The 51,523-nt window shown below is 65.2% G+C and carries 45 protein-coding genes and 1 pseudogene; 22 read left to right on the top strand and 24 right to left on the bottom strand.

Annotated features, from left to right (window positions below):
• Positions 1–309 precede the first annotated feature (309 nt).
• Positions 310–1,890, top strand: a complete 1,581-nt coding sequence (locus AC1VNY_RS33425) for a fatty acid--CoA ligase (protein WP_482408369.1) — start codon at positions 310–312, stop codon at positions 1,888–1,890.
• Positions 1,891–2,047: 157 nt separating this feature from the next.
• Here AC1VNY_RS33425 and AC1VNY_RS33420 read toward each other — a convergent pair whose 3' ends face one another.
• Both AC1VNY_RS33420 and AC1VNY_RS33415 read right to left on the bottom strand, forming a co-directional pair.
• Positions 2,048–2,521 carry a GFA family protein gene (locus tag AC1VNY_RS33420; RefSeq protein WP_482408368.1) on the bottom strand — a complete coding sequence of 158 codons (474 nt, stop codon included), beginning with the start codon at positions 2,519–2,521 and terminating at the stop codon, positions 2,048–2,050.
• A gap of 20 nt (positions 2,522–2,541) precedes the next feature.
• Positions 2,542–3,816 (bottom strand): acyl-CoA dehydrogenase family protein, encoded by a 1,275-nt coding sequence (locus AC1VNY_RS33415; protein ID WP_076827204.1) that lies wholly within the window; start codon positions 3,814–3,816, stop codon positions 2,542–2,544.
• Between the two features lie 220 nt (positions 3,817–4,036).
• Here AC1VNY_RS33415 and AC1VNY_RS33410 point away from each other — a divergent pair, with 220 nt between their 5' ends.
• Positions 4,037–4,816 (top strand): enoyl-CoA hydratase-related protein, encoded by a 780-nt coding sequence (locus tag AC1VNY_RS33410; protein WP_482408367.1) that lies wholly within the window; start codon positions 4,037–4,039, stop codon positions 4,814–4,816.
• Positions 4,817–5,089: 273 nt separating this feature from the next.
• On the opposite strand, the gene AC1VNY_RS33405 is transcribed toward AC1VNY_RS33410, so the two are convergent.
• Genes AC1VNY_RS33405 through AC1VNY_RS33395 form a run of 3 tightly spaced genes read right to left on the bottom strand, consistent with a single transcriptional unit; the run spans position 5,090 to position 7,293 of the window.
• Positions 5,090–5,461 (bottom strand): DUF6285 domain-containing protein, encoded by a 372-nt coding sequence (locus AC1VNY_RS33405; protein ID WP_482408366.1) that lies wholly within the window; start codon positions 5,459–5,461, stop codon positions 5,090–5,092.
• A gap of 60 nt (positions 5,462–5,521) precedes the next feature.
• Positions 5,522–6,505: a phosphotransferase family protein gene (locus tag AC1VNY_RS33400; RefSeq protein ID WP_482408365.1), complete on the bottom strand. Its 984-nt coding sequence runs from the start codon at positions 6,503–6,505 to the stop codon at positions 5,522–5,524.
• A complete protein-coding gene (locus tag AC1VNY_RS33395) occupies positions 6,502–7,293 on the bottom strand; it encodes an enoyl-CoA hydratase/isomerase (RefSeq protein ID WP_482408364.1) in 792 nt (263 codons plus the stop codon). Before AC1VNY_RS33395 ends, AC1VNY_RS33400 begins: the two co-directional genes overlap by 4 nt.
• A 146-nt stretch (positions 7,294–7,439) precedes the next feature.
• Here AC1VNY_RS33395 and AC1VNY_RS33390 point away from each other — a divergent pair, with 146 nt between their 5' ends.
• The 5 genes from AC1VNY_RS33390 to AC1VNY_RS33370 all read left to right on the top strand — a co-directional run bounded on the left by AC1VNY_RS33390 (position 7,440) and on the right by AC1VNY_RS33370 (position 11,679).
• Positions 7,440–8,222, top strand: a complete 783-nt coding sequence (locus tag AC1VNY_RS33390) for an SDR family NAD(P)-dependent oxidoreductase (RefSeq protein WP_212054331.1) — start codon at positions 7,440–7,442, stop codon at positions 8,220–8,222.
• A 449-nt stretch (positions 8,223–8,671) separates the two neighbouring features.
• The gene (locus tag AC1VNY_RS33385) at positions 8,672–9,049 is read left to right on the top strand and encodes a VOC family protein (RefSeq protein WP_035630932.1); all 378 of its coding nucleotides are present in this window, start codon (positions 8,672–8,674) and stop codon (positions 9,047–9,049) included.
• Between the two features lie 160 nt (positions 9,050–9,209).
• Positions 9,210–10,484 (top strand): acyl-CoA dehydrogenase family protein, encoded by a 1,275-nt coding sequence (locus tag AC1VNY_RS33380; protein WP_038388005.1) that lies wholly within the window; start codon positions 9,210–9,212, stop codon positions 10,482–10,484.
• Positions 10,485–10,772: 288 nt separating this feature from the next.
• Positions 10,773–11,390, top strand: a complete 618-nt coding sequence (locus AC1VNY_RS33375) for a flavin reductase family protein (protein ID WP_482408363.1) — start codon at positions 10,773–10,775, stop codon at positions 11,388–11,390.
• Positions 11,391–11,403: 13 nt separating this feature from the next.
• Positions 11,404–11,679, top strand: a complete 276-nt coding sequence (locus AC1VNY_RS33370) for a GNAT family N-acetyltransferase (RefSeq protein WP_482408362.1) — start codon at positions 11,404–11,406, stop codon at positions 11,677–11,679.
• Between the two features lie 69 nt (positions 11,680–11,748).
• On the opposite strand, the gene yghU is transcribed toward AC1VNY_RS33370, so the two are convergent.
• A complete protein-coding gene (gene yghU / locus AC1VNY_RS33365) occupies positions 11,749–12,624 on the bottom strand; it encodes a glutathione-dependent disulfide-bond oxidoreductase (protein WP_411781436.1) in 876 nt (291 codons plus the stop codon).
• Positions 12,625–12,902: 278 nt separating this feature from the next.
• On the opposite strand from yghU, the gene AC1VNY_RS33360 reads away from it, so the two are divergent.
• Complete coding sequence (locus tag AC1VNY_RS33360) at positions 12,903–14,036, top strand: nitronate monooxygenase (protein WP_482408361.1); 1,134 nt, start codon at positions 12,903–12,905, stop codon at positions 14,034–14,036.
• Between the two features lie 193 nt (positions 14,037–14,229).
• On the top strand, positions 14,230–15,744 hold the full coding sequence (locus AC1VNY_RS33355; protein WP_482408360.1) for an acetyl-CoA acetyltransferase: 1,515 nt from the start codon (positions 14,230–14,232) through the stop codon (positions 15,742–15,744).
• A gap of 180 nt (positions 15,745–15,924) precedes the next feature.
• On the opposite strand, the gene AC1VNY_RS33350 is transcribed toward AC1VNY_RS33355, so the two are convergent.
• The 6 genes from AC1VNY_RS33350 to ltnD all read right to left on the bottom strand — a co-directional run bounded on the left by AC1VNY_RS33350 (position 15,925) and on the right by ltnD (position 25,754).
• Positions 15,925–17,127: an efflux RND transporter periplasmic adaptor subunit gene (locus tag AC1VNY_RS33350; protein ID WP_482408359.1), complete on the bottom strand. Its 1,203-nt coding sequence runs from the start codon at positions 17,125–17,127 to the stop codon at positions 15,925–15,927.
• On the bottom strand, positions 17,114–20,293 hold the full coding sequence (locus tag AC1VNY_RS33345) for an efflux RND transporter permease subunit (protein ID WP_482408358.1): 3,180 nt from the start codon (positions 20,291–20,293) through the stop codon (positions 17,114–17,116). The genes AC1VNY_RS33350 and AC1VNY_RS33345 overlap by 14 nt, the downstream gene beginning before the upstream one ends.
• Positions 20,294–20,674: 381 nt before the next feature.
• Positions 20,675–22,366: a methyl-accepting chemotaxis protein gene (locus AC1VNY_RS33340; RefSeq protein WP_482408357.1), complete on the bottom strand. Its 1,692-nt coding sequence runs from the start codon at positions 22,364–22,366 to the stop codon at positions 20,675–20,677.
• A 170-nt stretch (positions 22,367–22,536) separates the two neighbouring features.
• Positions 22,537–23,826, bottom strand: coding sequence for a 3-oxo-tetronate kinase (otnK, locus tag AC1VNY_RS33335; RefSeq protein WP_482408356.1), 1,290 nt, complete (start codon positions 23,824–23,826; stop codon positions 22,537–22,539).
• Positions 23,823–24,605: a 2-oxo-tetronate isomerase gene (otnI, locus tag AC1VNY_RS33330; protein ID WP_482408355.1), complete on the bottom strand. Its 783-nt coding sequence runs from the start codon at positions 24,603–24,605 to the stop codon at positions 23,823–23,825. Before otnI ends, otnK begins: the two co-directional genes overlap by 4 nt.
• A 12-nt stretch (positions 24,606–24,617) precedes the next feature.
• Entirely contained in the window at positions 24,618–25,754 is a 1,137-nt protein-coding gene (ltnD, locus tag AC1VNY_RS33325) for an L-threonate dehydrogenase (protein ID WP_482408354.1), read from the bottom strand.
• Here ltnD and otnC point away from each other — a divergent pair.
• Complete coding sequence (otnC, locus tag AC1VNY_RS33320) at positions 25,726–26,382, top strand: 3-oxo-tetronate 4-phosphate decarboxylase (RefSeq protein WP_092083287.1); 657 nt, start codon at positions 25,726–25,728, stop codon at positions 26,380–26,382. The genes ltnD and otnC overlap by 29 nt on opposite strands.
• A 33-nt stretch (positions 26,383–26,415) precedes the next feature.
• On the top strand, positions 26,416–26,691 hold the full coding sequence (locus tag AC1VNY_RS33315) for a hypothetical protein (protein ID WP_081334999.1): 276 nt from the start codon (positions 26,416–26,418) through the stop codon (positions 26,689–26,691).
• Positions 26,692–26,867: 176 nt separating this feature from the next.
• Here the strand turns inward: AC1VNY_RS33315 and AC1VNY_RS33310 are convergent, their stop codons facing one another.
• The 6 genes from AC1VNY_RS33310 to AC1VNY_RS33285 all read right to left on the bottom strand — a co-directional run bounded on the left by AC1VNY_RS33310 (position 26,868) and on the right by AC1VNY_RS33285 (position 32,420).
• Entirely contained in the window at positions 26,868–27,572 is a 705-nt protein-coding gene (locus AC1VNY_RS33310; RefSeq protein WP_018270525.1) for an ABC transporter ATP-binding protein, read from the bottom strand.
• Complete coding sequence (locus AC1VNY_RS33305; protein ID WP_482408353.1) at positions 27,556–28,287, bottom strand: ABC transporter ATP-binding protein; 732 nt, start codon at positions 28,285–28,287, stop codon at positions 27,556–27,558. Before AC1VNY_RS33305 ends, AC1VNY_RS33310 begins: the two co-directional genes overlap by 17 nt.
• Positions 28,284–29,261 (bottom strand): branched-chain amino acid ABC transporter permease, encoded by a 978-nt coding sequence (locus tag AC1VNY_RS33300; RefSeq protein WP_482408352.1) that lies wholly within the window; start codon positions 29,259–29,261, stop codon positions 28,284–28,286. The genes AC1VNY_RS33305 and AC1VNY_RS33300 overlap by 4 nt, the downstream gene beginning before the upstream one ends.
• The gene (locus AC1VNY_RS33295; protein ID WP_026192487.1) at positions 29,261–30,139 is read right to left on the bottom strand and encodes a branched-chain amino acid ABC transporter permease; all 879 of its coding nucleotides are present in this window, start codon (positions 30,137–30,139) and stop codon (positions 29,261–29,263) included. The genes AC1VNY_RS33300 and AC1VNY_RS33295 overlap by 1 nt, the downstream gene beginning before the upstream one ends.
• A gap of 127 nt (positions 30,140–30,266) precedes the next feature.
• Positions 30,267–31,514, bottom strand: a complete 1,248-nt coding sequence (locus AC1VNY_RS33290) for an ABC transporter substrate-binding protein (protein WP_141339423.1) — start codon at positions 31,512–31,514, stop codon at positions 30,267–30,269.
• Positions 31,515–31,601: 87 nt separating this feature from the next.
• A complete protein-coding gene (locus AC1VNY_RS33285; RefSeq protein WP_482408351.1) occupies positions 31,602–32,420 on the bottom strand; it encodes a putative hydro-lyase in 819 nt (272 codons plus the stop codon).
• A 120-nt stretch (positions 32,421–32,540) separates the two neighbouring features.
• On the opposite strand from AC1VNY_RS33285, the gene AC1VNY_RS33280 reads away from it, so the two are divergent.
• The 3 genes from AC1VNY_RS33280 to AC1VNY_RS33270 are packed head-to-tail and all read left to right on the top strand — an operon-like array spanning position 32,541 to position 35,680.
• Positions 32,541–33,473, top strand: a complete 933-nt coding sequence (locus AC1VNY_RS33280) for a LysR family transcriptional regulator (protein ID WP_038387987.1) — start codon at positions 32,541–32,543, stop codon at positions 33,471–33,473.
• Positions 33,474–33,487: 14 nt separating this feature from the next.
• Positions 33,488–34,738, top strand: a complete 1,251-nt coding sequence (locus AC1VNY_RS33275; RefSeq protein WP_482408350.1) for an allantoate amidohydrolase — start codon at positions 33,488–33,490, stop codon at positions 34,736–34,738.
• A gap of 30 nt (positions 34,739–34,768) precedes the next feature.
• Entirely contained in the window at positions 34,769–35,680 is a 912-nt protein-coding gene (locus tag AC1VNY_RS33270) for an NAD(P)-dependent oxidoreductase (RefSeq protein WP_482408349.1), read from the top strand.
• 252 nt (positions 35,681–35,932) lie between these two features.
• Here the strand turns inward: AC1VNY_RS33270 and AC1VNY_RS33265 are convergent, their stop codons facing one another.
• Complete coding sequence (locus AC1VNY_RS33265; protein WP_028338768.1) at positions 35,933–37,012, bottom strand: tartrate dehydrogenase; 1,080 nt, start codon at positions 37,010–37,012, stop codon at positions 35,933–35,935.
• Between the two features lie 167 nt (positions 37,013–37,179).
• On the opposite strand from AC1VNY_RS33265, the gene AC1VNY_RS33260 reads away from it, so the two are divergent.
• Entirely contained in the window at positions 37,180–37,956 is a 777-nt protein-coding gene (locus tag AC1VNY_RS33260; protein WP_482408348.1) for an SDR family oxidoreductase, read from the top strand.
• Between the two features lie 134 nt (positions 37,957–38,090).
• Here the strand turns inward: AC1VNY_RS33260 and AC1VNY_RS33255 are convergent, their stop codons facing one another.
• Positions 38,091–38,945: an alpha/beta hydrolase gene (locus tag AC1VNY_RS33255; protein ID WP_482408347.1), complete on the bottom strand. Its 855-nt coding sequence runs from the start codon at positions 38,943–38,945 to the stop codon at positions 38,091–38,093.
• A gap of 88 nt (positions 38,946–39,033) precedes the next feature.
• On the opposite strand from AC1VNY_RS33255, the gene AC1VNY_RS33250 reads away from it, so the two are divergent.
• On the top strand, positions 39,034–40,455 hold the full coding sequence (locus AC1VNY_RS33250; RefSeq protein WP_482408346.1) for an amidase: 1,422 nt from the start codon (positions 39,034–39,036) through the stop codon (positions 40,453–40,455).
• Positions 40,456–40,636: 181 nt separating this feature from the next.
• On the opposite strand, the gene AC1VNY_RS33245 is transcribed toward AC1VNY_RS33250, so the two are convergent.
• The gene (locus tag AC1VNY_RS33245) at positions 40,637–41,269 is read right to left on the bottom strand and encodes a TetR/AcrR family transcriptional regulator (protein WP_018270517.1); all 633 of its coding nucleotides are present in this window, start codon (positions 41,267–41,269) and stop codon (positions 40,637–40,639) included.
• A 208-nt stretch (positions 41,270–41,477) separates the two neighbouring features.
• Here AC1VNY_RS33245 and AC1VNY_RS33240 point away from each other — a divergent pair, with 208 nt between their 5' ends.
• From AC1VNY_RS33240 to AC1VNY_RS33220, 5 genes are all read left to right on the top strand, one after another.
• Positions 41,478–41,684: a ferredoxin gene (locus AC1VNY_RS33240; protein ID WP_482408345.1), complete on the top strand. Its 207-nt coding sequence runs from the start codon at positions 41,478–41,480 to the stop codon at positions 41,682–41,684.
• A gap of 74 nt (positions 41,685–41,758) precedes the next feature.
• A complete protein-coding gene (locus tag AC1VNY_RS33235; protein ID WP_482408344.1) occupies positions 41,759–42,985 on the top strand; it encodes a cytochrome P450 in 1,227 nt (408 codons plus the stop codon).
• 81 nt (positions 42,986–43,066) lie between these two features.
• The gene (locus AC1VNY_RS33230) at positions 43,067–44,389 is read left to right on the top strand and encodes an MFS transporter (protein ID WP_304499293.1); all 1,323 of its coding nucleotides are present in this window, start codon (positions 43,067–43,069) and stop codon (positions 44,387–44,389) included.
• A 12-nt stretch (positions 44,390–44,401) separates the two neighbouring features.
• Positions 44,402–45,064, top strand: coding sequence for a sulfite oxidase-like oxidoreductase (locus tag AC1VNY_RS33225; protein WP_482408343.1), 663 nt, complete (start codon positions 44,402–44,404; stop codon positions 45,062–45,064).
• A gap of 28 nt (positions 45,065–45,092) precedes the next feature.
• The gene (locus AC1VNY_RS33220; RefSeq protein WP_482408342.1) at positions 45,093–46,313 is read left to right on the top strand and encodes a bifunctional alpha/beta hydrolase/OsmC family protein; all 1,221 of its coding nucleotides are present in this window, start codon (positions 45,093–45,095) and stop codon (positions 46,311–46,313) included.
• A 214-nt stretch (positions 46,314–46,527) separates the two neighbouring features.
• Here AC1VNY_RS33220 and pdxR read toward each other — a convergent pair whose 3' ends face one another.
• On the bottom strand, positions 46,528–47,985 hold the full coding sequence (gene pdxR, locus AC1VNY_RS33215; protein ID WP_482408341.1) for a MocR-like pyridoxine biosynthesis transcription factor PdxR: 1,458 nt from the start codon (positions 47,983–47,985) through the stop codon (positions 46,528–46,530).
• 81 nt (positions 47,986–48,066) lie between these two features.
• On the opposite strand from pdxR, the gene AC1VNY_RS33210 reads away from it, so the two are divergent.
• A complete protein-coding gene (locus AC1VNY_RS33210) occupies positions 48,067–48,975 on the top strand; it encodes a DMT family transporter (protein ID WP_482408340.1) in 909 nt (302 codons plus the stop codon).
• Between the two features lie 299 nt (positions 48,976–49,274).
• Here the strand turns inward: AC1VNY_RS33210 and AC1VNY_RS33205 are convergent, their stop codons facing one another.
• Together AC1VNY_RS33205 and AC1VNY_RS33200 are read right to left on the bottom strand one after the other, a co-directional pair.
• Positions 49,275–50,444 (bottom strand): sterol desaturase family protein, encoded by a 1,170-nt coding sequence (locus AC1VNY_RS33205; protein WP_482408339.1) that lies wholly within the window; start codon positions 50,442–50,444, stop codon positions 49,275–49,277.
• A 167-nt stretch (positions 50,445–50,611) separates the two neighbouring features.
• A pseudogene (locus tag AC1VNY_RS33200) lies at positions 50,612–51,223 on the bottom strand (YeeE/YedE thiosulfate transporter family protein); the annotation flags it as partial.
• Positions 51,224–51,523: the final 300 nt, after the last annotated feature.

Genomic DNA, 51,523 nt, shown 5'->3' with positions numbered 1-51,523 from the left:
AAATATGCTTCGACGTATCCATACCGATGCGGATAATCTCTCTCACGGACGGCTCCCTTGTCTGAGATTTGCAACAACCTCATTCTGGCACACTGATGCCGTAGGGGGCCGTCCACCCCATCAACCACCGCAGTGCGTCGCATGCGCGCTGCGGCCACAGCGGCGCGCCACACTCCCATTCGTGGCAATGGGTCCCGGCCTGCGCCGGGACGACGATGTTGAAACAGCGCAGCCACTTCCCCCGTATTGTTTTTCGCGCGCGATGCCGCCACACTCCGCGCAACCAAAACAAGACGTCACGGGGGAAACATGTCCGACGCGCCGAAACTGAGCAACCTTGCCGACATGGTGCGCGACCGCGCCAAAAGCCGCGGCGCTGCGCTGGCCTATGAATTCGAGGGGCGGCAAACCAGTTTCGCTGAGTTCGACATCAAGACCAACCGCGTCGCCAACGCGCTGATCGCGATGGGCGTCAAGAAGGGCGAGCGGATCGCCTATCTCGGCAAGAACAGCGACTTCTATTTCGAGCTGTTGATGGGCGCGATGAAGGCCGGCGTGGTGATGGCGCCGGTGAACTGGCGCCTTGCAGGCCCCGAGGTCGCCTTCATCGTTGACGACTGCAAGGCCCCCGTGCTGTTCGTCGGCCCCGAATTCATCACGCAGGCGCGCAACATCCGCGACAAGCTGCCGAGCGTCCGCACCATTATCACGACCGAAGGCGGCGCGCCGGAATGGCCCGACTTTCTCGCCTGGCGCGATGCACAGGGCGGCGACGACCCGCGCGTTGCGATCGAGCCGAAGGACATCGCGATCCAGCTCTACACCTCCGGCACGACGGGCAAGCCGAAAGGCGCGATGCTGTCGCACGCCAATTTCCTCAACCTCGTGCAGAGCGGCAACGAGGCCGAGAAGCCGGAATGGAACCGGTGGACCACCGACGACGTCTCGCTGGTCGCGATGCCGATCTTCCACATCGGCGGCTCCGGCTGGGGCGTGATGGGGCTCTATCACGGCGCCCGCGGCGTGATCGCGCGCGAGTTCGACCCGACCAAGGTGCTCGACTTCTTCGAGCAGTCCGGCATCACAAAGCTGTTCATGGTGCCGGCCGCGATGCAGTTCGTGGTGCGGCAGCCGCGCGCGCGGCAGGTCGACTTCTCCCGCCTGAAATACATGCTCTATGGCGCCTCCCCGATTCCGGCGGCGCTGCTGAAGGAGTGCATCGAGGTCTTCAAATGCGGCTTCGTGCAGATGTACGGCATGACCGAGACCACCGGCACTATCGTCGCGCTGCCGCCGGAGGATCACATCGAAGGGCTCGACCGCATGCGCTCGGCCGGCAAGGCGTTGCCCGGCATCGAGCTTGCGATCCTCGACGCGGACGGCAAGTCGCTGCCGCCGGGCGAAGTCGGCGAGATCGCCACCCGCTCCGGCTCCAACATGGCCGGCTACTGGAATCTGCCCGAGGCCACCGCGCGCACGATCGACGGCGACGGCTGGCTGCGCACCGGCGATGCCGGCTACATCGACAAGGACGGCTATCTCTACATCCACGACCGCATCAAGGACATGATCATCTCCGGCGGCGAGAACATCTATCCGGCCGAGGTCGAGAGCGCCCTGTGCGACCATCCGGACGTGGCGGAAGCGGCCGTGATTGGCATCCCCGACGACAAATGGGGCGAGGCGGTGAAGGCGGTGGTGGTGATGAAGCCGGGAAAAACCGCGACCGCGACCGACATCATCAACTTCACGCGCGAGCGCATCGCCGGCTACAAGACGCCGAAATCGGTCGACTTCATCCCGGCGCTGCCGCGCAACCCGTCGGGCAAGATTTTGCGGCGGAGCCTGCGTGAACCGTATTGGGCGGGCAAGGACCGGCAGGTGAACTAGCCCTCTCTGTCGTCCCGGCCAAGCGAAGCGCGAGCCGGGACCCATAACCACCGCTGTTCGTGGTGGTGCGATACCGGGGCCACGTCCCTCTCCATCAACGGCCACTTGTTGTGGTTATGGGTCCCTGCTTTCGCAGGGACGACGGTGGAGAGACTCATCACGCCTTCTTCATCTTCTCCCGCAAGATGCGCCAGCGCTCCTGCGCCTCCTCCGGCCAGACCTCTTTCCGATCGTAATACTCGGCGAACACCTTGGCGCCCGGCGGGAACGTCACCCAGGGCTGCTTCGACGACGTGAAGATGTGGACGTCCGGCGGACACTGGCTCGGATCGTCCAGCGTGCCGACGCGGACGAAGCGCACCGCGGGTCCCGCGCCCGGATAGTTGCTCCACACCGCGACCTTGCAGATGGGGCAGCGCGCGATCTTCTGCCCCTTGCCGCTCGCCGACGGCGTGTCGACGATCTCGGGCTCGGCCGCGATGTGCGCGACCCGTTCGGCCTCGTACATCGCGTTGAGCGCATGCACGCTGCCGGTCTCGCGCTGGCACCAAGTGCAGTGGCAGGCGTGCACGATCAGCGGCCTGCCGGTCAGGCGGTAGCGGACGTTTCTGCACGTGCATCCACCTTCCATGTCGTACCGCCTCCTCTGCGTTAGTGCTTGCCGGCTCCCATGTAGCCGAACAGGAAGCCCGCCACCTTGCGCTTCTGGATCTCCTCGCTGCCTTCGGTGATGCGGTAGCGGCGATGGTGGCGGTAGATGTGCTCGAACGGCTTGTGGCGCGAATAGCCCATGCCGCCATGCACCTGCATCGCGCGGTCGGCGGCCTCGCAGCACAGACGGTTTGCCCAGAAATTGCACATCGACACTCGATCCGACAGCGTGTGCTCGACCTGCGCCTGGGTCAATTGATCCATCTCCCAGGCGGTCTTGCGGATCAACAGCCGCAGCATCTCGGCCTGGGTCGCGAGCTCGACCAGCGGCCACTGGATCGCCTGATTCTCGGCCAGCGCCTTGCCGAACGGCTTGCGCTCGCGGGCATATTTCACGCTCTCATTGATGCAGTAGACCGCAGCGCCCAGCGAGCTCGCCGCCTGGCGGATGCGGTTCTCGTGCACGAAGCATTGCGCCAGCGACAGGCCGCGGCCGACCTCGCCGAACTGCGCATCCTCCGGCACGAACACGTCGGTGAAGCTGACCCGCGGATGGTCGGTCGGCATGTTGAAGGTCCACATATACTCCTCGACCTTCACGCCCGCCGATTTCGCCGGCACCAGGAAGCAGCTGATGCCGCGCGCGTCGCCGTCGTTGCCCGAGGTGCGGGCAAACAGCGCGCAGTGCGTCGCGACATGCATGCCTGTGGTCCACATCTTCTCGCCGTTGATGATCCAGCCCTTGACGTTGTCACGCGTGGCCTGAACCGCCCTGGTTTCCATATGCGTGGCGTCGGAACCATGCTCGGGCTCGGTCAGACCAAACGTGATGCGGTACTTGCCGGTGATCGAGCCGTCGATCATCGCCTTCTGCTCGTCGGTTCCGTAGCGGTCGAGCATGGTCACGATCGGCAGATTGCCTACGATCGAATGCTCGTTCTGCAGGTCGTTGTGCAGACCGAGACCTTTCGAGGCAAAGTGTTCGCGGATCACAGCCATCCAGAGATTGGAGCCGTCCTTGCCGCCGTAACGCTTCGGGATCGCGAAGCGCAGATGGCCGGCCGCATCGGCCAGGTTCTTGGCCTTGCGCAGCAGCAGCTCCCATTCATGGCGCGGCAGGCCGCCCTTGTCGAAATCGGTGCGCGCCCATTCACGGCGATGGTCGAAGAAGCGGATGTTGTCATCAGCCTCTTCCAGCGGCTTGATCTCGCGTTCGATGAAGCGATCGAGCTCGGCGAGATAGGCTGTCAGGTCAGCCGGCAGATTGAAATCCAAGGCGGTTTCTCCCGGAAATATTGTTGATTCTGATTTTGCGTCTAGACGCTGTCGCGCATCCGCGTTCGGATCGATTAAGGTGAGAAGCCTGTCGCCAAGTCAAGCAGGTGAGCGAGGCTTGCGCGCGCGGTCGCCTTGCGTAATTGGATGGCACGGAACGCCGCGCAGGCGCTAGGATATGAGCAATATTCTTCGCCGCAGAAAATCGACGGGAGCAAACATGGATCTGAAATTCTCCAAGGTGACGCGCAAGGGTCCCATCACCATCGTGACGCTGTCGCGGCCCGAGGTTTACAACGCGCTGCATATCGATGCGCATTTCGAGCTCAACAAGCTGTTCGACGACTTCTCCGCCGACCCGGAGCAGTGGGTGGCGATCGTCACCGGCGCCGGCGACAAGGCGTTCTGCGCCGGCAACGACCTGAAATGGCAGGCCGCCGGCGGCAAGCGCGGTTGGGACAAGGGCGGCTTTGCCGGCCTCACCACCCGCTTCGACTGCGACAAGCCGATCATCGCCGCCGTCAACGGCGTCGCGATGGGCGGCGGGTTCGAGATCGCATTGGCCTGCGACCTGATCATCGCTTCCGAGAATGCGACCTTCGCCCTGCCCGAGCCGCGCGTCGGCCTCGCGGCGCTGGCTGGCGGCCTGCACCGGCTGCCGCGCCAGATCGGGCTGAAGCGCGCCATGGGCATGATCCTGACCGCGCGCCATGTCAGCGCCAAGGAAGGCCTCGAGCTTGGCTTCGTCAACGAGGTAGTGCCGCAGGGCGAGGCGCTGGCTGCCGCCGAGCGCTGGGCCGAGACCATCATCAAGAACTCGCCGATGTCGATCCGCGCCTCCAAGCAGGCGATCCAGAAGGGCCTCGAAGTCTCGCTCGAGCAGGCGCTGGCCGAGCAGCGCGAGTATCCGGCGGTGAAGGCGATGGCCGCCTCGCAGGATTACATCGAGGGACCGAAGGCGTTTTCGGAGAAGCGCCCGCCGAAGTGGCTGGGGCGGTAAGGACTTCGTCCGCAGCTCAATGGCGGGGGGTGAGCGGATCGCTACCTCCCCTGGTCGTCCCGGCGAAGGCCGGGACCCATTACCACCTATATGAATTGTGGATGAAAGGCCGTGGCCCCAGCATCGCACCACAAGTGAGATCTGGGGTTATGGGTCCCGGCCCCCGTGCGCAATTGCGCACCAGGCCCGGACGACGGCGAGCTTGTTGGAGCGCAGCGAAACTCATCAGCGCTTGCCGCGCGTCCCGATGGTTTTCGCTTCGATCCCCCCGCCCTACTTTCCGAGCTCCCTCCTGTACGAGGCGTAGTTCGGCTGGTCGACGGCGAGCTTGTCCAGCGTGGTCTGCCACAGATGCTCCGATAGGCCCGGCGTTTTCAGATCGACCTCGCCACCTGCGATCTTCTCCGACAGCACGCGGTTCAGCTCCATCAGCGTCCCCTCGGTACCCAGCAATTGCTTCAGCCGCGCGGCCTCGGTCGCATCGCCGGCCTCGGCGAGCGCGAGCTGTCGCGTCACCAGATCGAGCGCGTTGATGCCGACGCGCAGCTTGAAGCCGTTGTGCCCCTTGATCGCGGGCGCGATCTCGCTGCGCAGGAAATGGGCGACGGCCTTGATCAGTTCGGTGGGTGTCGGTTCGTCCTGCATGTCACCTGCTCTCTTTCTTGCGCATGATCGATTCCGAAAACCGGTCTCCACTTTTCGGGATCATGCGCGCGGCGCCAGCAAGCGCAACAGATCGATCTCGGTCTCCGACGCGCGCCGCCCGATCATCGCGCGCTCCATCGAGTGATCCGGGCCACTTCGGAAGCGCTGCATCATGCCGCAGCACATCACGCCCCAGCGCAGCGTGCCCATCACTTCCCAGAACATCACGCGGTCGGGGTCGGCCTTGCGGCCGGCTTCTGCATAGCCTGCGAACAGATCTTCGCGTGTGCCGAAACCGCCGACCGGCTTGTCGATCTCGCCGAAGCGCCACGAGTTGACGCAGATCCACCCCAAGTCCTCCATCGGATCGCCGGTATGCGCGAGCTCCCAGTCGAGCACCGCGCGCACCCCGTCGGGGCCGATGATCAGATTGCCGTGGCGGAAATCGCCATGCACCAGCGTCGTCTCCGACGACGGACCGGGATCGTGATCGCGCAGCCAGCGCAGCGCCAGCTCGAACACCGGCCGCGGCCAGTCGAAGCTGTGATACTCGCGGGAGAGATCCTCGATCTCCCTGGTCGCGGTCAAGCTACGCAGCTTCGGCAGTTTGGCCTGCGGCAGGCCGTGGATGCCGGCAATGACGCGGCCGAGTTGGCGGGCGAGGATCGGCCGCGCCCCGGCAAATTCCTCGTCGCGCAAAATTTTTCGCGCGATGGTCTCGCCTTCGACCCGTGCCATGATGAAGCCGCGGCCAAGGCCGTCCTCCGGCCTCAAGACATGCATCACCTTCGGCGACGGCAGGCCCGCGTCATGCGCGAGCTGCATCAGCGTCGCCTCGGCATCGAGGCCTGCGGCGCGGCCCGGCGCGGCACCGTAGCCCGGCGGCGCGCGGCGCAGGATTGCGCCGATAGTGCCGTTCGGGTGCACGATGTCGAACGTCCAGGTCTCCTGGCTGGCGCCGCCGGAGAGCTTTGCGGCTCCGGTGACGCCGGTCGCGCCGGGATGAAACGAAGCGACGCAGCGGGTGAGCTCGGTCTCGATCATTTGCCCTTGAACTTCGCCGGCCGCTTCTCGAGGAATGCGGTGACACCTTCCTTGAAATCCTCGGCGCGGCCGGCAATGCGCTGCGACTCGAATTCGAGATTGAGCTGATCCTCGAAGGTATTTTCCGGGCTGTCCCAATAGAGCTTGCGGATCAGCGACAGCGCGACCGTCGGGCCGTTGGCGAGATCGTGCGCGAGCTTCATGGTTTCTTCCATCAGCGCGCTGTCGTCATAGACGCGGTTGACGAGGCCCCACTCCAGCGCCTTCTCGGCCGGCAGCCGCTCGCCGAGCAGCGACAGCTCGATCGAGCGCGCCTTGCCGATCAACCGCGGCAACAGCCAGGTCGAGCCGCAATCCGGCACCAGGCCGATGCGGCGAAACGCCTGAAGGAAATACGACGAGCGCGCGCACAGGATGAGGTCCCCCATCAGGGCGAAGCTCATGCCGGCGCCGGCGGCCGGCCCGTTCACCGCCGTCACGATCGGACAGTGCAGCTTACGCAACCGGCGCAGGAACGGATGGAACGCGGTCTCCAGCGCCGCGCCGGCATTGCTCTTGCCGGGCTTCTGCTGGTTGCGGCCTTGCAGGTTGGCGCCGGTGCAGAAGGCGCGGCCGGCACCCGTGATCACCAGGCAGCGCACCTCATCGCGCTTGTCGTCGATCGCATCGAGCGCCTCGGCAAGCCCGCCCAGCATGTCGATCGAGACCGCGTTCATGACTTCCTGGTGGTCGAGCCTGAGGATCGCGACCGATCCGTCGAAGTCGAGCGTGACGTGTTTGAACTGCATGGTTTCCTCTTCACCTTGGCGGTTGGTACCGCGGTAGGTCGATGCTTCGACCCATATTTGATTTTTGTGCCGGGCTTGTCCATGGTCGGCGGCAAGCCCATCCGTGAACGCGTGATTAGCGCGCACCAAACCAAATGGAAACCCCAATGAGTGGCATCTTCGATCTCACCGGCCGCGTCGCTGTCATCACCGGCGGCAATGGCGGCATCGGCCTCGGCATCGCGCAGGCGCTGAACGCCGCCGGCTGCAACGTCTCGATCTGGGGCCGCAACGCGGAAAAAAACGCCAACGCCGCGGCCTCGATGAAGGCCGGCCCCGGCAAGGTCGCGACGCAATTCTGCGACGTCAGCGATCCCGGCTCGGTCAAGACCGCGATGAAGGCAACCCTCGACATCTTCGGCCGCGTCGACGGCTGCTTCGCCAATGCCGGCATCGGCGGCGGCGGACGAAGAGCCTTCATCGACCGCACTGAGGAAGAATGGCGCAAGATGTTCGCGACCAATCTCGACGGCGTGTTTCACGTATTCCAGGCTGCGGCACGCCACATGACCGACCGCGCCGAGGCCGGCGACAAGTTCGGCCGGCTGGTCGCGACCTCGAGCCTCGCCTCGCTGTTCGGCACCGCGCGCAACGAGCACTATGCCGGCACCAAGGCGGCGCTGAACGCGCTGTGCCGCGCGCTCGGCGTCGAGCTCGCGCGCCACGGCGTCACGGCGAACGCGATCCTGCCCGGCTGGATCAAGAGCGACATGACCGCCGGCATCATGGCCAACGACAAGTTCGTCGCCAATGTGATGCCGCGCATCCCCCTGCGCCGCTTCGGCGAGCCGAGCGACTTCGGCGGCATCGCCGTCTACATCATGAGCAAGGCGTCGTCCTATCATACGGCGGATTGCTTTGTGATCGACGGCGGGTACACGGCGTTCTGAGTCGGCTCTTGCCGCAACGCTGATGTCGTCCCTGCGAAAGCAGGGACCCATAACCACAGGACGCGGTTGTCGAAGCAGGCTGGGGCCATAGCGTCGTCACCCAATGTGCAACGGTGGTTATGGGTCCCGGGTCGCGCTGCGCTTGCCCGGGACGACAGCGAGTAAGTGGCGCGGCCTGTGAATCATACATCCGCATCCTCGCGGCGCTGCTGCGTCCGAGTCTTGCGTTTACTTGCCTCCTCCGAAGCAGAGGGCACAGGGAAAGCCCGGCGCCGATCGCAGCGTCGCGCGGGGATGCGCAGTTGCGTGGCGCGGAATGACGGCCGGAGAGTGACGGGTAGAACAACGCGCGACGCAGCGTCGCTTCCGTCGTGGCAAAACTGCTGCTAGCGTTTGAGCCGCAAGGGACGCAACGAAGCGGCTTTTAACAAGCAGGGAGGATATTTCAGATGTTTTCACACGTGATGGTTGGCACCAACGATCTGGACAAGGCCAAGGCGTTCTATGATGCGCTGCTTGGCACGCTCGATGTCCGGCCGGCCCGGGTCGACGGTCACCGCATCATGTACCTCACCAAGGCCGGCATTTTCATGGTTTCCAAGCCGATCAACGGCGAACCGGCGACGCATGCCAATGGCGGCACGATTGGCTTTGCCTGCTCTTCGCCGGAGCAGGTCGAGGCCTGGCACGCGGCCGGCGTCGCCAATGGCGGCAAGCCTTGCGAGGACCCGCCGGGCGTACGGGAAGGTTCTGGCGTGAAGCTCTACCTTGCCTATCTGCGCGATCTCGACGGCAACAAGATCTGCGCGATGCACCGGATGGTCTGACGATCCGCGCGTCGTCCGCGGCGGCGTTCAAACAACGTTTGAAACGCCGTCGCGAAATTCCGCGATGCGGCAGGGGCGATCGGAAAATCGGTGCTCGCGCTTGGCGTCGCACGCGTCTATTGTCCGCCGCGAAACGCGCCTTCGCGAGGGAGAAAAGACAATGAAACATGCCTATGTGCCGCGGACCACGAACTACACGCTCAATCCGGGCGACGAGCTCAATGACCTGCGGATGTCGGACAAGGTCCGCCCGCTCTACGATCATGTGAAGCAGTTCATCCGCGACACGGTCGACCCGATGTCGGTCGAGTTCTATCGCGCCGGCGAGAAGAAGACCAACCGCTGGAGCTTCACGGACGAGCAGCTCGCGATCCTGCAGAAGGCCAAGGACAAGGCCAAGGAAGTCGGCCTCTGGAACTTCTTCCTGCCCGACGCCGAAACCGGCGAAGGCCTCAACAACCTCGACTACGCCTACATCGCCGCCGAGCTCGGCAAGAGCCCGCTGGCCTCCGAGACCATGAACTGCTCGGCGCCGGACACCGGCAACATGGAGGTGCTGGAGCGCGTCGGCACCAAGGCGCAGAAGGAGAAGTGGCTGAAGCCGCTGCTCAACGGCGAGATCCGCTCGGCCTATGCGATGACCGAGCCGAACGTCGCCTCCTCCGACGCCAAGAACATCTCGACCACCGCAAAGCTCGTCGGCGACGAGTGGGTGATCAACGGCGAGAAGTATTACATCTCCGGCGCCGGCGATCCGCGCTGCAAGATCATGATCGTGATGGTGAAGACCAATCCCGACGCCGCGCCGAGCAAGCAGCAGTCGCAGATCCTGGTGCCGATCGACACCCCCGGCGTCGAGATCCTGGGGCCCATGCACGTGTTCGGCCACGACCATGCGCCGCGCGGCCACATGCATCTGCGCTTCAACAATTGCAAAGTGCCGAAGGAGAACATGCTGCTCGGCGAAGGCCGCGGCTTCGAGATCTCGCAGGTCCGCCTCGGCCCGGGCCGCATCCATCACTGCATGCGCACCATCGGCAAGGCCGAGAAGGCGCTCGACATGATGGTGCAGCGCGGCCTGACCCGCGAGGCGTTCGGCAAGAAGATCGCCCATCTCGGCGGCAACATGCAGATCATCGCCCAGGCGCGCTGCGAAATCGAGGCGATGCGGCTGATGGTGCTGAAGGCGGCCAAGGCGATGGATGTCCTCGGCAACAAGGAAGCCCGGGTCTGGGTCTCGATGGTCAAGGCCATGGTGCCCGAGCGCGCCTGCAAGGTGATCGACCAGGCGATCCAGATGCACGGCGCCACCGGCATCTCGCAGTGGTCCCCGCTCGGCGAAATGTACCAGGACGTCCGCCATCTGCGCTTCGCCGACGGTCCGGACGAGGTGCACTGGATGGTGGTCGGCCGCCACGAGCTGAGCATGTCGTAAAGACCTCTCCCTCTCCCCGCTCTTCGCGGGGTCGAGACGAGCGCAGCTCGCTCTTAGAGGGTTGGGGTGAGGGGTTGCCTCCTCGAAGACGGTGAGAGAAGGACTCGCGGAGATTCCCCCTCACCCATATCGCATCTTCGATGCGATATGACCTCTCCCCGCAAGCGGGGCGAGGTAAGGAAGCAAGTCTGCAAGGCGGGTGCGCGCAAGCGTAACCCGCCTTTTGCTTTTCGAACCGTCGGCGGCAGGTTACGCTTCACCAACCGCCCCGCGTTCTTCGGACAACCCATGCAATATTCCCCAAGCGACCTCACCCAGCGCGAACGCTACAAGGTGCTGACCTCCTTCGTGCTGCCGCGGCCGATCGCCTGGGTGACGAGCCTCGGCGTCGACGGGGTGATCAATGCGGCGCCGTTCTCGTTCTTCAACGTGTTCTGCGAGGATCCGCCGCTCTGCATGTTCGCGGTCAACCGCAGGCCCGACGGCCGCGAGAAGGACACCCTGGTCAACATCCAGCGGCTGGGCGAATTCGTGGTCAACCTGACGGACGAGCCGCTGGCGCGCGCGATGCATGAGACCTCCGGCGACTTCCCGCCCGAGATCGGCGAGCCCGATTATCTCGGCCTGAAGCTTGCGCCGTCGAGCAGGATCGCGGTGCCCCGGCTTGCGGATGTGCCGTTCGCGATGGAGTGCAAGACCTGGAAGCTGATCGACGTCAATGGCGACCGCCAGCTGATCATGGGCGAAGGCATTCATTTCCACATCCGCGACGAATTGTGGGACCGTGACGCGATGCGCGTCCACATGGAGCGCTACCACCCGATCGGCCGCATGTTCGCCGACCGCTACTGCCGCACCGACGACCGCGTGGTGTTTCCCACGGCCGAGGGCGCAAAGACGAAATAACAAGGACAAGACAATGAGCGAAACATTCCGCGACAATGAAGCGCAGAGCCGGTTCGAGCTCGCCGTCGATGGCGCCACCGCCTTCGTGGTCTACCGCAAGACGCCGGATACGATCACGCTGGTTCATACCGAGGTGCCGCCGGAGCTCGGCGGCCGCGGCATCGGCTCGAAGCTCGCCCGCGCCACGCTGGATGCGGTGCGCGCGCAGGGCATCAAGCTCGTCGTGAAATGCGAGTTCATCCAGGGCTTCATGAAGGAGCATCCGGAGTACGACGATCTGCTGGGGTGATCGCAGGGCGGGTTGGCAAAGCGTGTCATTTCGTCATGGCCGGGCTTGTCCCGGCCATGACGCGTTTCGTTACGATGCCGCCTGCTCGACCTTGTCCTGCGTCTTCGTTTCGAAATCGCTGGCCTCATGGCGCTCGTGAAGCTGGCTCGACGGCTCGCCCCAGGTGCGGTTGACCATGCGGCCGCGCTTCACCGCGGGCCGTGCCGCGATCGCATCGGTCCAGCGCTGCACGTTCTTGTAGTCCTGCACCGAGAGGAATTCGCCGCCGCCATAGAGCAGACCCTTGGCAAGGCTGCCGTACCAGGGCCACACCGCCATGTCGGCGATGGTGTAGACATCGCCCGCGAGATACTCGTTGTCGGCGAGCCTGCGGTCGAGCACGTCGAGCTGGCGCTTCACCTCCATTGCAAAGCGGTCGATCGCGTATTCGATCTTGGTCGGCGCATAGGCATAGAAATGCCCGAAGCCGCCGCCGAGATAGGGCGCGGCGCCCATCTGCCAGAACAGCCAGGAGAAGGTTTCGGCGCGGGTCTTGACGTCGGTCGGCAGGAACGCGCCGAATTTTTCCGCGAGGTAAACCAGGATCGAGCCCGACTCGAACACCCTGATCGGCTCCTTCCCGCTGCGGTCCATCAGCGCCGGGATCTTCGAATTCGGGTTGACCGCGACGAAGCCGCTGCCGAACTGGTTGCCGTCGATCTTGATCAGCCAGGCGTCGTATTCCGCGCCCTTGTGACCCGCCGCCAGCAGCTCTTCCAGCATCACGGTGACCTTCACGCCGTTCGGCGTCGCCAGCGAGTAGAGTTGCAGCGGATGGCGGCCGACCGGCAGTTCCTTGTCGTGGGTGGGACCCGCGATCGGCCGGTTGATGCTGGCGAAGCGCCCGCCGCTTTCCTTGTTCCAGGTCCAGACTTTCGGCGGCTCATAGGCAGAAATGTCATTCACGTCGTTGGCTCCCGATTCATGTTCTTGCCTGGTGGCGCGGCGGCCGCCGAGCCCATCCCATGTCCGCACTAGATGGTGCGCGGGCTGCACTTTGCCCACCCCGCGCGACCGCATTTTCTATCCAGCGGAATGCACCGCGAGGGATGCAGCCGGAGCAGCGCCTGCACGCAAGATCGCCGTGGCCGAAACCCGCTTGGCTTCGCTGACCGTGATGCGCTAGCGTTGCAGGGGCTGACGCCAACAAGCACAAGAAGCAGCCGCCGGGAGAGAACCAGTCCATGAAATCAACGATCTGCGACATGCTGGGGATAGACTTCCCCCTGCTCGCCTTCAGCCATTGCCGCGACGTGGTGGCGGCGGTCAGCCGCGCCGGCGGTTTCGGCGTGCTCGGCGCGACGGCGCATTCGCCGGAGACGCTGGAGCAGGAGTTGAAGTGGATCGACGCAAATGTCGACGGAAAGCCCTACGGCATCGACGTGCTGATCCCTGAGAACATCTCGACCGCGGGCGAGAAGAACGTCACCTGGAAGAGCCTCGAGGCGCGCGTCTCGCAGGAGCATCGCGACTTCACCCGCAATCTGCTGAAGAAATACGATATCGAGCTGACCAGCCGCAACGTCGCCGACAACCAGCCGCAGCCGTTCGACGCCGAGACCGCGCTGCAACTGCTCGAGGTCTCGTTCCGGCATCCGATCAGGCTGATCGCGAATGCGCTCGGCGTGCCGCCGAAGACGATGATCGAGATGGGCCGCAAGCATGGTGTGCCGGTGGCAGCATTGGTCGGCTCCAAGGAGCACGCGCTGCGCCAGGTCGCGGCCGGCGTCGATATCCTGGTCGCGCAAGGCACCGAGGCCGGCGGCCATTGCGGCGAGGTCTCGACCATGGTGCTGGTGCCCGAGGTGATCAAGGCGGTCAAAAAGATCCGCGACGTGCCGGTGCTCGCCGCCGGCGGTATCATGACCGGCAGCCAGATGGCGGCCTGCATGGCGATGGGCGCGGCCGGCGCGTGGACCGGCTCGGTGTGGCTGGCCACGGTGGAGTCGGAGACCTCGGAGATCTTCCGCGAAAAGATGATCGCGGCCTCGTCGCGCGACGCGGTGCGCTCGAAGGGCCGCACCGGCAAGCCGGCGCGGCAGCTCCGCTCGGTGTGGACCGACGCCTGGGACCGCTCGCCGGAAAGCCCCGGCGCGCTGCCGATGCCGCTGCAAAGCATCATCAGCCGCGACGCCTTCAACGCGATCGACCGCGCTGCTGCGGCCGGCAATGAGAAGGCGCGCGATCTCGTCAGCTATTTCGTCGGCCAGGGTGTCGGCCTGGTCGACAGCGTGAAATCCGCCGGCGCCGTGGTGCAGGAGTTCAAGGAAGAATTTGTCGAGGCCGTCGAGCACATGAACACGCTGGTGGCAGAGTAGAGTACGTGGCCATCCTTCGAGGCTCGCCCAGCGGTGCAAGTGCACCGCAAGGCTCGCACCTCAGGATGACGGTTTGCCTGCAGCCGTCACCCCCGCGCAACGGCGAAGCCGTTGTCGCTGGAGGTGCCGTAGCGCAGCGAAGGCCTCGAAGGGCGACGGCGCGACGAAGAACTAACAACTAAAGTAAGAAGAAATGACCACATCTCACATCCCCGAAGACCGCATTCCCGTCATCGTCGGCGTCGGCGAGATCGTCGATCGTCCAAAGGACATCGCCGCCGGCCTCGAGCCGCTCACCTTGCTGGAAGAAGCGCTGAAGCGAGCCGAGGCGGACAGCGGCGCCAGGCTGCTCTCTGACCTGCAGTCGCTCGACGTCGTCAACTTCCTGAGCTGGCGTTACCGCGATCCCGAGAAGCAGCTGGCGCAGCGGCTCGGCATTCAGCCTTCGCATCTCTATTACGGCCCGGTCGGCGGCGAGAGCCCGATCCGCTATTTGCATGAGGCGGCGCAGCGCATCGCGCGCGGCGAATGCAGCGTTGCCGCGGTCTGCGGCGCGGAGGCGCAGTCGACGGCGACCAAGGCGCAGCGTGCCGGCGTCGAGCTGCCGTGGACGCCGTTCGCGCACGACGTTGAGGAGCCGAAGCGCGGCGCCGCATTCCAGAAACCGATGGCCGTTGCGCTCGGCGTGTTCCGGCCGATCACGGTCTATCCGCTCTATGAATCTGCAACATCGGCGCATTGGGGCCAGACGCCGCGCGAGGCGCTGAGGGAATCGGGCGACCTGTGGTCGACCTATGCGCGCGTTGCCGCCGACAATCCGAACTCGTGGCTGAAGAAGAAGTTTACCGGCGACGAGATCACCACGGCGACGCCCGACAACCGGATGATCGCCTGGCCGTATACAAAACTGATGGTGGCGAACCCGACGGTGAACATGGGCGGCGCGCTGATCCTGACCAGCCTCGCGAAAGCGCGCGCGGCCGGCGTACCGGAGGAAAAGCTGATCTATCCGCTCGGCGGCGCCTCGGCGGAAGAGCCGCGCGACTATCTGATCCGCGATCAGTTCGTCGAAAGCCACGCGCAGACCGCGGTGCTGAAGGCGGTGATGGATCTCGTCGGCGGCGATGGGAAAAAGTTCGACGCGATTGAGCTCTACAGCTGCTTCCCCTGCGTGCCGAAGATGGCGCGCCGGACGCTCGGCCTTGGGCCCGACGTGCAGCCGACCGTGACCGGCGGCCTCACGTTCTTCGGCGCACCGCTCAATACCTACATGACGCATTCGGCCTGCGCGATGGTGCGCAAATTGAGAAGCAGTGGCACGCTCGGCCTGCTCTACGGTCAGGGCGGCTTCGTCACCAAGCATCATGGCCTCGTGCTGTCGCGCGCGGCGCCGAACGTCGCGCTCAAGCAGGACACGTCCGTGCAGGCGGACGCCGACCGCAACAGGCGCAACGTGCCCGACTTCACCGCGGAGGCTGCGGGAAAAGGCAAGGTCGAGGCCTTCACCGTGATCTATCGCGCCAATGGCGAGGTCGAGCATGGCGTCACCATGCTGCGCACCGAGGACGGCCGCCGCACGCTAGGCCGCATCCCGGCGAGCGACACGGCAACGCTGGCCTATCTGCAGGACATGGACCGCACGCCGGTCGGTACCACCGGCAACATCGTCACCGCCGACGATGGCATGCTGGAATGGCGGGTGGGGTAACAATTCCTGCCACGCCGCAAAATCCGCCGTCATCCTGAGGTGCGAGCGGAGCGAGCCTCGAAGGATGGGCTGCGAACACCCGTCGTGATCCCATCCTGAGGCGCAAGGGCGCGCACCTCAGGATGACGGCAGAGCAAGCGGCTTGAGGTGAGAGGCAGGAACGAACTTACCCGTCCTCCCCTACCCTTTCACGTCCTGTTTCTCGGACGCCGTGGTCGGCTTGCCCTTGGCGCCGGCACCGGTGACGCGGACATGGTCGCCGTCGGCGAGTCCGTCCGGCGGGGCGGTGATGATGCGGTCGTCGGGCGCGAGACCGGTGGCGATCTCGATCTCCTTGCCGAGGTCGCGGCTGATCTTCACGGTCTTGAACAGCACCTTGTCGTCAGGACCGACGGTTGCGACCCGCAGGCCGCTGCTGTTGAAGATCAGCGCGCTGGCGGGAATGCTGAGCGGCGTGGATTCTCGCTGCAGGTTCAGCTTCACGCTGGCATAGCTGCCCGGCATCAATTCGCCGGAGGAATTGTCGAGCCCGAGCTGCATTCGCGTCGTGCCGGAGGCGACATCGACCGCCTGCGAGGAGGCTTCCACCGTCGCCTGGAAGGTGCGGTTCGGGTAATCCGGCAGCGCCAGCGTGGCCTTGGCACCGATCTTGATCGCCGGGACGTAATTCTGCGGCACGTTGACATAGACGCGCAGCTTGGTGATGTCCGAGATCGTGAACATCGCCGGGCCCGAGTTACCGCCGGCGTTGATCAGCGCGCCGACGTCGGTGTCGCGCGAGGTCACCACGCCGTCGAACGGCGCCGTGATCTTCTTGTAACCGGCGAGCGCTTCCAGCCGCTCGACATTGGCCTGGCCGGCCTTGACCGCACCGTTCTTGTTGGAAAGGTCGGCGGTGCGCTCGTCGATCTCCTGGGCGGAGACGAAGTTCGAGGCCACCAGCGTCTTGCGCCGGTTCAGCGTGGCCTCGGAGAGCTTGGCCGAGGCCTGGGCGCTGGCGAGATCGGCGCGCGCCTGCAGCAATTGCTGGTCGAGGTCGGGCGCCTCGATCTCGGCGATCACCTGGCCGGCCTTGACGCGGGCGCCGATGTCGGCGTCCCAGTTCTTCAGATAGCCGGACACCCGGGCATAGATCGGCGCGCGGGAATAGGCCTCGAGCCGGCCCGGCAGGTCGATCGTGGGGCTCAGCGCCTTGGCATTGGGCAGCGCCACCGCGACGGTCGGAATGGCCTGGTCATCGGTCCATTCCTTCAGCCGTGTGTCCTGTTCCTCACGGGCGCGGATCCCGGTGCCGACGATCAGGCCTGCGCCGACCAGGGCCACCACGCCGAAGATGCCCAGCTTCCGGCGTGAGACCGGGGGGCGCTGTTCAGTGGGCGGCATGCGGAATCTCCGATGAGGCGGCGGCTTTGGCGCCTTGCTTCTTGTGTACCATACTGAATACCACGGGAACAAACATCAGGGTCGCGAAGGTGGCGAAGATCAGGCCGCCGATCACGGCCCGGCCCAGGGGCGCGTTCTGCTCGCCGCCCTCGCCCAGCCCCAGCGCCATCGGCGCCATGCCGATGATCATGGCAAGTGCGGTCATCAGCACCGGGCGGAACCGGACGAAGCCGGCCTCCAGGGCCGCCACGACGGGATCTCCGAGTTCCTCATAGCGCTCGCGGGCGAAGCTGATCACGAGCACGCTGTTGGCGGTCGCGACACCCATGCACATGATGGCGCCGGTGAGCGCCGGAACCGACAGCGTGGTCTCCGTCGTGAACAGCATCCAGACTATGCCGGCGAGCGCTGCGGGCAGCGCCGTGATGATCACGAACGGGTCCGACCAGGACTGGAAGTTCACGACGATCAGGAAGTAGATCAGCACGACCGCGCCGAGCAGGCCGAACAAGAGGCCGGTGAAGGCCGAGTTCATGGTCTGCACCTGGCCGAGCAGTACCACGGACGAGCCCTTCGGCACCTCCTTGGCGGTGTCGGCGATCAGCTTGCGCACGTCGGTCGCGACGCTGCCGAGATCGCGGCCTTGCGTCGTGGCGTAGATCTGCACCAGCGACTGGATGTCATACTGCGACACCACCGCGCTCGAGGTCGCGCGCTTGATGTCGGCGATGCCGCCGAGGATCGGCGCCTGGGTGTTGCCGGTCGCGGTGATCGGCAGGGTCTGCAGCGCGCTCAGCGAGTCGATCTGGTATTGCGGCGTCTGCATCACGATCGAATACGACACGCCGTTATCGGGATTGAGATAATACGTCGGCGCCACCTGCGAGGAGCCGGCGAGGTTGACCACCAGCGAGTTGGTGACGTCGCGCTCGGTCAGGCCGACATATTGCGCGCGGGTGCGGTCGACATCGATGTTGAAGGTCGGGTTGTTCGGTGACTGCTGGATCCGCGCATCGGCGATGCCGGGGATGCGCTTGATCCCGGCCAGCAGCTTGTTGGCATAGGCGAAGTTGGCATCGAGATTGGCGCCGCGGATCTGCAAATCGATCGGCGCCGGCGCGCCGAAGTTCAGGATCTGGCTGACGATGTCGGCCGGCAGGAACGCGAAGCTGGTGCCCGGGAACAGCCGCGGCAATTGCTCGCGCAGCGTGCGGACATGCTCCTCGGTCGGCTTGTGGCCTTCCTTCAGGCGGATCTGGATGTCGCCGTCCTGCGGACCGATCACGCCGGTGTTGTTGTAGGTCATGTTGATGCCGGAGATCGGCATGCCGATGTTGTCGGTCATGGTCTCGATCTCGCCGGGCACCAGCTTGCGGATCGCCTTCTGGATGTCGGCGAGCTGGTTGGCGGTCTCCTCGACGCGGGTGCCGACCTGGGTGCGGACATGCATCAGGATGTTGCCGGCGTCGACCGACGGGAAGAAGTTGCGCCCGAGGAACGGCACCAAGAGGAACGACGCCGCGACCACCGCGAGGAAGCCGGTCACGAACACCGTGCGGTGGCCGAGCGCCATCGCGAGCAGGCCGCGATAGCCGCTGCGGATGCGCTCGAACCGCGCCTCGAAGCCGCGCTGGAACCAGACCAGGGGATTGCGCGACTTCGGCGGCGCGCCCTCATGATGCACATGCGCCTGCAGCAAATAGTTCGCCATGGTCGGCACCAGCGTGCGCGACAGGATGAAGGACCAGATCATCGCGAACATCACCGCTTCGGCCATCGGCACGAACAGGAAGCGGGCCACGCCGGTGAGGAAGAACATCGGCACGAACACGATGCAGATGCAGAGCAGCGAGACGAAGGCCGGCGCCACGATCTGGTTGGCGCCGTCGAGGATCGACTGCTCGACCGGTTTGCCCTGCTCGAGGTGATAATTGATGTTCTCGATCGTCACCGTGGCGTCGTCGACCAGGATGCCGACCGCGAGCGCGAGGCCGCCGAGCGTCATGATGTTCAGCGTCTCGCCGATCAGGGACAGCATGATGATGGCCCCGAGCACCGACAGCGGGATCGACACCGCGATGATGACGGTCGAGCGCCAGCTGCCGAGGAACAAGAGGATCATGATGCTGGTGAGCAGCGCGGCGATCACGCCCTCGAAGGCGACGCCGGTGATCGCACCGCGGACGAACACCGACTGGTCGCCGATGAAGCCGATCTTGAGCGCATCCGGCATCTGGTCCTTGACCTCGATCACCTTCTGCTTGATGCCGGAGATGATATCGAGCGTCGAGGTGGCGCCGGCCTTCAGCACCATCATCAAGACCGAGCGGTTGCCGTCGACATGGACGATGTTGGTTTGTGGCGGGTTGCCGTCGCGCACCGAGGCGACGTCACGCACATAGACCATCGCGCCGTTGACCTGCTTGATCGGCAGGTCGCCGAGCTCCTCGAGCCGCAGCGGCGAGTTGTTGAGGTTGATGGTGTATTCGAAATTGCCGATCTTCTGCGTGCCGACCGGGGTGATCAGGTTCTGTGCGGCGAGCGCGTTGGCAACGTCCTGGCCCGACAGGCCGCGCGCCTGCAGCGCAGTCGAATTGAGGTCGATCTGGACCTGGCGCTGTTTGCCGCCGAACGGATACGGGATCGCAGCACCGGGCACCGTGACCAGCGGCGTGCGCAGCTGGTTGATGCCGATATCGGCGAGGTTCTGCTCGGTCAGGCCCTCGCCCGACAGCGCGACCTGGATGATCGGAACCGTCGAGGCGCTGTAGTTCAGGATCAGCGGCGGCGTCGCGCCCGGCGGCATCTGCTTGAGCAGGGTCTGCGAGATCGCGGTGACCTGCGCATTGGCGGTGCGGATGTCGACGTTGGGCTGGAAGAAGATCTTGATGATGCCGACGCCGTTGTAGGAATTGGCGACGATGTGCTCGATGTCGTTGACGGTAGTGGTCAGCGCGCGCTGGAACGGCGTGGTGATGCGGCCGGACATCTGGTCCGGCGGCAGGCCGGTGTACTGCCAGACCACACCGATCACGGGGATACGGATGTCCGGGAAGATGTCGGTCGGCGTGCGCAACGCCGCCAGCGGTCCGATAATCAGCAGCAGGATCGCGAGCACGACGAAAGTATATGGCCGGCTCAGCGCGATACGGACCAGTGCGATCATAAAACAAGCATTCCCGAAATGAAGCCCGCCCAGGCAGAGGAATCGACATTGCAAAAGTCGTTCCGCAGCGGCCGATTTACCCGATGGCGGGCAAAACGCCAACCCGCGGAGCCGCGGCGGCTTTCACTTCCTCGGCATAGTGCGTGAGGCTGCGCGCTCCGATCGGCCATGCCGGGCGCTGTGCCGCCGATCGCGCGCGGATCGTCGTCAAAAAGAGACGGCTCTGCTGCGAATGCCAGCCGGCTGAGGACGCTATTTCGGCCGACGCGAGGTTAACGCATCGCTGCTCTGCGAAAATGTAAAACGTGGTGGGCCGGGTCAGCCCACCACGTCGGCATCGGTTACGCGAAGGATGGCGGCCGCCCGAGCGGCGCCGCCGGATCAGGCGGCGCGGACGGCGTCGAGGAACTTGCTGACCTCGACCTTGAGGCGGCTGCTGTCGCCCGAGAGCGATTGGGCCGCCGACAGCACCTGGCTCGACGCCGAGCCGGTTTCGTTGGCGCCATGCTGGACGTCGGTGATGTTGGCCGAGACCTGCTGGGTACCCTGCGCCGCCTGCTGCACGTTGCGGGAGATTTCCTGCGTCGCCGCGCCCTGCTCTTCGACCGCGGCGGCAATGGTAGACGAGATCTCCGACAGCCGTTCGATGGTCGAGGAGATTTCCTTGATCGCGCCGACCGACTCCTGGGTCGCGGTCTGGATGCCGGAGATCTGCTGGCCGATCTCGCCGGTCGCCTTGGCGGTCTGCTCGGCCAGCGCCTTCACCTCGGACGCCACCACGGCGAAGCCGCGGCCGGCCTCGCCGGCGCGCGCCGCCTCGATGGTGGCGTTCAGCGCCAGCAGATTGGTCTGGCCGGCGATGGTGTTGATCAGTTCGACGACGTCGCCGATCCGCGCGGCGGCCTTCGACAGCTCGCTCACGCGATCGTTGGTGGTGCGCGCCTGGCCGACGGCATCGCCGGCCATCCGTGCCGACTCCTGGACCTGGCGGCTGATCTCGGTCACCGACGACGACAGCTCCTCGGTCGCCGACGCCACCGACTGGACATTGGTCGAGGCCTCCTCGGACGCCGCGGCAACCGACGTGGTCAGCTCCTGCGAACGCCGGGCGGTCGACGACAGCGTGCCGGCGGAGGCTTCGAGCTGGGTCGAGGCCGACGACACGGTCTGCACGATCTCGCCGATCATCTGTTCGAAATTGCGGGTGATGGTATCGACCCGGCGGCCGCGCTCGATCTTGGCTTCGGCGTCGGCAGCCGCGGCTTCATCGGCCGCCTTCTTGGCGACCAGGGCTTCCTTGAACACCTGCAGCGTATCGGCCATCGCGCCGATCTCGGTCTTCTCGCCCTGATGCGGCACGTTTGCGGTCAGGTCGCCGCGGCCCAGCGCCTGCATCGGGCTCACGATCGAGGCGATGCCGGCCGAGACGTCGCGGATCATCAGGAAGCTGACGGCGACGCCGACGATGATGGCGGCGCCAAGGATCATCGCAAGCAGCATGACGGCAGACGCGTAGCTGTTTGCCGCCTCCTGCGCCGCCTTGTCGGCGCCGGCATTGTTGAGCTCGATGTCCTTGCGCAGGATCTCGTCGGCCTCGAGGCCGATCTTGTTCACGGTCTTGGCGTTCAGCTCATGCGCTTCGTGCTGGGTCTTGCCGACATCCCTGCGCGACAGCGCCATCACCTCCTCGGTGCCCTTCTTGTAGCGGGTCCAGGCATCGACCCATTGATTGTAGAGCGCGCGCTCGTCGGGGGACGCGATCAGCGGCTCATAGATCGCGCGGACCTTGGTATTGGCTTCGACCACGGTCGCAAGGGTCTTTTCCTGCGCGAGCTTGTCCTCCAGCGTCTCGGACAGCATGTGTTCGCGGATCACGTTGCGATAGGTGATGACGCCGGCGCGCAGGTCGCCGAGCGCACGCACGCTCGGCAGCCAGCTTGTCGTGATGTCGACGGTGTTGGCATTGATCGACCGTAAATTCACGACCGCGAGCAGGCCCATGCCGGTCATCGCGACAAGCAGGAACGCAACCACGGCAATAATCTTGGCGCGGATCGAGAATTTGGCGAACATCGTGGGGTCTCTTGGATATCGGGCTCGCGAAGCCCGATCGAATGGCTGGGGGCGCGGCGGGACGCCGCAGACATCAAAGCCAGCCCCCCTCCTTAAGTAAGGTTAATTTGGTCCCCCGTTGAACTACTGAGACGCTGTTCGACGCCGTGGCATGATGCGCGCCAGCCGCATCACGGCATCAATGCCAGCGCATCCGAGAAAAACTCCGGCCCGCCGAAATTGCCTGATTTCAGGGCAAGCACCATCTCGCCTCGCCCGGCGCCGACCGCTCGCAGAACCGGCACGCCGGCGGCGATTTCCGCACCGACCAGGAATCCCGGGATGCGCAGGCGATCGACCACGGCGCCCGAAGTTTCACCACCGGCGACCACCAGCCTGTGCACGCCCGACTGCACCAGACCATCCGCGATGTCGGCCATCGCTTGCTCGATGGCATGCCCGGCCGCATCGCGACCATGACGGGATTGCACAGCTGCCACCTCATCCGGGGTCGAGCTGCTCGCAATCAGGATCGGCCCCGCCCCGAGCCGGTCTCTGGCCCAGGCGAGCGCGCGCTGCGCCTCTTCCTTGCCGGCGACCACCCGCTCGGGATCGAGGTGCAGGACCGGCATCACCTTCTCGGCGTTGGCGATCTGGCGCAAGGTCGCCTGCGAGCAACTGCCGGCAAGGCACGCCGCCGCGCCGCCGACCGGCGTCGCCAGCATTGCATCCGCGGTGTCCGGTTTGGCCTTGCTCGCGGCGACCAGCGCCCGCGCCAGGCCAAGCCCGATCCCGGAAGCGCCGACCGAAAGACGGTGATCCAGCGCGACCTGCCCGATGGTCTCGAGGTCGCGGTCGAACACCGCATCGACGATGGCGGCGCCGATGCCGCTTTGCGTGAGCTCGGCGAGCTTTGCCCGGACGGCGTCCGCGCCACGGCTCAGCGTCGCCAGATCGACGAGGCCGACCTTGGTCGTGCTTTGCCGCGCCAGCACGCGAACCAGATTGGAATCATGCATCGGGTTGAGCGGATGGTCCTTCAGCGGGCTCTCGTTCAGCGGCACCGAGCCGACGAACAGATTGCCCTGGTAGACGGTGCGGCCGGTCTCCGGGAATGCCGGCGTCACCAGCACGATGGCATCCCTGGAATCGGCGCGCAGCGCGTCCATCACGGGGCCGATATTGCCGGCATCGGTTGAATCGAAGGTCGAGCAGATCTTGAACAGGATATGTTTGGCGCCGCGGCCGCGCAGCCAGGCCTCCGCTGCGCGCGAACGCGTCACGGCGAGGCCGGCCTCGATCGAGCGGCTCTTCAGCGACACCACGACGGCGTCGACCTCAGGCAACGCGAGATCGTCCGCGGGCACGCCGATGGTCTGCACCGTGCGCAGGCCGGCGCGGGTCAGCGTATTGGCGAGATCGGAGGCGCCGGTATAGTCGTCGGCGATGCAACCGAGAGACAGCTTTCCGGCTCGCGTCACGGCTTCACTCCGGCATAGGGCTTGAACCAGGCGAGACCGTCGGTGGTCTTGCCGCGCGGATTGTATTCGCAGCCGACGAAGCCGCCATAGCCGAGCCGGTCGAGCTCGCCGAACAGGAACGGATAGTTCAGCTCCTCGCCATCAGGCTCGTTGCGCGAGGGGATCGACGCAATCTGGATGTGGCCGATGATCGGGATCATTTCGCGCAGCCGCATGGTGACGTCGCCATGGATGATCTGGCAGTGGTAGATATCGAATTGCAGCTTCAGGTTCGCGATACCAAGCTCGCTGATCAGATCGCGCGCGAAGATGAAGTCGTTGAGGAAATAGCCGGGCACGTTGCGCGGATTGATCGGCTCGATCACGAGGTCGAGGCCGTGCGGCGCGAAGAACTCCGCGGCATGGGCGACCGATTTGCGAAACGCGGCGACCGCCCTGGCATCGCTGCGGTCGGCTATTCCCGCCATCAGATGCACCCGCTTGACGCCGGTCGCCTGCACATAGGGCAGCGCGGTCTTCAGGCTTTGCTGGAGGTCGGCGAAGCGGTCCGGTAGCGCGGCAAACCCCTTCTCGCCGGCGCTCCAGTCGCCCGGCGGCAAGTTGAACAGCGCCTGCGTCAGCCCATTGCCTTTCAGCCGCTTGCCGACCTCCTCGGCCGGATGGTCGTAAGGAAACAGGAACTCGACCGCGGTGAAGCCCGCTTTCGCCGCCGCCTCGAAGCGGTCGAGAAACGGGACCTCGTTGAACATCATGGTGAGGTTGGCGGCAAAACGGGGCATTGCAGAATCCTCTTATTTCTCGCCTGGAAGCTTGGTGCCGGTAACCTGCGCATACATCCGCGCCACCGACGCATCGTCGTCGCGGCCCATGCCGGCGGCCGCGGTCATCAGGAACATCTGCAAGGCGGCGGCAGCGACCGGCACCGGGAAGCGTGCATTGCGCGCCATGTCCTGGATGATGCCGAGGTCTTTCACAAAAATTTCCACCGCGCTGCGCGGTGCATAGTCGCCGTCGAGCACATGCGGCATGCGATTCTCGAACATCCACGAATTGCCGGCGGAAGCGGTGATCACCTCATAGACCTTGCGGATGTCGAGGCCCTGCTTGGCGGCAAAGGCGATCGCCTCGGAGGCGGCCGCGATATGCACGCCGGCCAGCAGCTGGTTGATCATCTTGAACGCGGCGCCCTGCCCGGCGGCATCGCCGAGCTCGTAGAGTTTTGCCGCCATCGCATCCAGCGCCGGCCGCGCCTTCGCAAACGCCGCCGCGCTGCCGGAGGCGAGAATTGTCAATTCGCCCTGCGCCGCCCGCTGCGCGCCGCCGGAGATCGGGGCATCGAGATAGTGCCGCCCGGTCGCTTCGAGCTGTTTTGCGAGGCGCCGCGCGATATCGGGGTCCATGGTCGCCGAGGAGATGAAGACCGCATCCTTCGCCAAGGTCTCGGCGACGCCGTCCTTGCCGAACAGGATCCCTTCAGTCTGCGCGGCGTTGACGACGACGCTGACGACGATGTCGGCATCCTTGGCCGCCTCGGCCGGCGACCTGGCGCCCTTGCCGCCGTCGGCGACGAAGCGCGCCACCGCATCGGCCGACACGTCGCAGCCGGTCACCTCGAAACCGGCCCGCCTGAGCGAGGTCGCCATGCCGTATCCCATCGAGCCCAGCCCGATGACGGCGACACGTGATGTTGCGGAACTGGACATGTGGCGATCCCTGAACATTTTTAGTTGTTTGAGCGTGACCTTTTCGGAAAACCGGCTGCCACTTTGCGCCAGCGCGGCCTTCCGGGCCCGGTTCACACTCGTTGCTGCTTGCCTATCACGGCTTGGCCGCGCTGCCAAAGCATGAGACAAAGCGGAAAACGGATAGCGCCAAAGCTGGCGCCGCGAGCGAAACCGGATGAACGAAACAAAGCTTCGTGAGGACATCTGCCGCTTCGGGCGTTCGCTGTTCGAGCGCGGCCTGACGCCGGGGTCCTCGGGCAATATCAGCGTCCGGCTCGACGACGGCGGTTGGCTCGTGACGCCGACCAACGCCTCGCTCGGCTTCCTCGATCCGGCGAAAATGTCACGGCTCGACGGCAACGGCCGACTGGTCTCCGGCGACGCCCCGACCAAGGAAGTGCCGCTGCATACCGCGCTCTACCAGACGCGCACCTCCGCCGGCGCCGTGGTGCACCTGCACTCGACCCATTCGGTCGCGCTCTCGATGCTGCCGGAGATCGACCCGCGCGCCGCGCTGCCGCCGATGACGGCCTATTACGTCATGAAGTGCGGCCAGACCGCGCTGGTGCCCTATTATCGCCCCGGCGATCCCGCCGTTGCCGACGCGATCCGGGGGCTGGCCGGGAAATATTCATCGGTGCTGCTCGCCAATCATGGGCCCGTGGTGTCGGGCGATACGCTGGAAGCGGCGGTGTTCGCGACCGAGGAGCTCGAGGAAACCGCAAAGCTCTACCTGCTGCTGCGCGGGCTGAACCCGCGCTATTTGTCGCCCGACCAGGTGGCGGATTTGACCAGGACGTTCGGGCTCGTGCTGCCGGATCACCCTCACTAGATCAAGCGGAGGATCGATATGCGGAAGACAGTCATGATGAGGTTCACAGGCTTGGCGTTAGCGGCACCGTTTGCCGTCGGCCTTGCGGCGTCGGACGGACGGACCGAAGAGACCTTGCAAGGCATGCTGGCAACCCAGCTGCGCGCGCAGGGCTATCCTTGCGACAAGCCGCTCAAGGCCGAGAGGGACGACAAGCTCTCGAAGCCCGACAACGAGGCCTGGACGCTGACATGCAGCAACGCGACCTATCGCGTCAGCCGCGTGCCGGACCTCGCCGCCAAGGTCGAGAAGATCGACGAGGGCAAGTAGGCTGCGTGGGCTGGATCAGTAGCCCGCATGAGCGCATCGATATGCGGGACGCCCCGGATGTCGCTGCGCTCATCCGGGCTACGGGCTGGATAGCGCGCACCACATACACTGGCGTCATCCCCGCGCAAAGGCGAAGCCTTTGTCGCTGGAGGTGCGTGCGTGGAGATATTCCGTCGCTACAGCCCCAGATACGCCTTGCGCACATCCGGATTGCCGCTGATCTCGGCGGCGGTGCCCTGCATCAGCACACGGCCGGTCTGCAGGATGTAGGCGCGGTCGGCGATCTCGAGGCACTCGGCCATGCGCTGCTCGACGATCAGGACCGTCATGCCGGCGTCGCGGATGCGCTTCACGGCCTGGAAGATCTCGTCGACCAGTTTCGGCATGATGCCCTGCGACGGTTCGTCGAGCATCAGAAGCCGCGGCCGCGTCATCAGCGCGCGGCCGATCGCGAGCATCTGCTGCTCGCCGCCGGACAGCGTCTCGGCGCGCTGGTCGAGCCGTTCGCCAAGTCGCGGGAACAGCTTGAACACCAGATCGAGCGGCGCGTCGCGGTCAGACTGGCTGCGGTAGAGATAGCTGCCGAGCCGCAGATTGTCGCGCACCGACAGCCGCGGAAACAGCCGGCGGTTCTCCGGCACGTAGGCGATGCCGCTTGATGTGATGACGTGCTGCGGCTGGCCGTCGATACGCTTGCCGTCGAAGGTGACGGTTCCTGCGCGCGGCCGCTCGGCACCGGCGATCGATTTCAAGAGCGTCGACTTGCCCGCGCCGTTAGCGCCGGCGACGCAGACGATCTCGCCCTTGGTGACGTCGATCGACACCGAGGAGATCGCGACCAGGCCCTGATAGGCGGTGGTGACTTCACGCACCGACAGCATGACGATCCCCGAGATAGGCAGAAATGACTTCCGGATTGCGGACGACCTCGGTCGGCTTGCCCTCGACCAGCACCTTGCCGAGATTGAGCACGATGGCGCGATCGACCAGCGGCATCACGATCTCCATCACGTGCTCGACCATCAGCACGGTGACGCCGGTGGCGCGGACCTTGCGCACCAGTTCGACGCCGGTCTGTGCCTCGACCGGCGTCAGCCCGGTGAGAACTTCGTCAAGCAGCAGCAGCTTCGGCTCGGTCGCGAGCGCGCGGGCGACCTCCAGCCGGCGCTTCTCCGACGGGACGAGGTCGGCGGCAAGCTTGTCGGCGCGCGCGGCAAGGCCGCAGAACTCCAGCACCTCATAGGCCTTCTGCCGCGCGATGCGCATCTTGGTGTTGCGGATCAGCCCGCCGACGATGACGTTGTCGATCACGGTCATGGTCTCAAAACTCTTGACCACCTGGAAGGTGCGCCCGACGCCGCGCTGGCAGCGTTCCGCCGCCGGCAGCTTTGTCACGTCCTCGCCGTCGAAGATGATCGAGCCCTGGGTCGGCGGCAGCACGCCCGCGATCAGGTTGAACAGCGTCGACTTGCCGGCGCCGTTCGGGCCGATCAGGCCGACGATCTCGCCGCGCCCGACCGAAATCGAGACGTCGCTGTTGGCGACGAGGCCGCCGAAGCGCTGCCAAACTCCGCGCGTTTCCAGCAGCGCCGTCATCGTGCGGCTCCCTTGCGCAGGGAGAACACGCTGACCAGGCCGCGCGGCAGCGCCAGCGAGATCACGACAATCAGCGTGCCGTAGACGATGAGGTCGACGCCGCGCCCGGAGCCGCCGATGAACGAGCGCGTCAGCTCGGTGAGCGGGATCAGGATGACGGCGCCGAGCACCGGCCCCCACAGCGTGCCAATGCCGCCAAGCACCGCGGGCAGCGCCATCAGCAGCGAGAACTGGAAGCCCATCACGCTCTCAGGATCGATGTAGGCGACGAACTGGGCGTAGAAGCTGCCGCCGACCGCAACGAGGAAGGCCGAGACCGCCGCCGCGCCCATCTTGGAATTGAACACGACCACGCCGAGGCTTTCGGCCGCGTCCGGGTTGTCCTTCACCGCGCGCCACCAATAGCCCCATTTGGAATCCTCCAGCCACCAGGTGACGAACCAGGCGACGCAGGCCAGCGCCAGCGCGAAATAGAAGTAAGGCAGCTTCGAGCGGGTGAACTGGAATTTCAGCCAGCTGTCGCCGCGCACCGGGATGTCGATGCCGAGCGCGGCGCCGGCCCAGTCCCAGTTCTGGATCAGCAGCAGCGCGATCTCGGCGATCACGATGGTCGCGATCACGAAATAATGCCCGCGCAGGCGGAAGCAGGGATAGCCGAGCGCCATCGCGATCAAGGCGGAGATCGCCCCGCCGGCCAGCATGCCGAACCAGGGCAGCACGCCGAACTTGGTGAACAGGAGCGCGGTGGTATAGGCGCCGAGCCCGAAATACAGCGCATGGCCGAGCGAGATCTGGCCGCAATAGCCGGACAGGATGTTCCAGCTCTGCGACAGCGCCGCATACATCAGCGTCAGCACCATGATGTTCTGGACGTAGACGTCCTTGACGAACAGCGGCACCAGCGCGGCGATCACCGCGAGGCAGGCCGCCACGATCAGGTCACGCCTGCGGCGTTGGGCGAACTGGGTGTCCATCACATCGATCCGAACAGGCCACGCGGGCGGATGAAGACGACCAGCAGGTAAACGGCGTAGATGCCGACCGATTTCAGCGACGGCGGCAGGATCAGCGCGGTGGTCGCCTCCACCAGGCCGACGATGATGCCGCCGGCAAAGGCGCCGAACACGCTGCCGAAGCCGCCGAGCGCCACCGTGACGTAGGCGATCAGGGCAAACGACGCGCCGACATCGGGATAGACGTAGAAGAAGATCGCCATGATGGCGCCGGCCAGGCCGACCAGCGCCGCACCGAGGCCCCAGCCGAGCGCGAACACCCGGTTCTTGTCGATGCCGACCAGCGCCACCGCGCCGGCATCCTCGCGCGTCGCCTCGAGCGCGCGGCCGAAATCGGTGCGATTGATGAAGAAGTAGAGCGCGACGAAGGCCGCGATCGACAGCATCGCGCCGATCAGCTGCGGCTCCGGCAGATAGATGCCGGCGATCGACACCGTCTTGCCGCCGACCCAGGAGTTGGTGACGCTGCGGTAGTCGGGCGTGAAGAAGAACTGGGCGAGGCCCCGCATCACGATCGCCAGCCCGAACGTCGAGAAGATCTGCACCATGCCGGCATTGGCCTTGGCGCGCATCGCGAAGCGGACGATCAACAGATAGACCACCGCGCCGAACACGAACAGCGCCGCGGCGACCAGCGGCGCCGAAAGCAAGGGATCGATCGCGAAGAACGCGAACAGGAAGAAGGTCGCGTACATCGCGATCATCAGGAATTCGCCGTGCGCGAAATTCACGACGTCCATCAATCCGAAGATCAATGCGAGGCCTGCGGCGATCAGTCCGTAGAGCAGCCCCATCAACAGGCCGCTCGCCAAACTCTGGATAATGGTCTCGGCTGTCACCGCCGTCTGTCCCCTCAATAGCGTTTTCGAGCGAAGTAAATCGGTTCGCGCTGGAAAAACGCGTCGCAACAAGAATCCAGAGCTCCGTTCCGATACAATCGGAACGGACGCTCTGGCGCCCGACCGATCAGCTGTTCATCGGCCAGATCGCCTCGGAGACGGCGGCCTGTTCCGGGAAGATCGTCACGAAGTTCTTCGCGGAGTACTGCAACAGCACCGGATCTGCGAAGTTGTTCTGCCCCATCTCGTCGAACTTGACGCGCCGCCACGGCATGATGGTCTGATCGCCCGGCATGTCGGTGGCGACCAGCGCCTCGCGGATCTTCTCACCGTCGGTCGACTTGGCGCGGTTGATGGCGTCGGCCATCACGATCAGGCCCATGAACTGGCGCGACGAATAGTCGTTGAAGTCCTTGCCGGACTTGGCGCGGTACATCTCGTTGATCAGACCGACCATCGGACGCTTCTGCGCCAGGTCGAGCGAGAAGCTGCCGCGCGAGATCACGCCCTCGAGCTTGTCGCCGACCGCGTCGTAGGTCGCCTTCTCGGAGAAGCCGGCGTCCTGCGCCATAATGTTCTTCGGCTTGTAGCCGAGCTCGGCCATGGTCTTGACCAGGAGGATCGCGTCGGTGGTGTAGCTCGACGGCATCAGCACGTCGGCATTCGCCGCCTTGAGCTGCTGCACCTCGGCGGTCAGCGACGGCGAGTTGGCGCGGTACTTGATGTCGGCCACGATCTTGTAGCCGCGCTCGCCGGCGAGCTTGGTCTGCGCGTTCGCCGAATCGGTGCCGAAGATGGTGTCCTCGTGGAACAGCGCCAGCGTTTCGATCTTCTGGCCCTTCTTCTTCATCGCATCGAAGAAGTCGAACATCGCGGTCGAGAACATCTCGTCATGCGGCGAGGCGCGGAAATAGTATTTCAGGCCGCGGCGATGCAGACTCGGCGAGGAATTGTCGGCCGAGAGGAACGGAACGCCGTAACGCTCGCAGATCTGGCTGACGGTGACGGCGACTGCGCTCTGATAGGTGCCGATCACGGCGCAGACCTTCTCCTGCGTGATCAGGCGCTCGGCTTCGGCGCGGCCCTTCTGCGGATCGGCCTGGTGGTCGGCGAACACGAGCTTGACCTTGGCGCCGCCGAGGCCGGAGAGGCCCTCGCCCTTGGCGAGCGGCAATGCGAAATCATAATTCTTGTTGATGATGTCTGCCGCGGTCTCGAACGCGCGCTGCGCGTCGACGCCGATCTGGGCGCTGGCGCCCGACAGCGGATAGATCACGCCGATTGCCACTTCACTGGTCTGCGCGCGCGCGGCCATCGGACCGAGCGCCGCGGCGGCAGTGGCACCCAGCAACACGTTACGGCGAGAGATCGTCATCGAAATTTCCCCTTGGTCAGCTTGTTATCATCGATGTGACGCTTGTAGCGCGCAGTAAAGCCTCAATGAATTGCACGAATTGCCTATTCAGAGCACAGCGAGCTGCTTGTTCCTGAGATCGGTCACCAGCATCAGGCCCGGCGAATGGGTGATCGCGAACGGCAGCTTCGCACTTGCGATCACCGATTGCGGCGTCACGCCACAGGCCCAGAACACCGGGATCTCGTCATCGCCGACCGGTACCGCATCGCCGTAATCGGGCTTGGCGATATCCTTGATGCCGATCGCATGCGGATGGCCGAGATGGACCGGCGCGCCATGCACCGACGGAAAGCGCGAGGTGATCTGCACCGCGCGGATCGCATCCGCCGGCTTGAACGGGCGCATCGACACCACCATGGGTCCCGCGAACGGACCCGACGGGCTGCAGGCGATATTGGTCCGGTACATTGGCACACGCAGATTGCGTTCAATGTGACGGATCGGCAGGCCCTCATCCAGCAGCGCCTCCTCGAACGAGTAGGAGCAGCCGAGCACGAAGGTGACGAGATCGTCGCGCCAGTATTTGGTTATGTCGGTCGGCTCGTCCGCCACCTCGCCGTCACGCCAGACCCGGTAGCGCGGCACGTCGGTGCGGATGTCGAGGTCGAGGCCAAGCGAGGGAATGCGGGGGTCGCCGACGTCGGACATGCCGATGATCGGGCACGGCTTCGGATTGAGCTGGCAGAAGCGGTGGAACGCGCCGGCGAGCTTTTCCGGCAGGATCGCGAGATTGCCCTGGACGAAGCCGTTGGCGAGACCGGCTGTGGTGGCCGAGGCCATGCCGTCACGGCAGGCGCGGCGCGCTTCGACGCTCGCCAGCACCGGCTCCCCCTGAGATCGCTGCACTGCCGCAAAAACAGTCATGGGATTCTCCTGCCCATAATCTCGACAAGGACAAACCAACACCAAGCGTGATATAATGTCTAATCGTCCTTTCTAATCAAAATCGATAAAGCAGATTTATCGATCGGGAAAATGCTTCCAATGACGGACTTCCGCTCGATCGAGACATTCCTTTGGGTCGTCAAGCTCGGCAGCTTCCGCGGCGCCGCCCAGCGGCTCAACACCACCCAGCCGGCGATCTCCCAGCGCATTGCCCAACTCGAGCGCGAAATGGGCGTCAAGCTGCTCAACCGCGACCACCGGGTGGCCTCGCCGACCCCGAGTGGACGGCTGATGATGATCTATGCCGAGAAGCTGATCGGCCTGCGTTCAGAGATGATGGCCGAGGTCGGCGACCGCTCGGCGATGCGCGGCGCGCTGCGGCTCGGTGTCGCGGAGACCATCGTGCACACCTGGCTGCCGCGCCTCGTCAAGAGCGTCAACGAGATCTACCCGAACCTGTCGCTGGAGATCGAGGTCGACATCACGCCCAATCTGACCGCGCGGCTGCTGGCGCAGGAGATCGAGCTCGCCTTCGTGCTTGGGCCGGTCTCGGCGTCCGGCGCGCACAACCATGTGCTGTGCGATTATCCGATCGGTTTCCTGGCGAGCCCGGCGCTCGGCCTCGGCGACGGCCCCGTGGCGCGGCAGGATCTGGCGCGGTTTCCGATCATCACCTTTCCGCGCAAGACCCAGCCCTACGAGACCGTGCGCGCGCTGTTCAACGCCCCCGATCTGCCGCCGATCCGGCTGCACGCCTCGACCTCGCTCGCGACCGTGATCCACATGGCCAATGAAGGGCTTGGCATCGCGGTGATCCCGGCGGCGATCGTCGAGAACGAGCTTGCCGACGGACGGCTGCAACTGCTCGACACCGACCTCAAGCTGCCGCCCCTCACCTTCACCGCGAGTTGGCTCGCCTCGCCCGATGCGGTCGCCATCGAGCGCGTCGCCAATCTCGCCCGGCAGATCGCGCAGGCGAGCGTGGCGGTTGACGGCGCGAGAGTGGCGCGTCATGAAAAAACGATCGCGTAAAGGGAAGAGCCGCAATGAGCCGAGCCGCCACCAACCTGCAGATCGATTCCGCCCGCCTCTGGGGCACCATCCACGAAACCGCACAGTTCGGTGCAACGCCCAAGGGCGGTGTGCGGCGGCTGACCCTGGGCGCCGAAGACAAGCAGGTGCGCGACTGGTTCCGAAAGGCATGCGAGGACGCCGGCCTTGAGGTTCAGGTCGACGCGCTCGGCTCGATGTTCGGCTTGCGGAAAGGACGGGATATGTCGAAGCCGCCGATCGGCGTCGGCTCGCATCTCGACACCCAGCCGACCGGCGGCAAATATGACGGCATCCTCGGCACGCTGGCCGCGCTCGAAGTGGTGCGCACGCTCAACGATGCCGGGATCGAGACCGAGCTGCCGATCTGCATCTGCAACTGGACCAATGAGGAAGGCTCGCGCTTTGCGCCGGCGATGATGGCCTCGGCCGCCTATGTCGGCGACTTCACCACGGACGACATCCTGTCGCGCAAGGACGCCGAGGGCGTCACGGTGGCGCAGGCGCTGGACACGATCGGTTATCGCGGCGACGCCCCGGTCGGCCGCCAGAAGTTCACCAGCTTCGTCGAGCTGCATATCGAGCAGGGGCCGATCCTGGAAGCCGAGAACAAGACCATCGGCGTGGTCGATTCCGGCCAGGGCGTGTTGTGGTACGACGGCAAGATCACCGGCTTCGAGAGCCACGCCGGCTCGACTCCGATGCCGCTGCGCCGCGATGCGCTGGCGACGCTGTCCGAGATCGTGCTGGTGATGGAGAGCATCGCGAAGAAGCACGGCCCGAAGGCAGTCGGCACCATCGGCGAGGCCGTGATCGCCGCCCCCTCGCGCAACGTCATCCCCGGCGAGATCGCCTTCACGGTGGATTGCCGCAGCGCCGACGCCGCGATCATGGATGCGCTGGATCGCGACCTGCGTGCCGCCGTGAGCGAGATCGCAGCAAAGCGCAAGGTCGAGGTGCAGCTTGATCTCGTCTGGCGCAAGGCGCCGACGCATTTCGATCCCAAGCTGGTCGACGCGGTCGAGAACGCGGCCAAGCAGCTCGGCTATTCGCACCGCCGCATCACCTCCGGCGCCGGCCACGACGCCTGCAACCTCAACACGGTGATGCCGGCAGCAATGGTGTTCGTGCCCTGCAAGGACGGCATCAGCCATAACGAGCTGGAAGATGCCAAGCAGACCGATTGCGCCGCCGGCGCCAACGTCCTGATGCATACGGTGCTGGCGCTCGCCGGCGTCGCGTCCTGATCTTCCCTTCTCTCCTCGATGGAGGCTTTCGTGCGCGCAGTGTTTGTCGACGCCAATGAATCGCTCGCTGTCATCACGGAGCGCCTGGAAAAATCAGGCGATCCCAGGATGCGGATCAACCGCAACCCCGACATCAAGTCCGAGGACTATCCGGCGGTGCTCGACGGCGCCGAGATCGCGGTGGTCGACCACACCGCGCTGCCGACCGATGTTGCGAAGAAGTGCGCCGGCCTGAAGCACGTCGTGTTCCTCGGCACCGGCGCGCGCAGCTACATGAACCCGGAAGAGCTCGCCGAGCTCGGCATTTCCGTGCACCTGATCAAGGGCTATGGCGACACCGCGGTCGCGGAATCGGCGATCGCGCTGATGTGGTCGTCGGCGCGCGTGATCGCGCAGATGGACCGCGAGATGCGCGCCGGCAACTGGCTGCGCGAGGACGGCATGCAACTCACCGGCAAGACGCTCGGCCTCGTCGGCTTCGGCGGCATCGCCGCCGAGGTCGCCCGCATCGCGCTCGGCAGCGGCATGAAGGTGATCGCCTGGAACCGGTCGCCCAAGAACCATCCGGGCGTCGAATTCGTCGAGTTCGACACCGTGCTGGCGAGCAGCGACGTGGTCTCGATCCATCTGCTGCTCAACGACGAGACCCGCGGCCTGATCACGCGCGACAAGATCGCGAAGATGAAAAAGGGCGTGGTGCTGATCAACACCGCGCGCGGCGCGATCGTCGACGAGCAGGCGATGATCGATGCGCTCAATTCGGGCCACATCCGCCACGCCGGCCTCGACGTCTACAACATCGAGCCGCTACCGAAGGATCACCCGTTGACGAAGATCCCGAACGTGACGCTGTCGGCGCACTCCGCATTCCGCACGCCCGAGGCGAGCGAGAATTTGATCCACGCGGCGTGGGAGCATTGCCGCAGGATCGTGAAGGGGTAGACCGTAGGGCGGGTTAGCGAAGCGTAACCCGCCGACTTTGTGCAATGGAAAGAAATGGTGGATTACGCCTTCGGCTAACCTACCCTACCCGCTACTCCACTGTCGTCCCGGCCAAGCGAAGCGCGAGCCGAGACCCATAACCACCGCTGCGCATTGTCACGAAGGCCGGGGCCACGACCCGCCACAATAACGAGACCCTGTGGTTATGGGTCCCTGCTTTCGCAGGGACGACGATGTGGCTGACGGCGTCGCCTAATCCACCATCTCCGCGACGGCCTTGCCGCACGCCGTGGTGTCGGCATTGCCGCCGAGATCGCGGGTGCGCAGCGTGCGTTCGCCGAGCGTGCGCTCGATCGCGCCGACGATGGCGCTAGCTGCCTGCTTCTCGCCGAGATGCTCCAGCATCATCGCGCCCGACCAGATCATGCCGATCGGGTTGGCAATGCCCTGCCCGGCAATGTCAGGCGCCGAGCCATGCACCGGCTCGAACACCGAGGGAAAATCGCCTTCCGGATTGATGTTGCCCGACGGCGCGATGCCGATCGTGCCGGTGCAGGCCGGGCCGAGATCGGAAAGAATGTCCCCGAACAGATTGGAGCCGACCACGACGTCGAACCAGTCCGGATGCAGCACGAAGTTCGCGGTCAGGATGTCGATGTGGTACTTGTCCCACTTCACGCCGGGATATTTCTTGGCCATCGCCTCCACGCGTTCGTCCCAGTAGGGCATGGTGATGGAGATGCCGTTCGACTTGGTCGCCGAGGTCAGATGCTTCTTCGGCCGCGACTGCGCCAGATCGAACGCGAATTTCAGGATGCGGTCGACGCCGGTGCGGGTCATCACGGTCTGCTGCGTGACGAATTCGCGGTCGGTGTCCGGGAACATGCGGCCGCCGACGGAAGAATATTCGCCCTCGGTGTTCTCGCGCACCACCCAGAAATCGATGTCGCCGGGCTTGCGGTTCGCCAGCGGCGACGGCACGCCGGGCATCAGCCGCACCGGGCGCAGGTTGACGTACTGGTCGAACTCGCGGCGGAATTTTATGAGCGACCCCCACAGCGAGATATGATCCGGGATCTTGGCCGGCCAGCCGACCGCGCCGAAATAGATCGCATCATGCTTGCCGATCTTGTCCTTCCAGTCGGCCGGCATCATCTCGCCGTGCTTCTCGTAATAGTCGTAGGAGGCGAAGTCGAAATGGTCGAACTTCACGTCGACGCCGTGCTTCTTCGCCGCCGTCTCGATGACGCGCAGGCCCTCCGGCATCACTTCCTTGCCGATGCCGTCACCGGGAATGACCGCAATCCGATACTGCTTTTTTGCGCTGCTCATCGAGAACACCCTTGTGATTTGCCCGGCCGGCAATGCCGCCTATTCTGATGGTCCTGCAATGGACCAAACTTCGCGCGAGCGCAACGCTGCAGTGCAGTGTTGACCGCGGCGCGACCCTGCCCCACCAAATTCGCCGACACCACTCCTCATACCAAGCGAGACATCCCATGGATCTGCATCTGCGCGGCAAGCGTGTCCTGATCACCGGCGCCTCCAAGGGCATTGGCGCGGCCGCCGCCGAAGCCTTTGCCGAGGAAGGCGCCAATTTGCTGCTCGCCGCCCGCAACGGCGAGCAGCTCAAGGCGCTCGCCGAGCGGCTGCGCTCCGCGCACCAGATATCTGCCGCGACCAGCGTGGTGGATCTGCGCAAGCCCGAGGATCTCGCGCGTCTCGCCGGGGAGGCCGCCGACATCGATATCCTGGTCAACAATGCCGGCGATATCCCCGGCGGCTCGATCGACAAGATCGACGAGGCGACCTGGCGGCATGCCTGGGAGCTCAAGGTGTTCGGTTACGTCAATCTGACGCGCGCGATCTACGCCCAGATGAAGGCGCGCGGCGGCGGCGTGATCGTCAACGACATCGGCGCGGCCGGCGAGAAGTTCGACGCCAACTACATCTGCGGCAGCGCCGGCAATGCGGCGCTGATGGCGTTCACCCGCGCGCTCGGCGGCAAGAGCCTCGCCGACAACATCCGCGTCGTCGGCATCAACCCCGGCCCCGTCGGCACCGACCGCCACGTCACGCTGCTCAAGACCCGCGCCAGGAACCAGTTCGGCGACGAGAACCGCTACAAGGAATTCCAGAAGGGCCTGCCGCTCGGCCGGCCCGCACATGCACGCGAGATCGGCGACCTGATGGCGTTCCTGGCGTCCGACCGCGCCGGCTATACGTCGGGCGTGATCTACACGGTCGATGGCGGGCTCACGTCGGGGTGGGGTTAGCTAGCTCGCGCTAACCATCAATTCCGCCGTCATCCTGAGGAGGCCGCAAAGCGGCCGTCTCGAAGGATGGGCCACGGGCCACGCCACCCTTCGAGGCTCGCCCAGCGGCGCAATTGCGCCGCAAGGCTCGCGCCTCAGGATGACGTGGATCGCTCGAACAGCTGCCGGATCAGCGTCGTGATGCGGCCCTGCGGCGCCAGCATCTGGTTCATGATGGAGAAATGATCGGCGCCGGCGATCTCCTCATAGGTCACCGGCAGGCCGTAACGCGCGCGATGGCCGGCGAAATCGGCGGTCTGCTTGCGCAGCAGCGGCAATTCGGCGCTGCCGACCACCAGCGACAGCGGCTTTGCCATGCCGCCTTCCGCCATCATTGGCGAGTTGCGCCGCGACGCCGCTTCATCGAGCTTGAGCTTTTCGTTGAGGTAGGAATGCCTGATCGGCTCGAGGTCGTAGATGCCCGAGATCGCCATGCCGGCCCGGACGTGGGCGTTCGACAGCGCCATCGATGTCAAATGTCCGCCGGCCGACCAGCCCGACACCACGATGCCCTCGGCAGCGGACCCGAGCGCGGGCAACTGCCCGGCCAGAAAGTCGATGCCGGCATGGATCTCGGCGACGATGTCATCGAGCGTCGCATCCGGCGCCAGCGTATAGCCGATCAGCGCGACATTGATGCCATGGGCCATCGGCCCCTCGGCGAAGATCGTGAACACTTCCTTGGCACGGGTCTGCCAGTAGCCGCCGTGGATGAACAGCAGCGTCGGCGCGCCGTCGCGAGCTTTCAGGAAGTCGATCCGGTTGCGCTCGCGCGGGCCGTATCTGAGGTCGAGATGGCCGGCGTGCTTTTGCCGCAGTGCCGCCGAGCGCTGCTCCCAGCCCGCAGCGATCTCGGCGCTGCCCTTGACGGCAACGCCGTTGTTCAGACCGAGATCGCGCTCCTCTTGGCTCATTGCGCGCCAGTCCAGCGCGGAAAACAACGCTGCCATCCCTGCCCCTTCCGTTCACGTCGCATTGCCACGACGGCAGAAAATGTTCTACAGCACAAGCAAACAGAAGGCATAGGAGCAACGGCGCATGGCTGATCAGGGCTTGGTGAAGGAAACGGCGTGTGCCGTCGTCGAAAAGCTGAAGGCCGGTGACGTCACGCCGCTCGATCTGCTCGACGTGCTGGAGACGCGCATCGCCGAGGTGGACGGCAAGGTCAACGCACTGCCGACGCTCTGCTTCGACCGCGCCCGCACCCACGCCAAGGCCCTGATGCAGAAGCCGGTCAGCGAGCGCGGCCTGCTCGCGGGCCTTCCCGTTCCGATCAAGGACCTCACCGCCGTCGCCGGCGTGCTGACCACGCAGGGCTCGCCGATCTTCAAGGACAACATTCCGGCGAAGTCGGACATCCTGGTCGAGCGCCTCGAACAGAATGGTGGCGTGATCTACGCCAAGTCGAACACGCCGGAATTCGGCGCCGGCGCCAACACCTTCAACGAGGTGTTCGGTCCGACCCGCAATCCCTGGGACACATCGCGCTCGGCCGCCGGCTCCTCCGGCGGCGCCGCCGCGGCCCTTGCGAGCGGCACCGCGTGGCTCGCGCACGGCTCCGACATGGGCGGCAGCCTGCGCAACCCGGCGAGTTTCTGCGGCATCGTCGGCCTGCGGCCGTCGATCGGCCGCGTCGCGCACACGCCGAAATTCGGTGTCGACCGTACCCTCGGCGTGCAGGGACCGATGGCGCGCAATGTCGAGGACCTCGCGCTGCTGCTCGACGCGATGAGCGGCGAGCATGCCGCTGATCCGCTGTCGCTGCCCGCACTGCCGACCTCGTTCCTGTCGGCGGCGCGTTCGAACCAGAAGCCGAAGCGCATCGCCTATTCGCCCGATCTCGGCATCACGCCGGTCGATCCCGAGGTCAGGGCGGTGACCCGCAAGGCGGCGGAGCGGTTTGCGGAAGCCGGTGCGATCGTCGAGGAGGCGCATCCCGATCTGCGCGAAGCCCATGAATGCTTCCACGTGTTGCGCGCGTTCGATTTCGCAATCAGCAAGGCCGAATTGCTGCGCACCAAGCGCGATTTGCTGAAGCCCGAGGTGATCTGGAACATCGAGGAAGGGTTGAAGCTCACGGTCGAGAAGCTCGAACGCGCCGAAGCGCAGCGCGTCGCGATGACGGCGCGTGCGCTCGAATTCTTCGACAAGTACGACCTGCTGCTGGCGCCCGCGACCATCGTTGCGCCATTCCCGGTCGAGAACCGCTATGTCGCCGAGTGCGACGGCAAGAAGTTCGACAATTACGTCGAATGGCTCGGCATCGTCTACGCGATCACGCTGGCCTGTTGTCCGGCGCTGTCGCTGCCCTGCGGCTTCACCGCCTCGGGTCTGCCGGTCGGCCTGCAGATGGTCGCAAAGCCGCGTGCCGAAGCGCAGCTCCTGGCCGGCGCAAAAGTGCTGGAGGACATTCTGGGCGTGCGCGGCACCACGCCGATCGATCCGCGGCCGCCGAGGTAGAAGGCCGTCCCCTCATGGTGAGGAGCGCCAACGGGTCCGCGCGAAGCGCGGCCCGATGACAGGCTCCGCGCCGTCTCGAACCATGAGGCCCGGTCCGTGGCCTCATCCTTCGAGACGCTTGCTCCGCAAGCTCCTCAGGATGAGGTGATGAACCTGTTGATGCGGTCCCAAGACGCGAAGCCTACGCCCTATCCTCCGTCGCCTGCAGCGCCACGGTGAGTGCTGCCTTGGTCTGCTCGACGATCTCGTCCAGCAACTCCTCGCGGCTGATCTGCGCGGACTCGCCGGTGAGCAGGCCCTGCTCGGCGAGCATCACGATGCCGTGCAGTCCGGCCCAGATCTTCAGCGCCTGCCGCTCGCGCAAGAGCCCGACCGCCGGCGCCTCGAACGACTCGATCAGCAGTGCCAGCGTTTCCATTGCCGCGGTGTGCAGCTCGCTGCCCTTGGGCGCGCAGGCCATGGTGCGCGACGCGAACATCAGGCGGTAGATGCCGTGGCGCTCGAGCCCGAAGGCGAGCGCGGCCTGGGCAAAGCGCGACAATTTCGAGCCTTTGCCCGACTGCTCGATCGCCTCGCGCATGATCACGTTGAATTGCCGGAACGCTTCCGCGGTCACCGCCTCGAGCAGCGCCTCGCGGTCGGCGAAATGCCGGTACGGCGCCGGCTGCGAGACGCCGAGCTGCTTGGCCAGCGCCTTGATGCTGATCGCCTCGGGACCGCCGAGTTCGACCTCGCGTAACGCGGCCTGGATCAGGGCTTCGCGGAGGTCGCCATGGTGGTAGGTTTTGAACGGCTTGCGTACGATTTGTCCCATTGCGGCAATGATCGCTGAATTTTCGCTTGACGCGCAAGCGCGACGATAATGTAATATGCTATAACTTGGCGATCCGGTTAAGAGGCGGGCCGCCCAAGCAAGCCAAGAACTTGCCTGAACAAGAACTTGCCTAAGCAAGACTTGCATAAACTGGATTGAGGAACCGGGCGCAACCCACAATGCGCCAAAGCCGAGGGAGGGTGCTTGCATGTCCAAGCTCAGAATCCGCGTCGACCAGGACAAGTGCCAGGGTCACGCCCGCTGCAAATCACTCGCCCCCGAACTGTTCGAGCTCGACGAATACGGCAACGCCCATGAGATCGGCGACGGGACCGTCCCGGCCGGGCTCGAGGACAAGGCCTGGCTCGCGCAGACCAATTGCCCGGAAATCGCGATCGAAGTCACCGAGGAATGACGGCCAGCCGGGGACGGCCGCGTGCCGCCCGTTGAGCCGACCAGCGTTTGATCGAACGAGAAGGAAACGAGCTGATGTCCGATTCCCCGTCCGCAAGCTATCTGCCCGAACATCCCCCGGTATCCGACTGGGTGCACGATTTCGACCATACCGATCCGGTCTGGACCGACGACCCGTTCCCGATCTGGGCGACGCTGCGCGCGGCTTCGCCCGTCGTGCATACCGAGCGTTTCCTCGGCTGCTACATGCCGACCACCTATCAGGCGGTGAAGGAGATCGCCTACGACACCGAGCACTTCTCCTCGCGCCGCGTCATCGTGCGCGACATCCGCCCCGAGATCACCGCCCGCGCGCCGCCGATCACCTCCGATCCGCCGGAGCACAAGCCGGCCAAGCAGGTGCTGCTGCCGCCGTTCACGCCGGACGCGATGAAGCGGCTGGAGCCGCGGGTGCGCGCGATCTGCAATGAGCTGATCGACGACTTCATCGCCGATGGCCACTGTGACGCCGCCGCGCGCTACACCAAGCACATCCCGGTGCGCGCCATCGCCCACATGCTCGGGATTCCCGAGAAGGACGGCGATCTCTTCATCAAATGGATCCACCAGATCCTCGAGCTCGGCATCAAGAACGAAGACGAGCTGATGAACGGCGTGCGCGAGATGACCGGCTACTTCGTGGCCCATCTCGAGCAGCGCAAGCTTGAGCCGGGCGACGATCTGATCTCGCAACTGCTGCGGGCCAAGGGTCCCGGCGGCCAGCCGCTCACCGACGAGCATGTGCTCGGCTCGTTGCGGCTGCTTCTGATCGCCGGCATCGACACCACCTGGAGCGCGATCGGCTCCTCGCTCTGGCACCTCGCCAAGACGCCGGCCGATCGCGAGCGCCTGATTGCGGAGCCGGCACTGATCCCGACCGCGATCGAGGAATTCCTGCGCGCCTATTCGCCGGTGACGATGGCGCGCGAGGTGATGAAGGAGACCACGATCTCCGGTTGCCCGGTGAAGGCGGGCAACATGGTGCTGCTGTCCTTCCCCGCGGCGAACCGCGATCCCGCCATGTTCCCCGATGCGGACAAGGTGGTGATCGACCGCAAGGAGAATCGCCACGCCGCCTTCGGCCTCGGCATTCACCGCTGCGTCGGTTCCAACCTCGCGCGCATGGAGATGCAGGTCGCGATCGAGGAATGGCTGAAGCGGATCCCGGATTTCCGGCTCGATCCGACCGGCAAGGTCACCTGGTCGGAAGGCACGGTGCGCGGCCCGCGTCAACTGCCTGTTCTGTTCGGCAACAACGCCTGAGGAACCGGACAGCGGTTACATCACGTCACCCAATGAGGTAGCTTGCCCCGGAATCGAACCGACGAGTCCGGGAGCAATGCAATGTCCGAACAAACCGCTCAACCCGCGAGCGATCATCTCGACATCCACGACGTCGAGCGACGGGTGAAGGCGATCTTCATCGGCTCGGTCGGCAATCTCGTCGAGTGGTACGATTTTTACGCCTACACGGCGTTTGCGCTGTATTTCGCGCCGGCATTCTTCCCGCACAGCGATCCGGTGGTGCAGCAGCTCAATGCCGCCGTGCTGTTTGCCGCGACCTTCCTGATGCGCCCGCTCGGCGGCTGGCTGTTCGGCTACATCGCCGACCGCTATGGCCGTCGGCTGTCGTTGACGCTCTCGGTGGTCTGCATGTGCTTCGGCTCGCTGATCATCGCGGTGACGCCGACCTATGCCTCGATCGGCATCGCGGCCCCGGCGATCCTGGCGCTGGCCCGCGTGATCGAGGGCCTGAGTCTCGGCGGCGAATATGGCGCCAGCGCCACCTATCTCAGCGAGGTCGCCGATCCCAAGCACCGCGGCTTCTATTCCAGCTTTCAGTACGTCACGCTGATCGGCGGCCAGCTCACCGCGATCATCGTGCTGCTGTTGCTGCAGAAGGTGTTTTTGACGCCGGACGAGCTGAAGGCCTGGGGCTGGCGGATTCCGTTCGTGATCGGCGCCATGCTAGCGATCGTCGCCGCGGTGATGCGGCGCGGCCTGCATGAGACCGAAGCCTTCGAGGAGGCCAAGAAGGTCTCCAAGCCGACCGGCTCGATCGTCGGCCTGTTGAACTATCCGCGCGAATTGCTGCTGGTGGTCGGCCTCACCGCCGGCGGCACCGCGGCGTTCTATACCTTCACCACCTACATGCAGACCTTCGTGAAGCTGTCGGTCGGCCTCACCGAGGACCAGACCACCTTCGTGATCTTCGGCTCGCTGATCTTCGCGACCATCCTGCAACCGATCTATGGCGGGCTCTCCGATAAAATCGGCCGCAAGCCGCTGCTGATCTTCTTCGGCATCGCCGGCACGCTCGGCACGGTCCCAATCCTGACCGCGCTGAAGGACACCAAGTCGCCGTTCATGGCCTTCCTTCTGATCTGCGGCGCCTGGATCTTCGTCGCCGGCTACACCTCGATCAACGCGATCGTGAAGGCCGAGCTGTTTCCGACCAATGTCCGCGCACTCGGCGTCGGCCTGCCCTATGCCATCACGGTGTCGATCTTCGGCGGCACCGCGCCGGCGGTCGCGCTCTATTTCAAGAGCATCGGGCATGAGGACTGGTTCTACTACTATCTCAGCGGCATGATTTTCCTGTCGCTGCTGATCTATTCGACCATGCGCGATACCAAGCACGACTCCGCGATGCATCGCCACGAATGATGGCCTGACGCGATGACCGACGATCAGGAACCGCCCGAGAGCAAGCTGACGCGCAGCAAGCAGCGCTGGGCACGCGAAGGCAAATTCCTCACCGGCAAGATTACCCGGCCGGAGGAGCAGCGTCTGCCGCCGGGCCAGCATCTGACGGCGGACTGGCCGGTGCTCGATCTCGGGCTGATGCCGAACATCTCCCGGGAGCGCTGGCGGCTCGACGCCTACGGCGCGGTCGAGCAGACCATCTACTGGACCTGGCAGCAGTTCATGGCGCAGCCGCAGACGCAATTCGTCTCGGACATCCACTGCGTCACGACCTGGTCGCGCTACGACAACCAGTGGGAGGGGCTTGCGACCCGCGACCTGCTCGCCGCCTGCCAGCCGCGGGAGGACGCGCGCTTCGTCGCGCTGCATTCGTATGACGGCTATACAACGAACCTGCCGCTCGAGGACTTTGCCGCCGAGGACGCGCTGCTCGCCCATAGCTGGTCGGGCACGCCGCTGGAGCAAGAGCATGGCGGTCCGGTGCGGCTCGTGGTGCCGCACCTCTATTTCTGGAAGAGCGCGAAATGGCTGCAGCGCATCGAATTCCTCACCGAAGATGCGCCGGGCTTCTGGGAGGTCCGCGGCTATCACAATCGCGGTGATCCCTGGGCCGAACAGCGCTATTCTGGCGACTGACAAACCAACGAGATGATGGAGCCTGCCCGTGCCGCACGAACGCTTTCAATTCACCGGTGTGGGCGGCCATCAGCTGGCCGCCGCGCTTGACACGCCCGACGGGCCGATCAAGGCCTACGCGCTGTTCGCGCACTGCTTTACCTGCGGCAAGGACGTGCTGGCCGCAAAGCGCATCGCGGTTGCGCTCGCGGCCAAGGGCATCGCCACGCTGCGCTTCGACTTCACCGGCCTCGGCTCCAGCGAGGGCGAGTTCGCCAACTCGACCTTCACGTCGAACGTCGTCGATCTGGTCCGCGCCGCCGACCATTTGCGCGAGACGCGCAAGGCACCCGCGATCCTGATCGGCCACAGCCTCGGCGGCGCCGCGATCCTCGCCGCGGCGGGTCAAATCCCCGAGGCGAAGGCGGTCGCGACCATCGCCGCCCCCTCCGATCCCGTCCATGTCACGCATTTCTTCAAGGACCGGATCGAGGACATCCGTACGCAGGGCGAAGGCGAAGTCTCGCTCGCCGGCCGCCCGTTCCGCATCAAGCGAGAATTCCTCGACGACGTCGCCGAGCAGAATCTGATGGCGCAGGTGAAGCAGCTGCACAAGGCGCTGCTGATCATGCATTCGCCGACCGACGACACCGTCGGCATCGACAACGCCACGCATATCTTCAGCGCCGCGAGGCACCCCAAGAGCTTCGTCTCGCTAGCCGGCGCCGATCATCTCTTGAGCGGCAAGCAGGATGCCGCCTATGTCGCCGACGTGATCGGCGCATGGGCCGAACGCTACGTCGAACTCGCGCCGCAGCCGGCGGCAGATACCGGAACCGCGCCGCGCAACGTCGTGGTGCAGGAGACCCGCGCCGGCAAGTTTCAGCAGATCGTCACGGCAGGCCCGCATCGCATGCTGGCCGATGAGCCGGTCGCCGTCGGCGGCCAGGACTCCGGTCCCGGCCCCTACGACTTCGTGCTGGCCGGGCTAGGCGCCTGCACTTCGATGACGATGCGGATGTATGCCGACCGCAAGTCGCTGCCGCTCGATCGCGTCACGGTGACGCTGACGCACAGCAAGATCTACGCCAAGGATTGCGAGGAGTGCGAGACGCGCGAGGGCATGCTCGACCAGATCGATCGCGTCATCAGGATCGAGGGCGAACTCGACGCCGACCAGCGCAAGCGGCTGATGGAGATCGCCGACAAGTGCCCGGTGCACAAGACGCTGACGTCGGAGGTGCGGATCGTCACCAAGGCCGCGGAGTAAGCCTGCGACGCAGCGGGATGGGCCGAGTCGTAGCTTCATGTCGCGGCATCTCCCATCCCGCTTGGGACCCGTTGCAGGGGCGCGCTGAAAATATCGAAAACAACCCCATGCAAAGGTGCCGGCGGCCGCCGGCGTTCGACAACGCTGCTTGACACGTCGGGCAACTCAGGGATATATTTCCAATATTCCGAAATCGTGCAAGCACCCTCGCCCGCTACCCACGCGCCGCGCGCTTCCCCGACAGACAATTCGCCATGATCCGCACCGCGGCGCCGATCTCGTTCTCGCGCCAGGCGGCGAAACCGAGTAACAGGCCGTGGTCGCGCGGCCGCTCCAGCGCGAGGCTCGATAGCGCGCGCACCTCGACCCCGGCGGCCACCAGCCGCGCCACGGCGTTCCGGTCCGCGGTGCCATCCTTGAAGCGGGCAATCAGCTGCATGCCGCCAGGCGGGACCTCGGCCGTGAGCACCTCGCCGAGCTGCCGCGCCAGCGCCGTAGCGAGATGGTCGCGGCGCGCGCGATAGATGCGCCGCATCCGCCTGACATGGGCCAGGAAATGCCCGTCGGCCATGAAGCCGGCCAGCGCTTCCTGGACATGCACGGAGGCGATCAGCCCGAGATGGCGCTGCGCGATCTCCATCGTCCGTGCCAGCTGTGGCGGCACCACCAGATAGCCGATGCGGATATCGGCCGTCATCGCCTTGGCGAAGGTGCCGAGATAGAGCACGCGTCCCTCGCGATCGAGCCCCTGCAGCGCCGGCATCGGGCGACTGTCATAGTGAAACTCGCCGTCGTAATCGTCCTCGACGATCCAGGTCTTGCCGGGCTCGGCGGAAGCCAACAATTCGGTGCGGCGCGCGACCGGCATCACCCGACCGGTCGGGTGCTGATGCGAGGGCGTCGCGAAGATCAGCTTCGGCGCGCGCGTCGCGCGCATCCGCATCATGCCCCATTGATCGAGCCTGACGCCGACGACGTCGGCACCGGCCGCGCGGAACGCCGCCGCGGCGCCGGGATAGCCGGGATCCTCGGTCCACACCGCATCACCGGCCACGATGGTGGTCGCGGCAATCAGCGTCAGCGCCGCCTGCGCCGTCGGCAGGATCAGGATCTGATCGACCTCGGCACGCACCCCTCTGTTGACTTCAAGGTAGTCGCATAAGGCTTCGCGTAGACTTGGCCGGTTGACCACGGTCTGGTCGTTGAAGCGGCGACGCAGCGCGCTGCGGCGCAGGCAGCGCGCCCAGATCTCGTGCGGAAACTCGCGCGCATCCGCAAGCCCGGGACGGAGCGGCCGGAAATCCGCCTGGTAGGACAGCGGCCAATCGGCATCGGAGAGCTGCAAGGCCCACGGCGACAGCAACGGTTTGCGGGCGGCCTCGCGCTTTGGCGCCAGCGCAGGTTTGGCGAAGCGCGCTTCGATATCGTCGGTCACAACCGGCCGCCGCCGCGCCGCGACCCGCAGATATCCTTCGGCCGCCAGCTGCTCATAGGCATGCGTCACGGTGTTGCGCGCCACGTCGAGCTCGGCCGCAAGGCTGCGGCTCGACGGCAGCATGGCGCCGCTCCTGATCCGGCCGCTCGCCATCAGCGCGCGCAGCTGCTGGGTCAGCTGCGCGGCCAGCCCGGCATCGTCCGATCGCTTCAGCGCGAGCAATTCGGCGAGGATCAATCTGGCTCCATCGTTCTACACAATCTGGCTCTTTCGAGAGAGCCAGCGCGATCCTATTCACAAGCGGTATCGCCTGCAAGGATGCCGCCCGTGAGCCCATCGCTATCCCCTGCCAAAGCCGCCGCCCTGTTCATCGTCGTGGTGCTGGCCTGGGGCATCAACTGGTCGGTGACGAAATCGCTGGTCGAGGCGGTGCCGCCGCTGTGGACCGCATCGATCCGCAGCTGGGTCGCCCTGGTCGCGCTGCTGGTGATCCTGCGCGCCAGCGGCAATCTGATCATTCCGCGGATCGCCGATGTCCCGGTCGTGCTCAGCGTGGCGCTGCTGCACATGACGTTCTTCTCGACGCTGGTCGCCGCCGGCCTGCGCTATCTCCCGGCCAGCAAGGGCGTCGTGCTCGGCTACACCACGCCGCTCTGGGTCGCGCTTGCCGCGGCCGCCGCGCGCACCGAACGGCTCGGCGCGCTCAAGCTTGTCGGCGTCGCGCTGGGACTCGCCGGGCTCTGCGTGATCCTCAACCCGGCGTCACTGGACTGGAGCAATCTGCATGTCCTCGCCGGCGCCGGCATGATCATCACCGCCGCGATCTGCTGGGCCGCGAACATCATCTATATCCGCTCGCACCGCTGGATCGCGACGCCGCTGCAGCTCCTGCTGTGGCAGGTGCTGGTCGCGACGCTGGTGCTGACGACGTCGGCGCTCGTCACCGAAGGCGTGCCCGAGGTGACATGGTCGCCGCACCTCCTGCTGCTGTTCCTCTATTCCGGCTTCATCGGTACGGCGCTGGCCTATTGGGCGATGTCTGTTGTCAATAAGAGCCTGCCGGCGCTGACGACCTCGCTCGGCACGACAGCGACGCCGATCGTCGGCATCGTGACCGCGGCACTCTTGCTCGGCGAGCCGATCGATCTCTCGCTGGCGATTGCCGCGGCTCTGATCGTCGGCGGGATCGCGCTGAGCTCGCTCGCGGACGCGCCGTCGCGGGCCTAGTCAGGGCCTGTACTCATAAATTCGCCACGTCCGCTTCGGTCTCGGAAGCTGATGTCGAAACCGACGTCACTGCATGTCGGCCTTGGGCCACAAGCGCAAATCAGGCGCGCACGTTAGCGCCCGATGGTGTGGACTTTTACGTAGCCATTGACATCGTCTTGTATCCAATCGCTAACAAATCTGACATCGCCCTCACTAGTCGCGTCTATCCGAGCGCGGAGCGAGCCCACATAGGTTCGCTATGGGTCAAAGCAAAACACGCTGCGACTCTCATGCTGGCAACAGCGGAACACGCCGCTTCATGGGTCCCGATGTTCGAGGAATTCCTTCACCGGCCCGATGAAGGGGTGCGCGAACTGGCCGAGCATGCCGCCGGGGATCGGCTTCACCGTTCCGTATTTGGCCGGCCAGCGGTCTTTGGGCAGGTGCCAGGTTCTGCCCAGCATATCGAACAGCGGCGTGTGTGCCGCGTAGTTCTTGTCGATGGCCTCGGCGTCCGAGGCGTGGTGCCAGTGATGGAATTGCGGCGTGACGATCACGTACCGCAGCCAGCCGACATCCATCTTGATATTTGAATGGATCAGCACCGATTGCACAGAGATGAAAATGAGATAGGCGAAGATCGTGTCCTGCGGGAAGCCGAGCAGGACGATCGGCACCAGCACCAGGGCGCGCGTTGCCAATGGCTCGAAGAAATGGAGGCGCGATCCCGAGAGCCAGTCCATGTGTTCGGGCGAATGATGAACCGCATGGATTCGCCACAACCACGGCACCTCGTGATAGGCGCGGTGGGAGATGTATTCGACTGCATCGGCCGCCAGGATCACCAGCACGAAGCGGACGATCGCCGGCAGGGCCACGACATGCGCTTGCAGTGACGGGCTGATCGCCCAGGCGAAATAGTCATGGGCAAAATGTGTCGAGACCACCAGGAAGACGCCGATCAGCAGATGGTTGACTCCGAAATAGGCGAGATCGAGCCTCCAACCGGGGCTGAGCGGCCCTTGCTCCGGCCGCACCCGTGGGAAGACCCACTCGAGCAGCACGAATGCTGCGCCGGTGAAGAATAGATCGAGCACCAACCAGTCGAGGCCGAGATAGAAGCGCGGCTGGAGAAAATCTGGTGTCGGCACGTAGGGCCCGCCAAGCAGCGTGGCGAAAAAAAGCGCGCTGAGGCCGATCGTAGCGGGCACCCGCGGGCCGCCAAGCACGATCCCGATGACGCCGAGCCAGGCACCGACGACCATGGCAATCGCGAGGGTGAGGCGGAGCAACTCGACGTCGTAATGGACGCGCAGCTCAGGCGTCGTGAGAAAGGCGGGGTAGCGCAGGCACAGCACCGCAGCGACGCTGAGCACGCCGATCGCGGCGCAGAGAGAACTGCCGATGCGTCCTTCGCCGATACGCGGCCTCGAACTTTCTTGAGCCATCAACGGTCCCCCGACAAAGATTCTGAAGCGCGTCAGCATAGGCGCACGAGAGTTTACTTAAGTTCAACGTCTAGGATACATAGATGGCCGATAAGAGTTAAAATTGCCAGAAGTCAAAGTCCGCTTTGGGTCATAAGCCGCCGACAACTACCGAACTGGGCAACTTCCGCTTTATGACTGGAAGCCGACGGTTATGAGTAAACGCCCTAGGCCGTCGCGAGCGGCCTGACGCGCAAGCTCCCGCGCAGCCCCGCCCCGGTCCCGAGCATGATGCCGGCGATTGCGATGAAGGACGACAGCGACAGCGTCGACAATCCCGTCAGCCCCTGCCCGACCGAGCAGCCGAACGCCATCACGCCGCCCGCCCCCATCAGCGCGGCGCCGCCTGCCGAGCGCAGCATGTGCTGCGGCGACCGGTAGCCTTCGAGCTGGAAGCGCCCGGTGGCAATCGCCGTAAGCAGGCTGCCCGCGAACACGCCGAACACGGTGACGATGCCGAAATTCAGCGTCGAGCCGGTCGACAGCATCACATACTGCAGGGCGTCGGCGATCGGCGCGATGAAGGTGAGCGAGGTCACCGGCACCGGGTTGAAATCATCGGCGCCGAGATAGCCGGTCGCGTACCAGCCGCCTGCCACCAGCAGGCCGACGATCAGGCCGGCCGCGATCTGGCCGGGCGACTTGCGAAACGGGGCATGAGCAAAGGCGAAGATGATCAGGACGGCTGATAGCACCGAGGCCGCCACCATCCGCGCCGGCACCGCGCCGAGGACGCCGATCGTCGGCATCGTGACCGCCGCCCGGCTGCTGGGCGAGCCGATCGATCTGTCGCTGGCGATCGCCGCGGCGCTGATCGTCGGCGGCATCGCGCTGAGTTCGCTCGCGGACGCGCCGTCGCGTGCCTAATTAGGGCCTGTACTCATAGATTCGTCACGTCCGCGTCGGTCTCAGACGCTGACGTCGAAACCGACGTCGCTGCATGTCGGCCTTGGGCCCAGGCTGTGTGAGAACCCCTGTAAGTTACAGGTCGAGAACGCCCGGCATCGGTTTAGCGGCTCGATCGGGGGACAAATGAAGGTTCTGAACCCTCTGGCGCCGTTACAAATGTCGCTTACGTC

Source organism: Bradyrhizobium ferriligni (assembly GCF_056837965.1).
The sequence above is the reverse complement of the archived record's forward strand: the minus strand, read 5'-3'. Positions and strand labels throughout refer to the sequence as shown.

Coding starts and splice junctions, on each gene's coding strand:
- AC1VNY_RS33360 (WP_482408361.1), top strand. CDS start 12,903: ATGAAATCAACGATCTGCGACATGCTGGGGATAGACTTCCCCCTGCTC.
- AC1VNY_RS33315 (WP_081334999.1), top strand. CDS start 26,416: ATGATGAGGTTCACAGGCTTGGCGTTAGCGGCACCGTTTGCCGTCGGC.
- AC1VNY_RS33380 (WP_038388005.1), top strand. CDS start 9,210: ATGAAACATGCCTATGTGCCGCGGACCACGAACTACACGCTCAATCCG.
- AC1VNY_RS33240 (WP_482408345.1), top strand. CDS start 41,478: ATGTCCAAGCTCAGAATCCGCGTCGACCAGGACAAGTGCCAGGGTCAC.
- AC1VNY_RS33425 (WP_482408369.1), top strand. CDS start 310: ATGTCCGACGCGCCGAAACTGAGCAACCTTGCCGACATGGTGCGCGAC.
- AC1VNY_RS33205 (WP_482408339.1), bottom strand. CDS start 50,444: ATGCTGACGCGCTTCAGAATCTTTGTCGGGGGACCGTTGATGGCTCAA.
- AC1VNY_RS33400 (WP_482408365.1), bottom strand. CDS start 6,505: ATGATCGAGACCGAGCTCACCCGCTGCGTCGCTTCGTTTCATCCCGGC.
- AC1VNY_RS33385 (WP_035630932.1), top strand. CDS start 8,672: ATGTTTTCACACGTGATGGTTGGCACCAACGATCTGGACAAGGCCAAG.
- AC1VNY_RS33345 (WP_482408358.1), bottom strand. CDS start 20,293: ATGATCGCACTGGTCCGTATCGCGCTGAGCCGGCCATATACTTTCGTC.
- ltnD (WP_482408354.1), bottom strand. CDS start 25,754: ATGTCCTCACGAAGCTTTGTTTCGTTCATCCGGTTTCGCTCGCGGCGC.
- AC1VNY_RS33235 (WP_482408344.1), top strand. CDS start 41,759: ATGTCCGATTCCCCGTCCGCAAGCTATCTGCCCGAACATCCCCCGGTA.
- AC1VNY_RS33210 (WP_482408340.1), top strand. CDS start 48,067: ATGCCGCCCGTGAGCCCATCGCTATCCCCTGCCAAAGCCGCCGCCCTG.
- otnC (WP_092083287.1), top strand. CDS start 25,726: ATGAACGAAACAAAGCTTCGTGAGGACATCTGCCGCTTCGGGCGTTCG.
- AC1VNY_RS33245 (WP_018270517.1), bottom strand. CDS start 41,269: ATGGGACAAATCGTACGCAAGCCGTTCAAAACCTACCACCATGGCGAC.
- AC1VNY_RS33310 (WP_018270525.1), bottom strand. CDS start 27,572: ATGCTGTCGGTGCGTGAAGTCACCACCGCCTATCAGGGCCTGGTCGCG.
- AC1VNY_RS33340 (WP_482408357.1), bottom strand. CDS start 22,366: ATGTTCGCCAAATTCTCGATCCGCGCCAAGATTATTGCCGTGGTTGCG.
- AC1VNY_RS33225 (WP_482408343.1), top strand. CDS start 44,402: ATGACCGACGATCAGGAACCGCCCGAGAGCAAGCTGACGCGCAGCAAG.
- AC1VNY_RS33290 (WP_141339423.1), bottom strand. CDS start 31,514: ATGACGATCTCTCGCCGTAACGTGTTGCTGGGTGCCACTGCCGCCGCG.
- otnI (WP_482408355.1), bottom strand. CDS start 24,605: ATGCCCCGTTTTGCCGCCAACCTCACCATGATGTTCAACGAGGTCCCG.
- AC1VNY_RS33405 (WP_482408366.1), bottom strand. CDS start 5,461: ATGCAGGACGAACCGACACCCACCGAACTGATCAAGGCCGTCGCCCAT.
- AC1VNY_RS33300 (WP_482408352.1), bottom strand. CDS start 29,261: ATGGACACCCAGTTCGCCCAACGCCGCAGGCGTGACCTGATCGTGGCG.
- AC1VNY_RS33420 (WP_482408368.1), bottom strand. CDS start 2,521: ATGGAAGGTGGATGCACGTGCAGAAACGTCCGCTACCGCCTGACCGGC.
- AC1VNY_RS33375 (WP_482408363.1), top strand. CDS start 10,773: ATGCAATATTCCCCAAGCGACCTCACCCAGCGCGAACGCTACAAGGTG.
- AC1VNY_RS33390 (WP_212054331.1), top strand. CDS start 7,440: ATGAGTGGCATCTTCGATCTCACCGGCCGCGTCGCTGTCATCACCGGC.
- AC1VNY_RS33410 (WP_482408367.1), top strand. CDS start 4,037: ATGGATCTGAAATTCTCCAAGGTGACGCGCAAGGGTCCCATCACCATC.
- AC1VNY_RS33230 (WP_304499293.1), top strand. CDS start 43,067: ATGTCCGAACAAACCGCTCAACCCGCGAGCGATCATCTCGACATCCAC.
- AC1VNY_RS33260 (WP_482408348.1), top strand. CDS start 37,180: ATGGATCTGCATCTGCGCGGCAAGCGTGTCCTGATCACCGGCGCCTCC.
- AC1VNY_RS33275 (WP_482408350.1), top strand. CDS start 33,488: ATGAGCCGAGCCGCCACCAACCTGCAGATCGATTCCGCCCGCCTCTGG.
- AC1VNY_RS33285 (WP_482408351.1), bottom strand. CDS start 32,420: ATGACTGTTTTTGCGGCAGTGCAGCGATCTCAGGGGGAGCCGGTGCTG.
- AC1VNY_RS33265 (WP_028338768.1), bottom strand. CDS start 37,012: ATGAGCAGCGCAAAAAAGCAGTATCGGATTGCGGTCATTCCCGGTGAC.
- AC1VNY_RS33280 (WP_038387987.1), top strand. CDS start 32,541: ATGACGGACTTCCGCTCGATCGAGACATTCCTTTGGGTCGTCAAGCTC.
- AC1VNY_RS33305 (WP_482408353.1), bottom strand. CDS start 28,287: ATGACGGCGCTGCTGGAAACGCGCGGAGTTTGGCAGCGCTTCGGCGGC.
- AC1VNY_RS33370 (WP_482408362.1), top strand. CDS start 11,404: ATGAGCGAAACATTCCGCGACAATGAAGCGCAGAGCCGGTTCGAGCTC.
- AC1VNY_RS33255 (WP_482408347.1), bottom strand. CDS start 38,945: ATGGCAGCGTTGTTTTCCGCGCTGGACTGGCGCGCAATGAGCCAAGAG.
- AC1VNY_RS33355 (WP_482408360.1), top strand. CDS start 14,230: ATGACCACATCTCACATCCCCGAAGACCGCATTCCCGTCATCGTCGGC.
- AC1VNY_RS33395 (WP_482408364.1), bottom strand. CDS start 7,293: ATGCAGTTCAAACACGTCACGCTCGACTTCGACGGATCGGTCGCGATC.
- AC1VNY_RS33350 (WP_482408359.1), bottom strand. CDS start 17,127: ATGCCGCCCACTGAACAGCGCCCCCCGGTCTCACGCCGGAAGCTGGGC.
- AC1VNY_RS33250 (WP_482408346.1), top strand. CDS start 39,034: ATGGCTGATCAGGGCTTGGTGAAGGAAACGGCGTGTGCCGTCGTCGAA.